The organism is Herbaspirillum sp. CAH-3 (assembly GCF_009668275.1).
Taxonomy (GTDB): domain Bacteria; phylum Pseudomonadota; class Gammaproteobacteria; order Burkholderiales; family Burkholderiaceae_D; genus Herbaspirillum; species Herbaspirillum aquaticum.
The window spans coordinates 56754-111219 of the sequence record NZ_VSWE01000014.1 but is presented as its reverse complement, the minus strand read 5'-3'; the positions used below and the strand labels follow the sequence as shown (position 1 = coordinate 111219).

Annotated in this window: 66 protein-coding genes (2 of these 66 only partly in view); 32 read left to right on the top strand and 34 right to left on the bottom strand. The window is 62.2% G+C overall.

Annotated elements, in window-relative coordinates:
- The 21 genes from FYB76_RS18655 to FYB76_RS18555 all read right to left on the bottom strand — a co-directional run.
- Window positions 1-23, bottom strand: partial view of a HeH/LEM domain-containing protein gene (locus FYB76_RS18655; protein WP_154134619.1) — the beginning only. The gene continues 232 nt to the left of window position 1, outside the view; the window shows 23 of its 255 coding nt (coding positions 1-23); its start codon is at window positions 21-23; its stop codon lies beyond the left edge, outside the window.
- Between the two features lie 10 nt (window positions 24-33).
- Window positions 34-360: a hypothetical protein gene (locus FYB76_RS18650; RefSeq protein ID WP_154134618.1), complete on the bottom strand. Its 327-nt coding sequence runs from the start codon at window positions 358-360 to the stop codon at window positions 34-36.
- A 41-nt stretch (window positions 361-401) separates the two neighbouring features.
- A complete protein-coding gene (locus FYB76_RS18645; RefSeq protein WP_154134617.1) occupies window positions 402-1598 on the bottom strand; it encodes a P22 phage major capsid protein family protein in 1197 nt (398 codons plus the stop codon).
- 25 nt (window positions 1599-1623) lie between these two features.
- Window positions 1624-2412 carry a hypothetical protein gene (locus FYB76_RS18640; protein ID WP_154134616.1) on the bottom strand — a complete coding sequence of 263 codons (789 nt, stop codon included), beginning with the start codon at window positions 2410-2412 and terminating at the stop codon, window positions 1624-1626.
- 47 nt (window positions 2413-2459) lie between these two features.
- Entirely contained in the window at window positions 2460-3866 is a 1407-nt protein-coding gene (locus FYB76_RS18635) for a hypothetical protein (RefSeq protein ID WP_154134615.1), read from the bottom strand.
- Complete coding sequence (locus tag FYB76_RS18630; protein ID WP_154134614.1) at window positions 3863-4108, bottom strand: hypothetical protein; 246 nt, start codon at window positions 4106-4108, stop codon at window positions 3863-3865. Before FYB76_RS18630 ends, FYB76_RS18635 begins: the two co-directional genes overlap by 4 nt.
- On the bottom strand, window positions 4108-6216 hold the full coding sequence (locus FYB76_RS18625; protein WP_154134613.1) for a portal protein: 2109 nt from the start codon (window positions 6214-6216) through the stop codon (window positions 4108-4110). Before FYB76_RS18625 ends, FYB76_RS18630 begins: the two co-directional genes overlap by 1 nt.
- A gap of 14 nt (window positions 6217-6230) precedes the next feature.
- A complete protein-coding gene (locus tag FYB76_RS18620) occupies window positions 6231-7472 on the bottom strand; it encodes a PBSX family phage terminase large subunit (protein WP_154134612.1) in 1242 nt (413 codons plus the stop codon).
- The gene (locus FYB76_RS18615; protein WP_154134611.1) at window positions 7469-8023 is read right to left on the bottom strand and encodes a hypothetical protein; all 555 of its coding nucleotides are present in this window, start codon (window positions 8021-8023) and stop codon (window positions 7469-7471) included. Before FYB76_RS18615 ends, FYB76_RS18620 begins: the two co-directional genes overlap by 4 nt.
- A gap of 10 nt (window positions 8024-8033) precedes the next feature.
- Window positions 8034-8330, bottom strand: a complete 297-nt coding sequence (locus FYB76_RS18610; RefSeq protein ID WP_154134610.1) for a hypothetical protein — start codon at window positions 8328-8330, stop codon at window positions 8034-8036.
- Window positions 8324-8617 (bottom strand): hypothetical protein, encoded by a 294-nt coding sequence (locus tag FYB76_RS18605; protein ID WP_154134609.1) that lies wholly within the window; start codon window positions 8615-8617, stop codon window positions 8324-8326. The genes FYB76_RS18610 and FYB76_RS18605 overlap by 7 nt, the downstream gene beginning before the upstream one ends.
- Window positions 8614-8754, bottom strand: a complete 141-nt coding sequence (locus FYB76_RS18600) for a hypothetical protein (RefSeq protein ID WP_154134608.1) — start codon at window positions 8752-8754, stop codon at window positions 8614-8616. The genes FYB76_RS18605 and FYB76_RS18600 overlap by 4 nt, the downstream gene beginning before the upstream one ends.
- Window positions 8755-8981: 227 nt before the next feature.
- The gene (locus FYB76_RS18595) at window positions 8982-9326 is read right to left on the bottom strand and encodes a hypothetical protein (protein WP_154134607.1); all 345 of its coding nucleotides are present in this window, start codon (window positions 9324-9326) and stop codon (window positions 8982-8984) included.
- Entirely contained in the window at window positions 9323-9595 is a 273-nt protein-coding gene (locus FYB76_RS18590; protein WP_154134606.1) for a hypothetical protein, read from the bottom strand. Before FYB76_RS18590 ends, FYB76_RS18595 begins: the two co-directional genes overlap by 4 nt.
- Window positions 9592-10074: a hypothetical protein gene (locus FYB76_RS18585; RefSeq protein WP_154134605.1), complete on the bottom strand. Its 483-nt coding sequence runs from the start codon at window positions 10072-10074 to the stop codon at window positions 9592-9594. Before FYB76_RS18585 ends, FYB76_RS18590 begins: the two co-directional genes overlap by 4 nt.
- A complete protein-coding gene (locus FYB76_RS18580) occupies window positions 10071-10295 on the bottom strand; it encodes a hypothetical protein (RefSeq protein ID WP_154134604.1) in 225 nt (74 codons plus the stop codon). The genes FYB76_RS18585 and FYB76_RS18580 overlap by 4 nt, the downstream gene beginning before the upstream one ends.
- A 58-nt stretch (window positions 10296-10353) precedes the next feature.
- A complete protein-coding gene (locus FYB76_RS18575) occupies window positions 10354-10716 on the bottom strand; it encodes a Gp49 family protein (RefSeq protein WP_154134603.1) in 363 nt (120 codons plus the stop codon).
- A gap of 62 nt (window positions 10717-10778) precedes the next feature.
- The gene (locus FYB76_RS18570) at window positions 10779-11525 is read right to left on the bottom strand and encodes a hypothetical protein (RefSeq protein ID WP_154134602.1); all 747 of its coding nucleotides are present in this window, start codon (window positions 11523-11525) and stop codon (window positions 10779-10781) included.
- Window positions 11473-12309, bottom strand: a complete 837-nt coding sequence (locus FYB76_RS18565) for a YdaU family protein (RefSeq protein WP_154134601.1) — start codon at window positions 12307-12309, stop codon at window positions 11473-11475. The genes FYB76_RS18570 and FYB76_RS18565 overlap by 53 nt, the downstream gene beginning before the upstream one ends.
- Window positions 12306-12782 (bottom strand): hypothetical protein, encoded by a 477-nt coding sequence (locus FYB76_RS18560; protein ID WP_154134600.1) that lies wholly within the window; start codon window positions 12780-12782, stop codon window positions 12306-12308. Before FYB76_RS18560 ends, FYB76_RS18565 begins: the two co-directional genes overlap by 4 nt.
- Window positions 12779-13315 carry a phage regulatory CII family protein gene (locus FYB76_RS18555; protein ID WP_154134599.1) on the bottom strand — a complete coding sequence of 179 codons (537 nt, stop codon included), beginning with the start codon at window positions 13313-13315 and terminating at the stop codon, window positions 12779-12781. The genes FYB76_RS18560 and FYB76_RS18555 overlap by 4 nt, the downstream gene beginning before the upstream one ends.
- Before the next feature lie 88 nt (window positions 13316-13403).
- Here FYB76_RS18555 and FYB76_RS18550 point away from each other — a divergent pair, with 88 nt between their 5' ends.
- Window positions 13404-13598 (top strand): hypothetical protein, encoded by a 195-nt coding sequence (locus tag FYB76_RS18550; protein WP_154134598.1) that lies wholly within the window; start codon window positions 13404-13406, stop codon window positions 13596-13598.
- 168 nt (window positions 13599-13766) lie between these two features.
- Here FYB76_RS18550 and FYB76_RS18545 read toward each other — a convergent pair whose 3' ends face one another.
- Window positions 13767-13958: a hypothetical protein gene (locus FYB76_RS18545; RefSeq protein ID WP_154134597.1), complete on the bottom strand. Its 192-nt coding sequence runs from the start codon at window positions 13956-13958 to the stop codon at window positions 13767-13769.
- Between the two features lie 92 nt (window positions 13959-14050).
- On the opposite strand from FYB76_RS18545, the gene FYB76_RS18540 reads away from it, so the two are divergent.
- From FYB76_RS18540 to FYB76_RS18415, 26 genes are all read left to right on the top strand, one after another.
- The gene (locus tag FYB76_RS18540; RefSeq protein WP_154134596.1) at window positions 14051-14749 is read left to right on the top strand and encodes a S24 family peptidase; all 699 of its coding nucleotides are present in this window, start codon (window positions 14051-14053) and stop codon (window positions 14747-14749) included.
- Between the two features lie 12 nt (window positions 14750-14761).
- The gene (locus FYB76_RS18535; RefSeq protein ID WP_154134595.1) at window positions 14762-15406 is read left to right on the top strand and encodes a hypothetical protein; all 645 of its coding nucleotides are present in this window, start codon (window positions 14762-14764) and stop codon (window positions 15404-15406) included.
- A gap of 574 nt (window positions 15407-15980) precedes the next feature.
- A complete protein-coding gene (locus FYB76_RS18530; protein ID WP_154134594.1) occupies window positions 15981-16310 on the top strand; it encodes a hypothetical protein in 330 nt (109 codons plus the stop codon).
- A gap of 103 nt (window positions 16311-16413) precedes the next feature.
- Window positions 16414-16566, top strand: coding sequence for a hypothetical protein (locus tag FYB76_RS18525; protein WP_154134593.1), 153 nt, complete (start codon window positions 16414-16416; stop codon window positions 16564-16566).
- Window positions 16566-17084 (top strand): hypothetical protein, encoded by a 519-nt coding sequence (locus FYB76_RS26680; RefSeq protein WP_195724668.1) that lies wholly within the window; start codon window positions 16566-16568, stop codon window positions 17082-17084. The genes FYB76_RS18525 and FYB76_RS26680 overlap by 1 nt, the downstream gene beginning before the upstream one ends.
- Entirely contained in the window at window positions 17081-17293 is a 213-nt protein-coding gene (locus FYB76_RS18515; RefSeq protein WP_154134592.1) for a hypothetical protein, read from the top strand. The genes FYB76_RS26680 and FYB76_RS18515 overlap by 4 nt, the downstream gene beginning before the upstream one ends.
- Window positions 17290-18240, top strand: coding sequence for a recombinase RecT (locus FYB76_RS18510; RefSeq protein WP_154134591.1), 951 nt, complete (start codon window positions 17290-17292; stop codon window positions 18238-18240). Before FYB76_RS18515 ends, FYB76_RS18510 begins: the two co-directional genes overlap by 4 nt.
- Before the next feature lie 7 nt (window positions 18241-18247).
- Window positions 18248-19012 carry a lambda exonuclease family protein gene (locus tag FYB76_RS18505; RefSeq protein WP_154134590.1) on the top strand — a complete coding sequence of 255 codons (765 nt, stop codon included), beginning with the start codon at window positions 18248-18250 and terminating at the stop codon, window positions 19010-19012.
- Window positions 19009-19389 (top strand): hypothetical protein, encoded by a 381-nt coding sequence (locus FYB76_RS18500; RefSeq protein WP_154134589.1) that lies wholly within the window; start codon window positions 19009-19011, stop codon window positions 19387-19389. The genes FYB76_RS18505 and FYB76_RS18500 overlap by 4 nt, the downstream gene beginning before the upstream one ends.
- Window positions 19380-19601, top strand: coding sequence for a hypothetical protein (locus tag FYB76_RS18495; protein WP_154134588.1), 222 nt, complete (start codon window positions 19380-19382; stop codon window positions 19599-19601). The genes FYB76_RS18500 and FYB76_RS18495 overlap by 10 nt, the downstream gene beginning before the upstream one ends.
- Window positions 19594-20112, top strand: coding sequence for a hypothetical protein (locus FYB76_RS18490; RefSeq protein WP_154134587.1), 519 nt, complete (start codon window positions 19594-19596; stop codon window positions 20110-20112). The genes FYB76_RS18495 and FYB76_RS18490 overlap by 8 nt, the downstream gene beginning before the upstream one ends.
- 227 nt (window positions 20113-20339) lie before the next feature.
- On the top strand, window positions 20340-20504 hold the full coding sequence (locus FYB76_RS18485) for a hypothetical protein (protein ID WP_154134586.1): 165 nt from the start codon (window positions 20340-20342) through the stop codon (window positions 20502-20504).
- The gene (locus tag FYB76_RS18480) at window positions 20501-20698 is read left to right on the top strand and encodes a hypothetical protein (RefSeq protein ID WP_154134585.1); all 198 of its coding nucleotides are present in this window, start codon (window positions 20501-20503) and stop codon (window positions 20696-20698) included. The genes FYB76_RS18485 and FYB76_RS18480 overlap by 4 nt, the downstream gene beginning before the upstream one ends.
- Complete coding sequence (locus tag FYB76_RS18475) at window positions 20695-21210, top strand: hypothetical protein (RefSeq protein ID WP_154134584.1); 516 nt, start codon at window positions 20695-20697, stop codon at window positions 21208-21210. Before FYB76_RS18480 ends, FYB76_RS18475 begins: the two co-directional genes overlap by 4 nt.
- Window positions 21207-21710 carry a hypothetical protein gene (locus FYB76_RS18470; protein WP_154134583.1) on the top strand — a complete coding sequence of 168 codons (504 nt, stop codon included), beginning with the start codon at window positions 21207-21209 and terminating at the stop codon, window positions 21708-21710. Before FYB76_RS18475 ends, FYB76_RS18470 begins: the two co-directional genes overlap by 4 nt.
- Window positions 21707-22246, top strand: coding sequence for a hypothetical protein (locus FYB76_RS18465; RefSeq protein WP_154134582.1), 540 nt, complete (start codon window positions 21707-21709; stop codon window positions 22244-22246). Before FYB76_RS18470 ends, FYB76_RS18465 begins: the two co-directional genes overlap by 4 nt.
- On the top strand, window positions 22243-22473 hold the full coding sequence (locus FYB76_RS18460; protein WP_154134581.1) for a hypothetical protein: 231 nt from the start codon (window positions 22243-22245) through the stop codon (window positions 22471-22473). Before FYB76_RS18465 ends, FYB76_RS18460 begins: the two co-directional genes overlap by 4 nt.
- A complete protein-coding gene (locus FYB76_RS18455) occupies window positions 22470-22991 on the top strand; it encodes a hypothetical protein (RefSeq protein WP_154134580.1) in 522 nt (173 codons plus the stop codon). The genes FYB76_RS18460 and FYB76_RS18455 overlap by 4 nt, the downstream gene beginning before the upstream one ends.
- On the top strand, window positions 22988-23308 hold the full coding sequence (locus FYB76_RS18450) for a hypothetical protein (RefSeq protein WP_154134579.1): 321 nt from the start codon (window positions 22988-22990) through the stop codon (window positions 23306-23308). The genes FYB76_RS18455 and FYB76_RS18450 overlap by 4 nt, the downstream gene beginning before the upstream one ends.
- Entirely contained in the window at window positions 23305-23550 is a 246-nt protein-coding gene (locus FYB76_RS18445; protein WP_154134578.1) for a hypothetical protein, read from the top strand. Before FYB76_RS18450 ends, FYB76_RS18445 begins: the two co-directional genes overlap by 4 nt.
- Before the next feature lie 19 nt (window positions 23551-23569).
- Entirely contained in the window at window positions 23570-23938 is a 369-nt protein-coding gene (locus FYB76_RS18440) for a hypothetical protein (protein ID WP_154134577.1), read from the top strand.
- A gap of 2 nt (window positions 23939-23940) precedes the next feature.
- Entirely contained in the window at window positions 23941-24345 is a 405-nt protein-coding gene (locus tag FYB76_RS18435) for a DUF3310 domain-containing protein (protein ID WP_370516377.1), read from the top strand.
- Between the two features lie 8 nt (window positions 24346-24353).
- Window positions 24354-25028 carry a hypothetical protein gene (locus tag FYB76_RS18430; protein WP_370516379.1) on the top strand — a complete coding sequence of 225 codons (675 nt, stop codon included), beginning with the start codon at window positions 24354-24356 and terminating at the stop codon, window positions 25026-25028.
- Complete coding sequence (locus tag FYB76_RS18425; RefSeq protein ID WP_154134574.1) at window positions 25025-25225, top strand: hypothetical protein; 201 nt, start codon at window positions 25025-25027, stop codon at window positions 25223-25225. Before FYB76_RS18430 ends, FYB76_RS18425 begins: the two co-directional genes overlap by 4 nt.
- Window positions 25222-25530 carry a DUF4224 domain-containing protein gene (locus FYB76_RS18420; protein ID WP_154134573.1) on the top strand — a complete coding sequence of 103 codons (309 nt, stop codon included), beginning with the start codon at window positions 25222-25224 and terminating at the stop codon, window positions 25528-25530. The genes FYB76_RS18425 and FYB76_RS18420 overlap by 4 nt, the downstream gene beginning before the upstream one ends.
- On the top strand, window positions 25527-26639 hold the full coding sequence (locus tag FYB76_RS18415; protein WP_154134572.1) for a hypothetical protein: 1113 nt from the start codon (window positions 25527-25529) through the stop codon (window positions 26637-26639). The genes FYB76_RS18420 and FYB76_RS18415 overlap by 4 nt, the downstream gene beginning before the upstream one ends.
- Window positions 26640-26907: 268 nt before the next feature.
- Here FYB76_RS18415 and FYB76_RS18410 read toward each other — a convergent pair whose 3' ends face one another.
- Window positions 26908-27573, bottom strand: coding sequence for a response regulator transcription factor (locus tag FYB76_RS18410; RefSeq protein ID WP_145607476.1), 666 nt, complete (start codon window positions 27571-27573; stop codon window positions 26908-26910).
- A 374-nt stretch (window positions 27574-27947) separates the two neighbouring features.
- Window positions 27948-28757: a ferredoxin--NADP reductase gene (locus FYB76_RS18405; protein WP_370516376.1), complete on the bottom strand. Its 810-nt coding sequence runs from the start codon at window positions 28755-28757 to the stop codon at window positions 27948-27950.
- Between the two features lie 322 nt (window positions 28758-29079).
- Between FYB76_RS18405 and FYB76_RS18400 the strand changes: the two genes are divergently transcribed.
- The 4 genes from FYB76_RS18400 to FYB76_RS18385 all read left to right on the top strand — a co-directional run bounded on the left by FYB76_RS18400 (window position 29080) and on the right by FYB76_RS18385 (window position 37068).
- Window positions 29080-30855 (top strand): autotransporter assembly complex family protein, encoded by a 1776-nt coding sequence (locus tag FYB76_RS18400; protein WP_154134571.1) that lies wholly within the window; start codon window positions 29080-29082, stop codon window positions 30853-30855.
- Between the two features lie 54 nt (window positions 30856-30909).
- Window positions 30910-34935, top strand: coding sequence for a translocation/assembly module TamB domain-containing protein (locus FYB76_RS18395; protein WP_154134570.1), 4026 nt, complete (start codon window positions 30910-30912; stop codon window positions 34933-34935).
- A 207-nt stretch (window positions 34936-35142) separates the two neighbouring features.
- On the top strand, window positions 35143-36702 hold the full coding sequence (locus tag FYB76_RS18390; protein ID WP_088756695.1) for a sensor domain-containing diguanylate cyclase: 1560 nt from the start codon (window positions 35143-35145) through the stop codon (window positions 36700-36702).
- Between the two features lie 3 nt (window positions 36703-36705).
- Window positions 36706-37068 carry a hypothetical protein gene (locus FYB76_RS18385; protein WP_154134569.1) on the top strand — a complete coding sequence of 121 codons (363 nt, stop codon included), beginning with the start codon at window positions 36706-36708 and terminating at the stop codon, window positions 37066-37068.
- Between the two features lie 13 nt (window positions 37069-37081).
- Here the strand turns inward: FYB76_RS18385 and FYB76_RS18380 are convergent, their stop codons facing one another.
- The 8 genes from FYB76_RS18380 to FYB76_RS18345 form a co-directional block, all read right to left on the bottom strand.
- Window positions 37082-38551 carry an ABC transporter ATP-binding protein gene (locus FYB76_RS18380; protein ID WP_154134568.1) on the bottom strand — a complete coding sequence of 490 codons (1470 nt, stop codon included), beginning with the start codon at window positions 38549-38551 and terminating at the stop codon, window positions 37082-37084.
- Window positions 38548-39375 (bottom strand): ABC transporter permease, encoded by an 828-nt coding sequence (locus FYB76_RS18375; RefSeq protein ID WP_154134567.1) that lies wholly within the window; start codon window positions 39373-39375, stop codon window positions 38548-38550. Before FYB76_RS18375 ends, FYB76_RS18380 begins: the two co-directional genes overlap by 4 nt.
- Window positions 39372-40352: an ABC transporter permease gene (locus FYB76_RS18370; protein ID WP_154134566.1), complete on the bottom strand. Its 981-nt coding sequence runs from the start codon at window positions 40350-40352 to the stop codon at window positions 39372-39374. Before FYB76_RS18370 ends, FYB76_RS18375 begins: the two co-directional genes overlap by 4 nt.
- Window positions 40343-41758 (bottom strand): ABC transporter substrate-binding protein, encoded by a 1416-nt coding sequence (locus tag FYB76_RS18365; protein WP_229297029.1) that lies wholly within the window; start codon window positions 41756-41758, stop codon window positions 40343-40345. The genes FYB76_RS18370 and FYB76_RS18365 overlap by 10 nt, the downstream gene beginning before the upstream one ends.
- Before the next feature lie 177 nt (window positions 41759-41935).
- Entirely contained in the window at window positions 41936-44089 is a 2154-nt protein-coding gene (locus FYB76_RS18360) for a TonB-dependent siderophore receptor (RefSeq protein WP_154134564.1), read from the bottom strand.
- Window positions 44090-44363: 274 nt separating this feature from the next.
- The gene (locus FYB76_RS18355; RefSeq protein ID WP_088756714.1) at window positions 44364-45350 is read right to left on the bottom strand and encodes a magnesium and cobalt transport protein CorA; all 987 of its coding nucleotides are present in this window, start codon (window positions 45348-45350) and stop codon (window positions 44364-44366) included.
- 23 nt (window positions 45351-45373) lie between these two features.
- Entirely contained in the window at window positions 45374-46264 is an 891-nt protein-coding gene (locus FYB76_RS18350; protein WP_088756778.1) for a DMT family transporter, read from the bottom strand.
- A gap of 46 nt (window positions 46265-46310) precedes the next feature.
- Entirely contained in the window at window positions 46311-47714 is a 1404-nt protein-coding gene (locus FYB76_RS18345) for a DHA2 family efflux MFS transporter permease subunit (protein WP_154134563.1), read from the bottom strand.
- A 210-nt stretch (window positions 47715-47924) separates the two neighbouring features.
- On the opposite strand from FYB76_RS18345, the gene pabB reads away from it, so the two are divergent.
- Window positions 47925-49754, top strand: coding sequence for an aminodeoxychorismate synthase component I (pabB, locus tag FYB76_RS18340; protein ID WP_154134562.1), 1830 nt, complete (start codon window positions 47925-47927; stop codon window positions 49752-49754).
- Window positions 49755-49792: 38 nt separating this feature from the next.
- Here pabB and FYB76_RS18335 read toward each other — a convergent pair whose 3' ends face one another.
- Entirely contained in the window at window positions 49793-51334 is a 1542-nt protein-coding gene (locus FYB76_RS18335; protein ID WP_154134561.1) for an efflux transporter outer membrane subunit, read from the bottom strand.
- Window positions 51335-51356: 22 nt separating this feature from the next.
- On the bottom strand, window positions 51357-54466 hold the 3' portion of the coding sequence (locus tag FYB76_RS18330) for an efflux RND transporter permease subunit (RefSeq protein ID WP_154134560.1). The gene runs 127 nt beyond the window's last position; only the last 3110 of its 3237 coding nucleotides appear in the window; the start codon falls outside the window, past its right edge; it ends in the stop codon at window positions 51357-51359.

The following is a 54466-nucleotide window of genomic DNA, read 5'->3' as shown; positions in this document are numbered from 1 at the left end:
TACAAGCACTTGGGATATTCCATGCTCGTCTCCTTAGGTCGGGGCGACGCCGGACTGCACGGAGTCGGGGCGCATCCAGTTGATCAGGTATTTCTCACCAGCGGTCGGCGTGATGCTCGAACCGGTGTTGTTGGAGAAGGTGATGCCAACTTGGCCGGCACCGGCCACGCGCGATCCGACGATGCCAAGACCTGCTTGCGCAGTCGGCTTGGTGATGTCGAAGACAACATCGCTTGCCAGAAGGCCTGGCAGCGAGAAGGTCTGTTCTGCAGTGGTATTGGCCGCAACGGCGGCCGGCGAAAGGGTTACGGTTGCAACGCCCATCGCCTGCACGTTGCCCATGATTACGCCAACAGTCATGATCTTTCCTTTCAAAAACGGCCCCCGAAGGGGCCTTGGGATTAGTTCGACAGGAGGCGTGCGGCCAGCTGGGCGCGGATGGCCTTGTAACCGTACAGAACGTCGATACGGCACGGGAAGGCGTCGTTGGTGATGTCGTACTGGCGGACTACACGCATCGACAGGCCGTCATAGACTTCACGGGCCGAGAAGTCCACGCCTTCCGGCATTTCCAGGTCGGCGGTCACGAAGGCGAACGCATCACGGTGGAAGGCGAGGGACGGCTTGTACACTGCGCTTGCGCCGCCAACCTTGGTGATGGCTGCGCCGTTGGCGATGCCGGTAGAAACCACGTTCTGGCGGCCGGTCGAGGTGTAGATGGCCGGCGAAATGCTCAAGGTTCCAGCGCCACCAGCGTAATCGGCGGTCACCACGAACTGTTGCAGCATGCCGGTATCGGCTTTGGTCTCCGGATGCACGCGGTTGGTGCCGGCGAAGGTGATGACATCGCCCTTCTTGAAGGTGGTCGAGCCGGACGCCACCACCACCGACGAAGAGCCGTTGGCGGTCACCGCACCGTTGACGGTGTAGGTGGTGGCCGACAGCGCGGTGCCGGTTTGCTGGCTGGGCAGCAGGGTGTTTTCGTAGATCTTGCCGAAGCCTGCGGTCAGGCCCACCAGACCTTCGCGGTACTGGTCAGCGATGGTGCTGGAGTCTTGGAACAGACCCTTGAGGCCATCGACCAGATCCAGGTTGTCCTGGGTGTTGAGGATCAGGGCTCGGTTCGAGGTCGGAGTCAGCGAGTCGGTCAACAGCTTGCGGCCGGTCAGCAGCGTGCGCAGAGTGGCAGCGTTGCCAACGTTGTTGACGGTGTTGTACACGTCCAGCGCCATGTTGAAGGCGTCGGCCTCGATGTTGGCCGCCAGAACTGCCATGGCGGGCTCCAGGATGCGCTCTGCGAAGTCGTCCAGGCTCAGGGTCAGTTCAGCCGAGGTGAAGTTCACATCCACGCCCTTCTGGGTGGCCATGGTCAGGCTGACGGACTGCTCGTTCACGTCCTGGGCGGCCAAGGTGCGGCCGGTGCGAACGGTGAATTCGTTCGGCACACGGATTTGCAGGGTCGAGCCGATCTTGGCGCCTTTCTTGGCGTACTGATCGTCATACTGGCGGTTGATGGAGCCCACGAAGTTCAGCTTCTGATGCAGGATCATCAGCGCCTTGCGGGTGACCATGGTCGGGGTGAGAATTGCGTTTGCCATTGCAGTAGTCCTTTAGGTTCGGTGGTCAGCGAGATCGCTGTTTCAGCCGCTCCCGTTCCTTTCGTGCCCATGTATCCATGTCGTCGCTGTCACTCGGCAAATTGGAGCTTGCAGAACGACCACGTTGACCCACGGGATTGATCGGGGGCGGCGCGTTACTCTTTTCGGCCTTGGGCCGGGCGGCGATTTCAGACTCAATCTTTGCAAGCGCGCGAGCTGCCGAAATCGGACTCATACGGCTGATCTGCTCGGCTTGGGCGCGGTTCTTGGCCAAGTGGTAAGCGAGGTCGGGGCCGACATCACTTTCTTGGATGAACTCCACCATTGCCTCGTTGATCGGCAAACTGTGGTCCTGCATCACGACCGTTTCGAAGTCCGGGAATCGCTCTTTAGCCGACTCCACTTTCTCCATGAAACTTTCGTTTCTGCGTTCCATTGCTTCGCGTTGCTGGCGCTCCGTCAGTTGTTCCTGCGCCAGCTTTTCTGCCTGGTGCCGGATCTGCGCTTGCACGAATGCTTCGTCATCACCATTGAAGGCTTCGCGGCGCGGCTCGTTCTTCAGACGTTGGGCGCGGGCTTGTTCTTCTTGCTCGCGGCGCATCTGGCTGATCGTCCGTGCTCGTTCCTTCGCGAGTCGCTTTTGAATCAGTGCATCCAGCTCAGCCTGAGTGAATGTCTTTTCCTTCGGCGCCTCTTCCTGCTGCTGCTCCACCTCACCTGCCGCCGCAGTTGCGGCCTGTGCGTTCTGTACCTCGCTTGCTGCGCCGGCGAGTGCGGTTTCTTGGCCTTCGGCCTGGGTTACTTCAGTGCTCATCGTTTAGCCTCATGACTAAATCCCGGTGAATACGCGCCGGTACGTTGTTACAGCGTGTTGTAGAACGTGCGTTTCGCAGTCGCCCACGGGACGACGCCCGTAGAGCTGTAATGCGTTCCATCGTTGGAGTAGTTGGGCAGCCACTTATAGAAGTTGGCATTGGCCGGATCGGAAGAGCCGCGCAGCACACTCCCAGGGTCAAAGGTGCCATCAAGATACGTCCCAACTTGGCTCAAGCGCGTTGCGTTGTAGCTCGCAACGTCGCCGCCGACATCCCACTTCGGGCCGAACACAGTTTGACCTGCCAGCGTGGTGTAATCGCCCCCAGCGGCAGAGCGCGGCCCCAGCAACTCGCCGTAGATTTTCAGAGCTCTGGCACCAGTTGCCGCGCTGGCATTCGAACGCATGGCCGTGAGCACGGACTGGTCATAGGTGATGACCTGAGCGAGGGCCGTGGAGTTGTTTGCAGTGCCGTCGAACGAGTTGGTTCCCAAGCCGTAGTCGATCACGTTGGCGTATTTCACCAATGTGTTCATGGTCGCGGCGCCGTTGAACCACAGCAGGTTCGTGCAGCCGAACACCGACGCGTTCATGCCGGCAATAGGCGCCGATCCATCGCCATACAGAGCGCGAGCAAATTGCCCAGTGCCGCCATTCAGTCCGGCGCCGAGGGTGTCGTAGTAGCCTTCCCCCAAGCTGTCCTTTCCGGTCAGGATGACGATCGGATCGCCAGACACGAACGTGCCCATCAGCGCCACAGGCAACGCGGCCGTGCCAGTCGGCGCGGTACCACTGAATGTCATCGCGCCAGTACCGGCGATGTTGGTCCACGTCGTGACGGTTGGATCATAAATCTGCGCACGGGAACCGAACGCGCCTGTGGTGTACGACCAGTCGTAGTAGTTGTTGACCGGCCACGTGCCGTTGATCGGGATGTCAAATGAAAAGCGGTATCGCACCCGGTGTCCGCGCGTGAACTTAGAAAGGCCGAAAGCGCTTGGCAGCAAAACATCAGACAGAACCTCCAGCACAGAGCTTGCAATCGTCGTGCTTGTGGCACCCCCGAAATACATCTGGACTGTCTGATTAAGTTCTTGGTGCTCAAGATAGAGCGTGAAGTTACTCAGAACAGTGGTGTTGTTGGTGACCCCAGAAACTGCGCCGAGACGGTTTGTGATGCGGGCAACAATTCCATCTACATCGCCGGAGCCGATGACGTGTTGGTACAGATTTCCCACGCGCGCAGCAAAACTGGCGGACCCAGCCTGCTGTTTGGTCGGCAAGCGATTGAACGATGATGCATAGCGCAAAATTCCGGTTCTCAGGCCGCCATTCACCCAAGCGCCACCAGATTTCATGTAGACGCCCTGGGCCTGCTGCCATACCCCGCCGCGCTTGAAATAGACGCTTGTTGCATCTTTCCAGATGCCGCCGGCTTTCACCTTGATGCTCATGGCGCCTGAACCCAAACAGTTCCATCCGGCAGCCCGTCGTTATTCGACGGCGCCACAGACGAAGTGATGATGCGCTGCCCGCTCATCGGGATCGGCTGAAACAGGGTCGATCCAGCCAGAATCTGCGCTGCATGAGCATCAGAGACATTCCCATCTTGGCCAGGCTGCCAGATGCGATCCACGCCGGTGACCGGTTTCTCGTTGTAGGCCGTGGCGCCAAAGTAGTTGAGTTTCGCGACCATTACTGGACTCCGTTCATAGGTTGTTGCTGCATCATTTCTTGTGGAGGCGGTGCAAGCGCGATCTGCGAAGGATCAGGCGTATTCAGCACCTGCTGCATGGTCTGCATGACAATGGCCGCGATGGCATCGGGCGTCATGCTTGCGCCAACCACCTTCAGGCGGTCTGTCTCCTTGCCATACGCATCAATGCCCAGCTTGCGCTTGGTGTTCTCGTCGTCGTTCTTGGCTTTCTGGATTTCTGCTGCGGCTGCAGCCAGCTGCTGTTGCATCGCTTGCATTTGCATCTGCATCTGCTCCATCTGCTGCTGGATTTGCGGCGGGATGGCACTTTCGTCGTCATCGTTGATAGCCTGCAGCACAGCAGGATTGAGAACGGCGCGCAGACGCTTGGCCATGTCATCGGCTTCTGGCCAGTCCATCGACTGCACAAGCTTGTCGCCAATGACGCCCCAAAGATCCGGATTCGCCTGCACAAGCTGCGTCATCGCATCGGCGGCTTCCATGCGGCGAGTGGTGAAGCTCGGACCGGTCGATGTGTACACGTCGTAGGTGCCGATATTCGGATTGAAGACACGCTGAATTGCGCCCTGATCATCCTTCATCTTGGTGATGGCCTCAGGGTGCTTCGGGTCCAGCGTGGCATTCGTTGACTGCCCATCCTCACCGACGATGCGCGCGATCTGGCGCGTGTCCATCACGCGCGGGATCATGTCCAGGATGATGCGTCCCACATGGCGCACAGCCCAGTTCAGGCCCTTGATGTAGTGGAACGTGGCCGTGTCGCCTTCGCGCTGGCGGGCCATGATGGCCTTGCCCGAGGTTTCGTTGCTGCGCTGGCCCAGCGATGCGTCATACTGTCCGGTCTCACTCTTGATGTCGTCTGCCGCGCCCATGACGACCTGCTGCAGGCCAGGCTCAACAGCAGTCGGCTGCGTGCGCTGCGGCATCTGGATGGCCTGCCCCCCATCCTCAGATAGCGCGTTATACGGCAGGTAGGAATGGTTGTCCGTGTTGGCCGTCTGCCAAATCTTCTCGTAGCCAGAAATAGCCTCTGCGCTAGCGATGTACGGCGCCTTGGCGGTTGAAAGCACGCGCTCAAGGATTGCCGACTGCCCTGCGTTGTACACGCGCTGCGAGTCTTTGGCATTGCGCACGATGCCCGAGATGACAGACTTTTCCTCAACGGTCCAGACGTTGCCCAGCGAGCGCGCCACAGGGATGTAGCGGCATGGGATTTCCTGGCCATCTTCGCCGCCCTCAAGGATCTGCTGCGAGTTCAGCTTGCGCCACAGCACCTTGGGAATACGCACCTTGCGCGAGTCGATGGGCTGCTCTCCAACAATCACGCCTTCCGGCAGTTCCCCTTCGCTCTTCAGCGATGTTTCGCCATTGGCCCACAGGTAAAGAACGTCATCCTGGTGCGCGATTTCGTAGTACTCGACAACGCGGATTGTCTTGCCCGCGCTATTGAGCCATTCAGTGTCCTTGTCGAAGTCCCAATCGATCTTGTCCGCGTCGGGATAAGCCTTCTGGAATTCTTCTTCGCTCAAGCATTCTTCGATGAAGAACCACTGCCGATCAGCGCCAGCGGGATCTTTCGCATCCGGATCATCCCAGACCTTGAAAATGTCCTCGATGGGCTTGATCAGGATTTGCTGGTTGAACGAGCGCTCGTCGATGTAGTCAGTGAGCACGCGGATATAACCCATGCCGGCCGTCACCGCATACTTGGCCGCCACGTCATAAGCCACATCCGCATCACTCACAGCCTCAATACTGCGCGCGATACCCATCAGGATCTCTGCCACCTCTTCGTCAGCCTCATCATCGGCCGGGCGATATTTGATGGACGGCCGATTCATGGCGATATCGTTCGTCACCTGGTAGATGTGCTGCGGCATCTTGTTGATGGTCAGCATGGGGCGACTTTGGCGGGCTTTCTTGTCCTGCTCTTCCCACTGCCACGGATCATCGGGGGATGCGGCCGCGAAACGGATATCCTCGCGCATCTTGTTCTTGTTTTCGGAGAAACGCTCCACCGAGTAAGCAAACCGCTTCTTCGCGGTGCTTATCACTTCCTGCTCGGCGGTTTGCTTTTCGTTTTCCATTTCCAGTAACAGCCCTATGAGAATCTGGCGCCCGTTGTGGGAATCGTGTTCAGTTGCAATTTCGGTCTTGCTTTTGCCGCGCGGCGGGCACCTTCACAGGCGTATCGCAGCGCGTCGATTACGTGGTTGTCCTTGTCTTCGAGGATCGGAAGCACCTTGCTCTCGTCCATCGGATCAACCTTGTAGCGGTACAGCGTCAGTTCATCGATGGTGTGCTTGCAGCGCGGATGCACGATGATCTCGAATGACTTCAGGAACTCAACGCCCTCTTCCAGCGACTTCGGCCCCTTGACGGCCGGCATGATCTTGGGGAAACCGTTGTTGCGCATGTGGCTGATGGTTTCCGGCCTGGCTGAGTCCGCTGTGATGGGCCACTTCTCCGAATCTGGCACCGTCATGAATAGCTCGGGCAGGTTGGTGATCTCGCAGCCCACCATGTAGGCCTCGTAATCGATGTAGAGCCGGTTGCCCTCGATGTCACAGCGCACAAGCACCGTCGGGTCCACCGAGAATCCCCAGTCCGCGCCCAGGCGGTGAATCGTTCCGGCCGGCCGCTCGAACTCTTCCACCTTCCAGTTGCTGAACACTCGTGCGTTGCTGTGCCGCTCGTAGCCGCCCAGCCAGATATGCTGGTATTTGTCCGGGTCGCGGGCGCGGTCGTATTCCATTTCATCGACCATTTCCTGCGGCAGCCACGGGTTGTCCGTGAAATTGGCCTCGACGCAGATCGCGCCTTTCGGCTTTGTCGCCCCCCGAAACAGCTGGTCAATCGGATCGGTCTCGAATCGCGGGTTCCAGCTCGCCCAGATCTCACTGCCAGGCGCTCGGATGGTCGGGCGCAGCAGCTCCAGGCTACGCTGGCTGATGGTCTGCGCCTCTTCCAGCCATGCGCGCTTGAATCCGTCCAGCGACTTGATCGAATCAGCCGTGTGATCCTGCATGCCCTGGAAGATGATGACGCCCTCTCCACCGCCAGCCGGCCTGCACTTGATCTGGCCTTCCTGCACCTCGAAGTAGTAGCCCGCATTCATCTCGGCAATCTTCGACTCAATAAGCTTCTTGGCCGAGAACTTCAGCGACTTCTGGATTTCCCGGATGCAGACCGCGTCAATGGGCTCCCGCAAGCAGTCCTCAACCAGCAGCCCGGCGAAGAACTGCGACTTGCCCGACGCCCTGCCGCCGTGTGCGCCCTTGTAGCGGGCCGGCGCCAGCAGCGGCGCAAACACTTCGGCGGTCTGGATGCAAAGCTCGCTCATTCCTTGCGGACGATCTCTCTGACGATTTTGGTGACGGTCTGGGGCGTGTTGCCCTCGGTGCTGTTCTGGATTCCCCAGGCTTCGCGTTCTAGGCCCACGAGCGTTTTATGGATGTCTGCAATCTGCTTGGCGATGGCGGTGCGCGTTGCCAACGGCGCTTTGTTCTCAGTAGCTGCCTCCATCGTTTCCAGCTCGTTCTGGAGCTTCATCGCGTGGTCACGCAGCCTGCGGATGTCTGTGCGGTGCGCCAGGCGAACGTTTGCCACGGCCTGCGCATTGATCTCAACAACTTGTTTTTCTGCAATAGTGCGCGCTTCACTAACTTCCGCGCTAACTACGGCGGCGCTAACTTTGGCATCAGCTTTCGCCTGAATGCGCGCGCTGAGATCGCGGTCCCAGCCGTCGCGCTTCGCCCTCTTCAGGATCCCGGCATCGGAAACACCGAATTCGGTTCCGATGTCCTTGAGGGAGCGCACACCGGCGCGGTACTCCATTTCGACGGCTTCCCAGTCGATCTGCTTCCGCTTCGTCGGTGTATTGGCTTCAGTCACATTTCGTCAATCAGTTGTCTTGGAACAGGCTCAACTGTATTGACTTGCTCGCCCGATATGTCGGGCGTTTGCGGGGTGTTTTGATGGTCGGGGCATCGCTTGGCTGTTTCAGGTGAACAGCGGCCCACAGGCAGATGAACCGGGCGCCTCGTGAATGAGAAGGCTCGGTACCATCGCGCCAGCTTTCGATAGTACTCTTCGGAATCCCCGTGCATGCGGCCATGGACGAGAACGAGAATCCCCCGGCGATCAGCTCAGTGATCAGCCGAGGGAAGTCTACGGGGGTGGCCTTGACCTGGATCAGCATGCTTCTGGAATCCGCCATGCGGTAATCGATGCCACATCCAGCGTGCGGCTACACAACGGGTCAAAGCCTTTCCCCTCTCTGAAAAACGTCCAGCCTTCTTGCACGCCACGGACGACCTGGCCGCGCCAGAAGACCTCGCAGAAGACCAGATCAGGCGGCCGGCCAATTTCCCAATCGGTGGCCATCTCAGACTTCTTCGCCTTGGGCGTGTAGCACAGGGCGACAGACGGCGAGAACTCGAATCCTGGGCATGGAAAGCCAAGCAGAACTTCAAACAGGCCGATCATTTCTTTTCCTTCACTTCAGAATGCCCCTGTTTCGCATCAGATCGCGCCAGGCGCTGTTTTTCTGCCGTGTTAATGGGTAAGGCAGTCTTTCGCTCTTCGCGAGCCCACAGGCGCAGGAATCGGATTCGGTTTTTCATCTCACCCCCTCAGCGTGATCCACAGCGCAAACCCGAACGCCAGCCCGATTGCGGCGAGGGCCATGACGATGTCGATGGCGTCCATGATCATTTCCCTGCGAAGTGGTACATCACGCACCAGAAAAATGCGCAAGCCCAAGCTGCGGCTGTCTCGTATTCCTTGCGGTATGCATAGAGCAAAACTCCAAGGAAAAGAGACGAAATGCCGAAATAGTCGAGATGACTCATCACACCACCCCCGTCTGCGAGTTGCGCGCGCCCTGGCAGAGGCGCATGAACTTGCCCATGTCGAGCGCGAGCGGCTTGAACTCGGGCGGCGTGCGCGACTGCGCGACGGAAGGCGGCGGAGGCAGGTCTGGCGCTTCGGCTGGCCAGAACAGGTAGCTGTTGTGGAAGCCGCCATTGGGCGTGGTGGTGATCAGGCCGTCACGGCGCAGCTCATTGAGCAGGCGCTTTGCCGTGGTCAGGCTGCAGTGCATCGCGTCCTTGATGCTCTGGAACGTGCTGCCCGGGTGCGCCACGATGAAAGCGTGAATGGCTTCTGTGGTGACGAGTGTGCGCGGTGTGCTCATGCTTCCTCCAATCGCTTGAAAATCTGGCCGTGCCAGTGTTCGGTGTCTGCCTGCTGGTGCAGGGCGGTGATGCGCTGCTGCTCGATGGCTCGGAAGTGTGCGGCTACGGCCGCCAGGCCGGGCAATGGCTCGCCTAATGCCCGGGCCAGCGGGTTGGGCTGGGACAGAGGATTTTCGCCATATTTGCCAAGCTCAACCTCCGACATCCAAGGCCGCGAATGATCCGCATTGAGGCCGGCCAGCCTCGGCAATTGCCAGTTCTCGATCACGCTGCCCTCCCAATCGGCTGCCGCACGAGCCCTTCGGCGTTCAGGCCGTAGGCCAGGATGGCCAGGGCGTCGGCGTGGTTGTCATCGACCGGGGCGAATCCGCGCTTGCGGGCCTCGGCAATCATGGCTTGCTTGTCGGAATTGCCTTTGCCGGTCCAGTTTTTCTTGATGGCGCCAAAGCCCACGCCGATCATCTGCACGTTGTTGACCATGCACCACAGTTCCAGTTGCGCCTTGAAGCCGCCGTAGACGTGCGCGGCAATGACGCCCTTGTGCATCTTGATGTCTTCAAAGTAGACCACTTGGATCTCACCGGCCGCGCGCTTCACCTCGGCCAGGTGGTTGCGGAAATTGACCCAGCGCTGGCCGGCCGCATGCACGCCGGGCGCGCAGTTCACGGTGCCGCCGCTGATCTTGCCGCCGCGCACGTGAAGGGCCCAGCCGGTTTTGGTGCCGAGGTCGAGGGCGAGGATGTTCATTTCGCACGCTCCTTGAGCATGGCGTCGGCAATCGCGTAGAAGTACGCTGCATCTTCCTCAGGAGTGAATCGCGTCGGGCAGGATTTGTTTGCCATGAAGCCAGCCAAAGCCTGCGCAGCGAAGTAATCGCGCAAGGTCATGCCGGGCTGGATGATTGCGCTTTTGTCCGCGAATTCAATCGTTTGCGGATATGCCGGACCACCTGTTTCTTTTTCGCTCATCTTTTTCTCCTTGGTTGCGCTGGGCGCGGGTTATGCCCGGCCGGAGCCGGGCGCGGGATTAGTCGGGCGAGAAAATCTGCTCCACGCCAGATGGCAGCGAGAGTCGCGAATTCAGGTTCAGGAACAGCACGTAGCCTTCCAGCTCCCACAGCTTTTCGCGGGCTTTTGCTTCGGCCTGCTTGCGCGCGATATCGGTGCCGATATCAGCGTCGAAGTTCTCCGGGCTGACGCATGCGCTGTGCCCGCTGGCGAGCAGGAATTTGCCGTCGAGGAAGGCATGCACCACCGTGCTGGTGGTGTCACCGACGCGGCCGCCCAGGTACTGCACGCGGGCCATGAGGCGGTCGATATCTTCGGGCGTAACGCGCGGTGCCGTCAGGCCCTTGTGTTGGATTTCCTGCTCGATTGCTTGGTCGTTCATGTGGCTCTCCTGTGGTTGGTGCTGCGGGTTATGCGGCGGCGTCTGCCAGGTCCGCGAAAGGGTTATTCCCGATGGCCGGCGGCGACGTTGCTGATCGCCTCTTCGGCAAACCGGATTTGCAACAGGGAATGCTTGGCGCGGTCGGCCAGGATCCGCTTCGCCCAGCGCAGACCATCGACGGGCGCGCCGTTCTTCTTCACGGCCTCGTTCACGAATGTTGCGATCAGGGACTTGGCCCGGGCGACGTCTTCGGCAGAGGTGTTGGCTGGTTGCGCATGCTCCAGGCGGAACTCTTCGCGCACGGCCGGCGGCACCGGTGGCACAACTTCCTGGCGCATTACTTCGTCCAGTGCAGCGGAAAACCGCGGCTTCAGAGCGCTGGTGGTAAGCGTGGTCATCTCGTAGTACCCGACCTTCTGCGCGGCCCAGTAAATCGCCGGATGGCTCCAGACGTCCTTGGCCTGGTTGCGTGCGTACAGCTGCGCGATGGCCTCGATCAGCGCCGCGTCAGCATTCGGAGTCGGCCGGCAGAGCTCCAGAAATTCCGGCCAAGTCGGGACGAACTTTCCGCATGCGGCCAGGCCGCGCTTGATGTCCGAAAGCTTCAGTCCGTTGGCGCGGATGTTCTCGCGCCACACGGCCTTGGTGTTTTCGATCCCGGTGTCACGGCCGTTGACCATCGCGCCAGAGCCGTACTTGCTCGTGAACGCACTGCCGTAGTTGCCGAAAAGCTGGCCGAAAAGCCATTCCATCGGCTCAACGGCTGATGTCGCCTGTTGCTGCATCGATGGTGAGAGGTTGCTCGTCATGCTGGACTCCTAAGCCGATGGAATTCATGGCGCCGGCGCGCTGGGCGTCGCGGCTGGACTGGTGCTGGGCAGGCTGGCGGGCGCCGGCCACGTTCATGGCCTTGGCCTTGGTTGCCCAGGACGTCAGGATCGCGGTCACCAGGCCGATGCCGATGCGCTCGTTCGGCTTGCTGCTGCGCGCTTCCTCGCCTGCAGCAAGGATCGTCTCGACGGCCAGTGTCCCGGCGTCAACCTGCTTTGCGAGCTCCTGGACCTGCAGCTGGTGGGGGCTGACCTGCACGCCGGAACGGCGCAGCCCAACGCAGATGGCCCCGACTACGGTTGAGGTATCGCCTCTGGTTGTTACACCTGGTTTTAAGTCTGGTGTCTGGTGTCTGGTGTCTGGTGTCTGGTGAGCATTGCCTTCGCTATGCGTTCGCATGCCATTTGCATCATGCGATTCGGATGCGTTCGCATTGCCTTTGGATTTGTTCCAGCGTGCATCTGCAGATGCCTTCGCCTTGCGCTGCTTGTCTTGAAAGCGCTCGATTTCTGCCTGGATCCGCTTCTGCACATAGCCGTCATCGGTACGCGTCCAGAACTTCCCGAGCACATAATCGACCGCCTTGCGCTCAGGGCCGCTGGTTGCGCGTGCCATGCGATAGACCTCTTTCACGTCCAGCGGCAGCGGTTCCTCAGTCTGGTACGCCTGGTCGATCAGCCGGTTGTAAGCGCCGTCTTCCAGCATGGACAAGGAAACTGTGTCCTTGATGTAGTCGCCAAGATGCCGTTCGTAGTAATTCATGCCGCCTCCCTCACCTGTTCCAGCCCTTCCTTGATCTGGAAATCCTTGATGAGGTCGCGGGCATAGCCGGCGGTCATTTCCAGGGAAGCTGCGCGGATGTGTTGGAGCGAGACGCGCGCCGCGGCGGTCTGGTGCTCGTTGATCGGCATGTCGATTTGCAGGGCCTTACCGAGCTTGCGGAGGCCGTCAATGTGCAGGTCGACACCGAAGCGGCGCTCGTGGATTTCAAAGGCTTCTACGACCCCGGCGATGGCCACAGCGGAGTCGTACCAATGACCATCGATGGCGTCCTTGAAGATCGCCACGCCGTTGCTGGCGACATCGATAGTCCCGTTCTGCTCCAGCTGGTCAATGATGGCCAGCAGCGGGTCCATGATGGCCTTGCCCTTCCAGGGCTGCATCTTCAGCTTGATGTTGTCGCCTGCCAAGCGGCCAGGGCGATAGGCCTTGTTGCGTTTCTTCTGGGCGCTCATGCCGCCTCCTTCTTGCGCATGATCTTGTGCAGGAGCTTGCCGGCGTCGGCCTTGGATTTGGCCTTCATGCGCTGGAGCCAGCCGGTGGCGGTTTGCACCAGCGCGCGCAGCTTCGGCTCGATGACGCGCATCTCCTGCTCGGTCAGGTGGCCGTCCACCAGGGCATCAGTGGAAGCGGCGACGGCGTCCCCCAGCTGGGCCACGGCCTTGAAGACCAGGCGCTGGATTTCCTCAACGTCGATATCGCCGCCGTCCGTGGTGGGGATGTCGATGCAGATTTTGCCCAAGCGGAAGGCTTGCGCATCGAGTGCCGACAGCGCATCAGGAACGCGGACGCTGTTGCACAAATCCATGATGACGGTGGCCTCTTCAAAGCTGGGATAGTGCGACGCCACGCCCGGGCTCAACTTCTTGTACAGCACGCTGGCGCTCATACCGAGCCGCTGCGCCAGCGCTTCAATGCCGCCAGGGTAAGAGCGTGCTGCCGTGTAGAGGCAGTCGTGCTGGCTGGTCTGGCCGTAGTGATAGGTCATGGGAAATTCCTCGATTTATTTCCGGTGCGCACTTGCTGCGGTGCGCATAAAGTCCAGATCAACCAGACTCACATTGAAAGGACGAACCATGGAACTCACCGCCACGGCCCTGCTGCGGGCCAACTTGGAAGCGATCAGCCCGAAGCACGAGGTGGAGTGGCGCACACAGCGCGCGCTGCTGGACATCGCAGAGCGCCAGCTGGAGATGGCCGACGCCATCAAGAAGCTTGGCGAAGACGGCCGGCTGCTGCGCACGATGGTTGAGCGCGTGGCGCATCGGTAATTCATGGCCGGCCTCTTGAGGCTCTAGCCAACTGAAAGAATTCGAAGTTGGTCCGGATCGTGTGGGCCTCGAATTCTGTTTTGGCAGCCGCCAGATTCCGGTTGTATAGGGTCTTCGCATTTCGAAGGCGCACCCGCGCAATAACCTTCCCCGTCTTCAGGCGCCGGCTCATTGCTGCTCCACCAGCTCGTCCAGACCTTCGAAGGCTTCCGGGTGCTTGAGGCGCAGGAATTGTTCGCGCGCCTTGGGGATTCCGTTCGTGCGCCACTCGGCAACTGAAGGCGGCTTGCACTCGCAGATGCGCGCGACTGCGTTGGTGCCGCCGAGGCGGTCAATGACGGTGTTTGCAACTTGATTCATGAAATGCCCCTAAATGGAATTCACCCTAATGTTAGGCATTCCTTATTCCGCAGTCAAGGCATTCCTAATTGGAATTCCGTTAGGATTCCCTAATGAATACTCTTGCAGAACGATTGCAGGCCGCTTTTGAGCGGCGTCCAGACCTGACGCAGTCCGGGCTTGCCAAGGCCTGTGGCATTAAGGCCCCTTCGGTGGCCGACTGGTTGTCAGGTCGCACAAAAAAAATAGAAGGCGCCAACCTGTTGTTGGCTGCCCAATTTCTTGACGTGAACCCCTGGTGGCTCGCGACAGGGAAGGGACAGATTGAATCCTCTCCGAATGCGCTGAAGCTCAGCCGCGTTCACGCACTGGAGGAAGGCGAAGAGGATCCGAGGTTTGTGCCGATCAGGACGGTGAAGCTTCAGCTGCAAGCTGGTGTGAATGGAATTGCTTTGGACAAATCAGTGGAGGATGGACCGCCGCTTTACATGCCACGGCATGTGGTGCAGCGGCACGGATACATTCCGGGGGACCTCATAGCGATCAAAGTGCGCGGTGGAAGCATGGAGCCGACGCTTTATGAGGACGATATCGTGGTGATCAATACCGCCGACAAAACGATCAAGGATAACCAGGTCTATGCGGTGAACTACGAAGGTGAAGACGTTGTAAAGCGGCTTGTCAGGGATAACGGCGATTGGTGGCTCTCTTCAGACAATCCAGATCAGCGGCGCTACCCACGAAAGCTTTGCAGGGGTGGCGGCTGCGTTGTGATCGGCAGAATTGTCTATAAGCAAAGCGAAAATATCTGAACGGGAGGGGTGATGAAACAGATTCTTGCCATAGTAGTGACAACTGGCGTTTTGGCTGCTTGCGCGCCAAACCAGGTGGTTCCATACCGTGGGAGCCAGTACAAAGAATGTATGGATAAGGTTGCCGCAGATCCAAAGTTTGCCCCGCTCGCTGCCAAAACTTCCCTTGGCCAGGTGGCCAAAATCAGCACTTCAATGCTGGCTGACAACTCGATCCCGACGGATCAGGAAAGAGACCTCATCGCGAAATGGGCTGATTCGCGCGACCGCTGTTTTGTGACCTACACCAGCACGCTCAAAGAGGACTTGCCGCCCGAAGCATTTGCAATCGCGCAAGTGTCTGTGAACAAGGCGAAACTTTTAGCTGCAGACATGAATGCTGGAAAAATGACGTTTGCGCAATTCAACCGACTTCGGATTTCGCAAAACAGTGAAACTGAATCGGGCTTTGAGCAAGTGCGCCAGCTCTATGCCGCGCGCCAAGACGATGAAAATCAAAGGCGCCGCCAGGTACTGCTTATGCAACTGCAGAGCCAACTGAACAAACCCGCTCCCGCGCCGATGCCAGCACCCTACATGGTTCCGATGCCCGCGCCGACCACCAGCACCACCAACTGCACCACCATCGGCAACCAGGTCAACTGCGTGAGCCGGTGATGCGCTGCTTTGCACTGGCACTTTGCTTTCTTTTGACGGGATGCGGCAAGAGCGTTTCCTTGTATCGGGACAGCCTGGTAGTGCCAAATGCCAGATTTTTGGTTGCGGTTTTCGATGGCGATGGTCTTGCATTAGAAGGAAATAGAGACAACTGTCGAACAGCCGCAGACCTGTTCATGCGGCAACCAGGCGTCCAGACAAGGTTTTGGTGCGAGGAATGAAAAAAATAATATTCGTGTCGATGATTTTGATCGCAGGTTGCCAGCGCGATGAAAACGATAGACCTGCATACGGAGAATCAGGACTCCCCAAAAACTGTCGGTCCTATGTTCAATTTGCGATAGATGAATACCGGGCGCGAAAGTACAACGCAGACGATACGTTCACTGGATTGGAAAGAAACTGTGGCTTAGCCGGCCACCTCTGGGGAAACAACAAATAACCGCCGCCTGGCGGTTTTTTTTCGTCCCCAAAAAGGCATTCCTTAAAATTTAGTTAGGCATTCCTATTGACACTCAATAAGGAATGCCTAATACTGTCTCCATCGCAGCAAACAACCGATGGAGAAAAAGCGATGTCGCTACCTGCCAAATTCCCCGCCGTACCCAATGGCCTGATGCTGATCCCCTACGTCACCAGCGTGGGCGATCTGCCGGTCGAGCTGTACGGCACTTTCTGCAGCTTCTCGGAAGAGTTTGAGGCCGAGGCCATCGCGATCAACGTCGGCGGCCAGGTTGTCGACCTCACCGACGCACTGAGCCAGCGCCTGCTGGACAACTTCAACCGCGAGATGCGCGCCGCTGGCATCGGCAAGCAGTACGCCGCTGAGCGCCGCGAAGAGGCTCGGGAGATGCAGCGCGAGCGTGAGCGGGATGAGCACAGCTATGCGGGGGTGGGCGCATGATGCTCCAGTCCCTCTACGCCGCATGCGCCTTCGCCATCTACGGCGTCTGCGATTGGGCGCTCACCAGCGTCACCGAATTCATCCTGCATCTGCTGGGGGTCGCATGAAGCGTTTTCTGGACATCCTGATCTCGGCAGTGATCGCTGCAGTGCTCGCGGTGCTGTTTCTGCTGCTGCTGGCCGATGCGATGAACTCGCCGCTGACCACGATGAAACCTACGTCGGCGCGGCCGGCGGCTTGCTGGAGGGCTGTGTGATGGCACTGACCAAGGACGAACGGCGGGCGCTGGAGTTGGCGCGGGAGAGAATCCGCAGTGGGCTGAATTACTACATCTGTCCGGCTCTTTCTTTTGTGGCTTACGCGCATCCCGAACTATCTGAAGGCGTGATGCGCCTGTGCTCATACATAAAAGAGGCTCTTGGCGGTCGTCGCTCTGACGGTTGCACACCGACGCTGGAAGGCTGGCGATACGACAACTGCATGCCTGAGCAGTTACATGAAAAGGATCGCGCCGACCGCCTCGCCTGGATCGACTGGATGCTGGGGAAGCCGCTGCCAGGTGAGTCCGTGAAGCTGGAATGGCGCGAGAAAAGCGACGAATGCGAAGAGGCCGAATACTGCGGCCGCCGCTTCCTGCTGACCTGGGCCGACTGGAACAGCCGGTATGTGGTCACTGAGCCTGATGCAGGCTACCACGTGATCGCAGAGCTTCCGATGAATCGCCGCGACGAAGTTGACGCCGCCATCGTCGCCCACGTATGGCCAGAAGCATGAAAGCCGCCCTCCCCGCCGCCCTGCTCTGCCTGTGCTTCGGCGCTCCTGCAGTGATGGCGCCAGCCGAGCAAGTCAGCAACGAACGCGCCGAGCGCCAAGCCCGCCTGCGCGAAATCAACCAGCGGCACATGCCTTTCGTGCTGCGCATCGCCAACAAATTCCCGGCCGCCGAGTTCGGCCAGCCTGTTCAACATCTGGAGAAGAAATGAGCAATGCACTGACCCTGATCAGCTCCGACATCCAAGGCGCACGCGATCAGTTCGCAACCGTTCTGGCAGACAAGAGCATCAGTTTTGAGCGTGAAGCCGGCTTCGCTGTGCAGATCCTGGGCAACAGCGATTACGCCATGAAGGCGGCGATGAACAACCGCCAGGCCGTGGTGGATGCAGTCACCAACATCGCGGCCATCGGCATCAGCTTGAACCCAGCGAAGAAGCAGGCGTATCTTGTCCCGCGCGGCAACAAGATTTGCCTCGACATCAGCTACATGGGCCTGCTGGATCTGGCCATCACATCCGGCTCGATCATGTGGGGCCAAGCCGAGATGGTCTACCAGAATGACCGTTTCAGCCTGCAGGGTTTCGACAAGCCGCCCGTGCATGACCGTGATCCGTTCGACAAGGAGCGCGGCGAGGCCGTGGGCGCCTATGTCGTCGTCAAGACCCGCGACGGCGACTACCTCACCACCACCATGAGCATCAGCGAGATCAACGCGATCAAGGGTCGTTCCGAGTCCGGCAAGAAGGGCTCCGGCCCGTGGCATACCGACTTCAACGAGATGGCGAAGAAGACCGTCATCAAGCGCGCATACAAGCTCTGGCCGAAAACCGAGCGCCTGGACGCGGCCATCCATCACCTGAACACTGACGGCGGCGAAGGCATCAATTTCAACGAGCCGCAGCGCGGCGCTGATTGGGTCGATGTCGAGCCCATGATTGTCGAGGCGCTGCGTACCACCAGCGATGCCGACGCGCTGGCGTACTGGCGGAATAACTGCGCCAAGCTCAAGGATCAGCCGGCCGATTTCAAGCGCCTGAAGGATGCGATCTCGCGCCACCGTGTTGACCTGCAGGGCTCCGGCACCATCGAGAACGGCGACACCGGTACGCAGCGGCAGGAGCCGCCTGCTGGTGATGATGGCTACGTTCCTGAATGAGCCGGCCATGATCGTCTACAACTGCGAACAAGGCACGCAGGAATGGCATGCGGCGCGCGCCGGCGTCATCACCGCAAGCATGTTCCGTGTTGCGCGCACGAAGGTGAACTGCCTGGATGAGCGCCAGCAGGATTACGTTAAAGCCATCTTGGGCGGCCACTCGCAAAAACAGGCCATGGAGTTCGCCGGCTACAAGGCCGCGCCCAAGGCTGAAGCAATCCAGCGCGCTTTGGACGGCGAGAAGGTTGGCGATTACTCGGACGCAGCCAAGGATTACGCATTTCGCCTGGCCGTCGAGCGCATCAGCGGAGCGCCACTGGATGAGGGCTTCGAGACCTATGCCATGCGGCGCGGCCATGAGATGGAGCCCGAGGCGCGCATGGAGCACGAGGTACAGACCGGCCTGCTGGTCGAGCCGTGCGGCTTCGTGGCCACCGATGACCGCCTCTTCGGCGGCAGCGCTGATGGCCTAATCGGTGAAGACGGCGGCGCCGAGTACAAGTGCCTGATCTCCCCGGAAGAGATCCGCCGCATCTGGCTTGGCGACGACTGGAGCAAGTACACCGATCAGGTGCAGGGCTGCCTTTGGTTGACCGGCCGGAAGTGGTGGGACTTCTGCATGTATTGCCCGGCGCTCACGCCCACCGGAAAGCAATTGTGGCGCCGCCGAGTCGAGCGCGACGAGGCATACATCGAGGCGCTGGAGGCTGATCTGCTGGAGTTCAAGACCCTGGTGGACGAGTACGAGCAAAAGCTGCGGGAGGACGCATGAAAGATCCGCGCGCCGGCAAGTACGGAAAGGTTTTCCAGTTTGAATTCAAGATCGCTGCAAAAGTCCTTGAGCCATTTAATGGCCGTCTTGAATGGAGCAGTGCTGACTATGAGGCATTCACATTCATTCGAAACGATGTACGGCTGGTGTTCTACCCATACAAATCAAGCGCACAAAACTATGCGCTGCGCGTGCGCGATGCCAGTAGCAAAAACAAAAAGCTGGCTTCTGAGTTGATGGCACGTCTTCGCATTGGCAACGGATTCACAACCGATTTCACGCAACGGAACGTGAACAGCGACGACCTAGAGCAGCGCCTGGTTGATTGCGAAAAACTACAGCGTGGGTGGGCTAGAAAGGCGGTCGAATGCGCCTGAGCACATGGCTCGCCCTCCGCTGCCGCGAAGAGCAGTTCCAGCAGTTCCTGCGCGTACCCGACGAGCATACGGCTACGCGCGTTGTACGAGCCCTGTGCGACGTTGAAAGCCGCGCCGAGGTAGACACCAACCCGGTGGCGCAAAAACGCTGCCATGACCTGATTCGCAAGCCGTATCTTGCTTACACAGAAAGGAGCACCACCCATGTTTGAATTCGTCGCGCAGCCCGTGAAACTGAACAAGGTATCGACCCCGATGGAAAACCACGGCCAGGAGCTGAAGCTTGGCGTCGTGCTGACCTGCCAAGCCGTTCTGCCCAACACCATCCTGAAGGCGTTCGGCGCTGGCCTGCTGGAATCGATGTACCGCAAGCCGACCGAAGAAGAGCGCGCCGACCTCGCCACCGATCCCGACTCGCTGTGCATGATCAAGCATCCGCGCATGGGTCCGTTCAGCTGGGACTACGAGAGCGAGGGCTACACCGCTGTGGTCGACCATGGCCTGGGCGGCGAGAGCAACCTCAAGCTGGTTGACTGCAAGGTGCGTGAGATCGAGATCACGCCGATGGAAGGCGCCGTGGTGCAGATCAAGTTCAACATCAACTGCCATCCGGATCCAAAGGACGTTGGCGCGCTGGCGGCCAAGCAAAAGCAGGACATCAACATGCAGCTGAATGGGCCGGAGCCGCAAAAGGCTGAAGACCTCTTCAATAAGGCAGCGTAATCCCCCCGTGCCAGTCCCCCGCTGGCTTCGCGCTGATCGACCGCCGGTAATAGTCGATCACCCAGAAAGCGCATTCCATGAGTGCTCTTTCTGGGTCTGGATGACTTTTCTGTTCAAGACGGACCCATTAAATGTCCACGAACAGTCCTCGGGCATGCCGAGTGTGTAATCCACGTGCCGTCCGCGCTGGCGACGTAAAAGGCCAGCACGAATTCATAGGAGCCCCCATGGCAACAGAAGTGCAAAAGATCCTGCAGGCGAACCGCGAAGGCGTGAAGCTCGGTCTGCAGCAAGGTGCGGACATCATGCGCGAGCGCGTGCTTGCGCTGGGACTGCCGCAGGACCTGGCCGCCAAGGTGGCGGCTATTCAAATCAATGAGGTGAAGAAATGATTGACTCGGATGATGTGGGCGATGGATTCCTTTTTGGTGGCGTCATTGTCGGCTTGATTTTCCTCGTGATCTACATCGCATTTAGCCGCCCCGAAATCAAAGCGTGCGAGCAAAACGGCGGCGCCATGGTGAAGTCCAATGGCGACATGATCTGCATCGACAAGAAGGCACTCGTTGCGAAGGAAAAGAAATGAGCACCCACATCGCCTGGCCTGAAGCGCAGCGCATCTGCGACATACCGGAGGTACATGAGGCACTGGAAGCATTTAGCCACGACAGCACCGAAGACAATGCGGTTGCGCTGATCTGCGCCGCGCTGAATGCTGCCGGCACTTTCACCCAAGGGCGCGCAGCAGGGCTGGAACTCCCGCTGTGGAAGGTTGATCGCGTGGATGGTGTTATCAGGGCAGTGGACGAAAACGGCAATGAGATCGCTACCGGATTGGGTCGGGAGGTGTATTTATTCGTTAAAGCGCACAACGCTGCTATCCGCGCCCTATCCCCCACTCCCTCAGAAGCAGGCAAGGATGATCCGATCCTTGCAACATGGCCCGCTGAAATCTGGCTGCAAGCTGGCGATGAACCGCTGGGCCACTACAGCGAATATGAGGATGTGACCTGGTGCCGTATTCCTCAAGGTGAAAGCGATGTGCGTTACGTGCGCGCGTCCTCCCTGGAGGTAATTGGGAAGGGAGAGAATAAATGAGTCGCAGCGGATACGTGGAAGACGACGGAGACGACCCGCTGGAACTAGGCCGGTGGCGTGGCCGAGTAGCGAGTGCCCTGCGCGGCAAGCGCGGCCAGACCATGCTACGCGAACTGGCCGCCAGCCTGGATGCCATGCCCGACAAGCGCCTGATCGCGCACGAGCTGCAAGCGGATGGTGAGTTTTGCACTCTTGGCGTACTAGGCGCGGCGCGCGGCATCAATCTGGAGCGATTGGACCCTGACAATTTCGACCAGGTTGCCGCTGCGTTCGGCATCGCGCCGTGCATGGCGCAGGAAATCGTCTACGAGAACGACGAGGGATTTGACGACTGGGAATTTGTCGAGGTGCCGATTTTCGGGCCGGTGCGCCCATACTGGCCTGAATATGGCAAGCACAGCATGACCATCCGTATGCCAAAGAAGGATGCTGCCGCCCAACGATGGAAATACATGCGTGCCTGGGTGGAAAGCAAGATCAAGAAAGAGAGCCAACAATGACCATGACACGAGACAAGATTGAGGAATTGAAGCGGCTGGCCAAGGCTGCCGATCCAACTGGCGTTTATTGTGGCGACAAGGAAGGGTTGCGTGCAATTCTGGAGCGTGCGCAAGAAAAGCTGCGGGCTTCCATCGATGGCGCCACCATCCTCTCCTTGCTCGCCCTAGCAGAGCGCGCACTGGCGCCGCAAGGGCAGGCGCTGCCGGATGAACATTTCCTTGCGATTCGCACAAAGCTGGGCGCAGAGCCGAAAAATGTATCTCTCGGAAATCTGAGCGATGCAGGCGCCATAGCCTTCGGGCGCGCTGTACTCGCCTCCCAGCTCGCGCTACCAGCAGGGCCGGTGCCTGAAGATGCGTTGCCGGAAATCGTGCAAGCAGCCCGCGATATCGTAAAGCTGTGGGAAAGTGAGCATGTTAGCGAAGATGACTATAACGAAGAAATGTCGCGCATTGAGAAATTGTTTCGCGCCCTTATTGGCTCGCCAGCGGTGGCGCAGCCGGTGGCGGATGAGCGGGAGGGTGGTGCGCAATGAATTCCGGACAGACACGCGCCGAGTTAGCAACCATCGAGGGCGCAAAGGAGTGCTGCAAGCTGGCCGGGCACCGGTTTGGCTATCGTGCAGCCCTTGAAATTTCCCTGCTCATGCTGGGCTACTCCATTGATCAGATTGACGAACTGTGCCTGCTGGCGCGCAACAAGCAACTGGACGAGTTTCGCGCCGCACTCGGCCAGCCAGCAGAAGAAGGAGGGAAATCGTGAGCGCGATCAAGCTTGAGCCATGCCCTTTTTGCGGGGAGCATCTGAAAGAAATCTCGGACGGCTACTTTCAACACTCGGTAAATAGCTGCTTTTTTGAAGCATGGGAATACGACTTTGGAGGATCGCCGTCAATGGTCTTGGATTGGAACCGTCGCGCCAAGCCAGCAGAGGAAGTGCAGTCAGCACCTGACGAATTGCGGGCAATCTTCCGTAAAGCTGTATTTGATCAAGGCTTCGCAATCATCAACCGCCTCATGAAGGCCTTCACGCAATCCGAGGAGCTACGGCCTGATGGCGATGTTAAAGCCGTGATCCACGAAGCCATGAACATGGCCGGCGAACTCACCAGAGCTGCGCGCGCATGCGGCTACGAGCCGCCCCTGCAGACTGGCTGCTCTTACGAAACCTGGCCCGGCTGCGACACCCAGAAGCGCCCCTATGCGCTGCCATGGAAGAAGGTTCAGCCGGAAGAAGTCTCAATTTTGAACCCCAAGGCGGAAGAAGGAGGCGCGCCATGACCCCCACCACCGCCATACAACGAGCAGAGCATTGGCGCAAAGAAGGAGCTTGTGGCGAAGCTGCAAAGGTGGATATTGCGCTGCTCAATGAGCTGGAATCAACAAAGCAAAACAGTATTCGATACGTGAAATTAAGACGGTGGATGGGAAGTAACGTAGATGAAGGGTGGAAAGCGGTGGAACACCTAGGCGCAGTCTGCGCGTGGATGGGCTGGGATGAAATGGACGCGATGCTGGACGACATGCCGGAATGTAATTTCGGATTGTCTAGAAGTAGATTACTTTCTGACATGGAAAAGAATCCGGAGTTGAAATGAATGACAACGTAAAGCCATGGCCGAATGTAGCTGGGCGTATGGAAATTGAACAGCCCAAACGAATCATGCGCCCATGCGATTACGGTTTGCTTGGCGCAATCAATTCGCTTGAAACGCAACTTGGCACTATTGAGGCATACAACCGTTTGGCAGAAGCTGCGCAACAGCTGAGAGACAAGATTGAGGCTGGAAACGCCAAGCCGCAAAATCCTATGTTTGCCAAAAGCATTCGCGGTGATTGAAAACCATAAGGACACCATCATGACCGACCAAGAGATTCTAGCTTTGCTCCCGGAAAACTTCTTCTATCCGGATATCCATCCGATGGATTCGAAGCTGATCGAATTTGCCCGCACGATCCTCTCCCGCGCCATCCCAGAGGGGAACGTTGTGGTGCCTGGATGGTTGCCGATTGAGCAGTGCAAACGCGAACATGGAAAACGGTATTTGCTGCAAAAAGATTGCGGGGATGGAACGCTTCCATCTATCACAATTGGCTATTCACTTGATGGTGATGAGCATTGGTTTTACCAAGATGTCCATCATTCAATCGAAGAATACGGCTATCGGGTAACTCATTTTCAGGAAATGCCTGGATATGCCGCAGCACCGGCGAATAAGGAGGGATGAACGTGTCTGACAACGTCAACAATCCGAAGCACTACACATCACACCCGTCCGGCGTGGAGTGCATTCAGATCACGCGCCACATGTCCTTCAACCTGGGCAACGTCATCAAGTACCTGTGGCGCGCTGACGGAAAAGGCGCAGCGCTGGAAGACCTGAAGAAGGCCCGCTGGTATCTGGACGATGAGATCAAGCGGCGCGAGGCAACCGCGCCTGACGCTGACGGCTGGATTCAATGGAACGGCGGCGCGTGTCCCATTTTCCCTGCAGCCAAGGTCCGCATCCGCGGTCGTGATGGCTATGAAACTCCTGAAGGCGAAAGTTACGAAGCCTGCATATATCGCTGGAAACATTCTGGCGATACTGACGACATCATCGCCTACCGCATAGTCAAGGAGAAGGAAGAATGAGCACAGCAGTGAAAGAGCGCCCGATTTTGTTTTCCGCGCCGATGGTCCGTGCCATCCTATCGGGCGACAAGACGCAGACCAGGCGCATCGCAAAGGATGTGCGTCACCCCGATCTGGGCAATGTCTACACGCCGGGCGCACTGGTGCTGGAACGCGAACCGCAGCATGTCATTGAGCGCGCCTGCCCATATGGCCGTCCTGGTGATCGCTTGTGGGTCCGCGAGACTTGGGGCGTTGTCAGCCACACCTGGGACGATGACGGCGCTATGATCGACTGGACACCTGATCGACCAGCCACAAAGATCCATGAATTGCCGTTTGGTAGAGGCTACTACAGCGGTCATGTGATCTATGCGGCAGACGGATCGCATGAATGGGCTGGCGATGATGATGGTGGAGGTGAGCCGCGATCCCTCTGGCATCCATCTATCCACATGCCGCGTGCGGCCTCTCGCATCCTGCTGGAAATCACTGGTGTGCGCGTAGAGCGCCTGCAGGACATAAGCGATTTCGACGCTGAAGACGAAGGCACCCGCGTCTGGGCGGCCGAGGTACAAAAAAACGGAAACAAGTTCTCCAGCATCCGCAGCGCCTGGCAGGCCATGTGGGAATCCATAAATGGCCCCGACAGCTGGCAGGCCAATCCATGGGTGTGGGTGGTGGAATTCAGGAGGATCGCATGAGTGACTTTGCAGACTGGAAACGCGCCCTGATCTATTGCAACGAAGACCAGAAGGCTTTGCAAGACATGCTTCGGATTGAAGACAAGCATGGCCTGATGGGCTACTCGCCAGAACTGGTGACAATCGGCCTGCAAGCCGCCGAGCGTGGCCTCAATGCCGCTGAAGCGGTCGCCGACTACATCAGGGAGCAATCATGACCCGCCGCCCCCCCGACGAGACGACCGCAGGAGCGCAAGGGAGAGGAAGCGGTGGCCGGGAGATGATGATGAAAAGTAATTACTTGGACGCGCATGAGGTGGCTGCACTTGTAGGATGTCTGCCAGGTAGCAAAGCATGCATGCGCCGCTGGCTGGATCGTAATAATTGGCCATACGAATGCAACCGCGTTGGTTTTCCATTGGTATCGCGTGCCTATCACGATGCGCGCCTGGCTGGCGCTTCTGTGGATGTGGCGCAGGCCGAGCAACGCGTCGAGCCGAACTTCGCGGCGCTGCTGGCATGATCGGCCGCCGCAAGACTCCGGACGGCCTGCCGTTCCGCCTGTATGTGACCAAGGGAAAGTTCAAGGTCCGCTACTTCTACAAGCTGCCAGGCGGCAAGCTGGCGTTCAGCCTCACCGCGCGCGCCAACAATGCCGCTGAGGTGGCCGCCGTGCGCAAGGATGCCATTGGCCGAGCCGAAATCCTGAATGGGCATGCGGCTGCGCCCGGCACCGTTGGCGCGCTCATCACCGCCTATTTCCGCTGGCAGGACAAGATGCCGCGCGATAGCGAGGACCGGAAGGCCGAAGGAACGCTGATCGAGAACAAGCGCGAGAAGAAGAACCTGGAGAAGGTGTTCGGCTTGATGGCGCCGCAGGACATCCGCCCCAAGGATGTCTATGGCTACCTGGCCGCGCGCGCCGCGCAGGGGGCACCGGCCAAGGCCAACAAGGAAATCGCCCTGCTGTCGGCGATTCTGGAATATGGGCGCCGCCTGGGCCAGCTGGAAGTGAACCCATGCCGCGACATCCGCTACAACAAGACTCGGCCCAGCACCAAGTTCGTGGAGTGGTCTCACGTGGAGTTTGCTATAGCAGAGGCTCGTCGCCGGGGCGGTAGTTATCTGGTCTGCGCGCTGTGCGTCATGGCCGCCTACCTGACCGTCAGCCGGCCTACCGAGATGCGCATGCTGACGCGGCAGAGCGAGTCGCCGGAAGGGCTGCGCATCGCCGTGGGCAAACGCAAGGCAGGCCAGGCCCAGAAACACAAGCTGATCGAGTGGTCTCCGGAGTTGCGCGCAGTGATTGATGAGGCCAAGACGCTGCAGCGCACCGCAAGCATCTACCTTTTCGGCAATGCCGAAGGCCAGCCATACACCCGCAGCGGCTGGAACACGATCTGGACACGCCTGATGGTCTACTGCGAGGAACTGGCCAAGGAGGAAGGCAAGACGTTCGAGCGGTTCACGCTGGCCAACATGCGGCCTACGTCGATCACAGACCGCCTGGACTCCAACGATGAGACCACGCGCACCGGTCAGGCCAGCGGACACGCCGACGGCAGAATGGTAGCGAAGGTCTACGATCGGCGCACCGTGAAGCGATCCAAGGCCACGCCGATTAAGGGCTGATTTTCCGGGAACATGCCGTAAACAAGCGCGGCAGTATGCGGTTTTGCCGAATGCGTATGTTCCCGCAATATCGGCCAAGTTGTTGATTTTCTTATGTTCAACAACAGGATTGTGATTCCTGTCGTCGTGGGTTCGAGTCCCATCAGCCACCCCAAAGATTCATGCAAAAAGCCCGGTCCTGGTGACCGGGCTTTTTGTTTTGGCGCGCCGCCTTTGCGTCCGGCTGCTGCCACGCCGGCACCCGTGCGGTGCCGGGAGGCGGCTAGCCTCAGTTGATCATCCCCGTCGAATACGCATACTTGATCAGTTCCGCATCCGTACTCAGGCCCAGCTTGCGCATGGCGTTGTTCTTGTGGGTGCTGATGGTGCTGGGCGTACGCGAGAGGCGCACGCAGATTTCGCCCAAAGACTGCCCTTCCACGAACAGGCGCACCACTTCCAGTTCGCTCTGGGTCAGCTCGCGCACCAGTCCGAAACCTTCACCCTGGGCCCAGCTCATCTCCAGCTCGCCACGCAGCGAGACCGGGAAATACAGCTGCTTGCTGCTTTGGGTCGCCAGGCAGGCGTTGATCAGTTCGTCGGTCTTTTCACGCTTGTTGATCACGGCGAACACGCCCATGCGATACAAGCGCCGGATCACGGCGCCATTGTTCATGGCGGTGTAGACGATCACCTTGGTCGACGGATGCTCGGTCTTGAGCCGCTTGACCAGCGCAAAGCCATCCGATTCATCGCTGTCATCGGCTGGCATGGCGAAATCGGTGATGACGATTTCGCAGGGCGAGCGCTTCAAGGCACTGATCAACGCATCGCCATTCTCGACCTCCAGGTCGATGCGGATTTCCGGCAGGCGCGCCAGCTCACCCCGAAGCGCTCCCAGCACGATGGGGTGATCATCGGCTATGGCAACGTGCAGGACTTTCTTCAAATTCATGCTACCCCCAAATGGTTCAATTGACTGACAGGTGGCGATTGCGCGATGGCATTGCCCGCACTCATCCTCCCCTGGTTTGCCTCGACTTGCGGCCCTCGATTTGAATGCATCGATGTCGTCTCCCTGCCTCGGGCAATGCCGCAACGGCATCGCAAAAACTTCCACCCCTAGGAGATAGAGAAAATCTGGAGAAAATAGAAAGAAAACTGCGTTTTTCCTGCAAAAAATCGAATTAATTCGAGGTGTCAATAGAAGAAATTCGATCCACGGCATTTAGTGGCGATATCTAAAAATAATTTGCACCCCGACTCGATATCTTGTGAAGTTCCCGCGAATTTCGCAAGCGCGCACTCCGCTTGGCCCCCATCACATCCTCACCAATAATCCTCGGTCACGAACTGTCCACCGCCGGTGCGCCGCAGAGGTGTCATGCCGCGTTCGCGCAGCAACTCGCGTACCTCGGTGACCATCTCGGGATTGCCGCAGGCCATGACGCGGCTGTGCTCCGGACTCAGGGTGAGGCCGCAGGCCTGTTCGAGGCGGCCATCCTTGAGCAAGGTCGTGATGCGTCCCCCGAGCCAGCCGGGTTCGACGGGCAGGTCGGCCTGCCGCGTCACGCAGCGCAGCAGATGCAGGCGCGCCGGCCAGCCCTGCTCCCGGGCGTGTTGCTGAAGGTGGGAGAAGGTCTCGGCGTAGGCCAGTTCCTCGCACTGGCGCACGCCATGTACCACCACCAGGTCCGTGAAGCGCTGCCACACCTCGGGCTGCTGCAGGATGGAAATGTAGGGTCCCAGCCCGGTCCCGGTGGCCAGCATCCAGACTTGCTCCCCATCGACGAAGCGATCGGCGGTCATGAAGCCATAGCTCAGTTTTTCCACCCAGACGGCATCGCCCGGCTGGAGCTGGCTCAGGCGGGATGTGAATTTTCCTTCCGGGACGATGATGGCGTAGTACTCCAGGTAATCGTCCCCTTCGGCCGAGGTGATCGAATAGGCACGCGAGACCACCTCGCCATCGATCTCCAGCCCGAGGCGCGCGAACTGGCCGGCCGTGAAGCGATAGCCCGCAGGGCGCGTGGTGCGAAAGCTCAACAGCTTGTCGGTCCATCGGTGTACCCACAGCAGGCGCTCGCAGGTCGCCTTGCCGGAATACGCATCAATACTCACCATCGCGGTACTACTCACTGAATTCTCCTTCGGTTTGCTGCCAGATTGCCCATACGGCAAGTCGTGCCGGGGCATTACAATAGCGGAATGAACAAGGTGGAGCGCAAGCCGGCCCACCATGAGGCAATGATGCATGCGGCCAGCGAGGACTACGCTCAGCAGATGACATCCGGGACGACCTGGAAATGAAGCTCTCGCCACCTGCCCCGGCCAGGAACTATCCGCGCTGCGCGCGGGTCAGGCCAGGGTGGCGTGCGCCGCCAGCCCTCATCCTACCCGACTTGCCCTGCGGCGCGTCAGGCCGGCCGCCTCAACCGACAACCGATGATGCAGTGAATCAATGACTTGGACCCGCAGCCTGGCCATCGCCTTTTTCTTTTGTGCCGCCGACACCGCCCATGCCGCCTACAAGGTACAGATCGACGCACCCAAGCCGGTGCAGTCGCTGCTGAAGGATTTCCTGGATATCTCGCGCTACCAGGACCGCGACGACATCAGCGATGAACAACTCAAGTTCATGATGGATACCGCCGGCGACCAAGTGCGCGAACTGACCTCCACGGAAGGTTATTTCACACCGCTCACCAAGGTCAGTGAACAAACGGAGGGCGCGGCCGAAGGCAAGCAGGCTGTGCGCCGCATCACCATCAGCGTGGACCCCGGCCCGCGTACCGACATCAGCAAGGCCGACATCAGCGTCACGGGCGTGGCCGCGCAGGACGACCAGGCCACGGTGGCGCGCATTCGCGAGGATTGGTCGCTGCCGGTGGGCCAGGCCTTCCGCCAGGAAGACTGGAACCGTGCAAAGAACGCCGGCCTGGAGAAACTGCAGCAAAAGAAATACGCCGCCGCCCGCATCGCCAGCTCCGAGGCGCGCGTCGATCCGGACGAACACCAGGCCGACCTGGCCGTGCGCTACGACAGCGGCCCGGCTTTCACATTGGGGGCATTGCAGATCACCGGCACGCGGCGCTATCCGGAAAGCATCATCCGCAACGTCAATCCGCTCGCCGTGGGTGAGCCCTATGATGTCAACCGCCTGCTGGCCCTGCAGCGGCAGATCCAGAATACGCCGTATTTTTCCAATGCCATCGTGGCCATCGATGACGATCCGGCGCACCCGGAGCAAACGCCGGTGAAGGTGCAGGTCACCGAATTCCCGGCCCAGCGCATCCGCGCCGGGGTGGGCTACAGTACCGATACCGGCGCCCAGGTCGAAGGCCGCTATTCGCACTACAACGTATTCAACAAGGCCTACGTCTTCGACAGCCAATTGCGGCTGGAACAGAAGCGGCAATATGGCGTGCTGTCGCTGGCCATGCCGCCGGATGACAAAGCCTTCGTCAACAGCATCAACAGCTCCTACGACCGCACCAAGCTCGAAGGCATCGACCTGCGCAGCCAGCAGGTCGGCTTCAAGCGTGCGCGCAACAGCGAGAACTACGACACCACCTACTCGCTCACCTACTACCGCGACGAACTGAGCCAGGAAGACGGCAGCACCCTGCCCGCCAACACCATCGTCACCCCCGGCAAGCACCGTGCCCTGGTGCCGGGCTTCGCGTGGTCGCGCCGCAATGTCGATGATCCGATCTTCCCGCGTAAAGGCAACCTGCTGACGCTGGAAGCCGGCTTCGCGCTCAAGGGCTTGCTGACTGACCAGAGTTTCTCGCGGCTGTATGGCCGCTTCAAGCAGTTCGTCCCGGTCGGCCGGCGCGACATCGTGGTGCTGCGCGCCGAACTGGGCGGGGTCTTCACCGCAGGCCGTGCGGGCGCGGTGCCGCCCTCGCTGCTGTTCCGTACCGGCGGCAATGACTCGGTTCGCGGCTACAGCTACCAGAGCATCGGCAATGAGCAGAACGGCACCGTCTATCCGACCAAGTACCTGGCCGTGGGCAGTTCCGAATACCAGCGCTGGTTCAGTGAGAACTGGGGTGCGGCAGTGTTTTACGACATGGGTGCGGCGGCCGACAACTGGAACAACAAGACCTTCTATCACGGCGTCGGTACCGGCGCGCGCTGGCGCAGTCCGGTCGGCACGCTCAACCTGGACCTGGCCTATGGCATCCAGAAGCGCCAGATCCGGCCGCACATCTCGCTGGGCATCGCCTTCTAGCGTAGCCCGGACCCGGCCGCCTCACCATGAACTGAATTCGAATCACCACCCAGCATGAGCGAACCGCAACACGATCCGCAGCAAGCCCCTTCCGCACCGCCGCCGCGCCGTCGCGCCAGCCGTGGCCGCCGCATTGCCGCGTGGAGCGGTGGTACCGTGGCCGTGCTGGTGCTGGCAGCCGCTGGTGCCGCCCTGTATGCCACCCAGACCGAGAGCGGTGCACGCCTGGTCTGGAATACTGCCGTCAAGACCCTGGAGGGCAAGCTCTCTGGCCAGCTGCTGGGCGGTACCATCGCCGATGGCCTGCGCTTGCGCGACCTGCACTACCAGGGTGAGAAGCGCATCCTCGACATCGACAGCGTGGATGCGCGCTGGCATCTGGCGCTGCTGCAACGCCGCTTCAGTCTCGATTACCTGCGCGTGGGCAAGGTGCGCCTGAACCAGCAACCCTCGCCGTCCGAACCGAGCAGCATGCCGGACTCACTGGAGATCCCGCTGGCGCTGGACATCGGCGAGATCAGCCTGGCCAGCCTCAGCCTGACCCAAGGCACGTCCACCACCGAACTCTCCAAGCTGAAATTGCACGGCAACTCCGACGGCGTGCAGCACACGCTGGTGCTCGACAGCCTCACCACGCCTTTTGGCGACGCCACTGCCCTGCTGCACCTGAACGGCAAGCAGCCCTTCGCCATCGGCGGCGGGCTGGAGTTGGCCGGCGCCTACCAATACGGCCAGGACAAGGAGCAATACCAGCTGGCTGCGCAGCTGTCGGGCTCGCTGCAGGAACTGGGCATCGCCCTCACCGCCAGCGGCGACAAGCTCAAGGGCCATGCCGACGTCGTCGCCACGCCCTTTGCCAGCGTGCCGCTCAAGCGCGCCAAGGTGGACCTGCAACACATCAATCCGCAAGCCTTCAATGCCGCCGCACCGGCCGCCGACCTGAACCTGCGGGCCGACCTGGCGCCCCCGGCTGGCCTGGCCGCCGACGCACCGTTGCAAGTGGCCGGCCGTATCGAGATCGCCAATGCCCGTCCCGGCAGCCTCGACCAGCAACGCCTGCCGCTGCTCTCGGCCAGCGCCGACCTGACAATGGACTTGCAGCAGCAAACCCTGACGCGGCTGGACATCCGGCTGCCGCAGCAGGGGCGTATCGAAGGCAGCGGCCAGTTCCGGCCCGGCAGCAGCGAACCCGGCAAGCAGGAAGCGCTGTCCGGGCAATTCAAGCTGCAGGTCAGCGAGCTCGACCTGAACCAGCTGCACCACCAGGTACGCCCGACCCGGCTCTCGGGCCCGGTGGAGGTCACGCTCGCTCCCGACGCCCAGCAACTCCTGCTGAGCCTGCAGGACAGCACCCTGAAGCTGCACCTCGACAGCGTGATCGAAAAGGACCGCGTGCAGCTGCGGGAGGCCTCGCTGACCGCCGGCAAGTCGCGCCTGGAAACCTCCGGCACGCTGCAGACCGTGGATGCCATGGAGTACGCCCTCAAGGGGCGGCTGGTGGACTTCGATCCGACCGCCGTGCTGCAAGCCGTGACACCGCCACCGGCAACGCCAGCCAAAGGCCGCAAGCGCGCTGCTGCAGCGGTCTCCAAGCCCATCCCGGCGCGCATCAACATGGATTTCAATGCGGCCGGTGCACTCTCGCCCGAACTGAAACTCAAGCTGGGTTTCCGCATCCACGACAGCACCTACGATGCCCTGCCCATGAGCGGCCAGGGCGACATCAACCTGGCCGGCATGCGCCTCTTGCCCAGCCGCGCCAATGTGCAGGTCGCCGGCAATACGCTGGACCTGGACGGCAGCTTCGGCGCCGCCCGCGACAAGCTCAAGCTCAAGGTCGACGCGCCGCAACTGGCGCGCCTGGGCTATGGACTGGCGGGCCTGTTGCGCGTGGATGGCATCCTCAGCGGCACGCGTGAGCGTCCCAACCTGCTGGCCAGCTTTCAGGCCGAGCAACTGGCCTTCGGCCCGCACAAGCTGCATCACCTGTCCGGCCAGAGCGAGTTGCACAGCAACCTGGCCGCTGGCGTGGCCTCGCCGGACAACCGCCTGGCCCTGACCCTGGAGGGCGATGGCTACAGCGGCCCGCAAGCCGAACTGGCACGCCTGGGACTCAAACTCGATGGCACCTATGCCAGCCACACGCTGGCCCTGCAAGCCAAGGGCAAGGTCGCCGACCAGGTCCTGGACCTGAACCTGGCCGCCCGTGGCAAGGTCACCGAAAAAACCCGCGGCAACTATGGCTGGGCCGGCAGCCTTGACCAGCTCAGCAACCAGGGCTTGCCGCGCATTACCATGGCCAGCCCGCTTGCGCTGGAAGCGTCGGCCGATGGCGTCGAGGCCGGCAGCACCCGCATCGAGATCGACCGCATGGCCCTCGACCTGAAACGGCTGTCCTATCGCCAGGGCCGCCTCGCTTCGGCCGGCCAGGTGCGCGCGCTGGACGTAGGCCGGGTGCTGGAACTGGTGCAGCAGTTCACCGGCACGCCGCCACCGGTCAAGACCGACCTGGTGCTCGACAGCGACTGGGACTTCAGCCTGGCCGAAACCGCCAGCGGCTTCCTGCAGATTGCGCGCAAGTCGGGCGATGTGCGGGTGACCACCAGCGTCGGTGAAGCGGCGCTGGGCCTGTCCGAACTGCAGCTGCGCAGCCAGTTCCAGGGCGAACGGATGAACGTGAGCGGCCGCGTCAACGCCGCCCGCATCGGGACGCTTGCGCTCGGCGGGGACATCGGACTGCGCCGGGTAGACGCGCTGCTGGCGCTGGCCGCCGAGTCACCGCTGAACCTGAAGGCCAATCTCGATGTGCCCGAACTCAAGCGCGTGGGCGACCTGATCGGCCCGCAAGTGAGCCTCAACGGCAAGCTGGCCGCCACGCTCACCGCCGCTGGCACGCTGGCGCAACCGCGTCTTTCCGGGGCCATCAATGGCGACAACCTGGCCGTGACCGAATTCGACCAGGGCATCCAGTTGAAGGAAGGCGTCGTGCGCATCGTCATGGACAGCAACGTGATCGATCTGCGCCAGATCGAATTCCACGGCGGACGCGGCACCCTGCGCGCCGGTGGCAAGATCCAGCTGGGCAACGACAATCCCGACCTCAACGCCACCCTCACCGCCGACCACCTGGAACTGTTCGCCAGCCCCGACCGCCAGCTGATGCTCTCCGGGGAAGGCAAGATCAGCAACGTCAACGAGCAGTTGCGCGTGGATGGCAAGTTCACCGTGGATCGGGCCCTCTTCGACCTGCCCAAGAGCAGCGCGCCCAAGCTGGGCGATGACGTGGTCATCGTCAGCCGCAGCGGCAAGAACCGTGTGGGCGCGGCAGCCTCCTCGCAACAGAAACTGGAAGCGGCCACCGAAAAGCCGGCCAGCAAGTTCGCCCCGGTCATCAACCTGGCACTCGATCTGGGCAATGACTTCCGCTTCCGTGGCAGTGGCGCTGACCTGCTTTTGCGCGGCGATATGAACGTTCGCAGCGAACCGCTCTCCCCGCTGCGCGCAACCGGCACCATCAACGTCGCCGAAGGCAGCTATGAAGCTTTTGGCACAAAGCTCAATATCGAGCGCGGCATCATCAACTTCCAGGGGCCGATTGCCAATCCCAACATCAACATCCTGGCCATGCGGCGCAACCAGGATGTCGAAGCCGGGGTATCGGTGACTGGGAACGCCAACCAGCCACGCGTGCAACTGGTGTCCGAACCCAATGTGCCGGATGACGAAAAGCTGTCCTGGATGATGTTCGGCCACGGCACCGACAATTCCAGCATCGGCCAGCGCTCTGCCAGCAGCCAGGCCCTGGCGCTGGTAGGCAACATGGGCGGCAAGCGCATCGCCAAGGATTTCGGGCTGGACCAGTTCAGCATCGGCTCCAGCGAATCGGGGCTCACCGATGAACAGGTGGTCAACCTGGGCAAGGCGATCACCGAGAAGATCACGCTGGGCTATGAACAAAGCCTGCAAGGTGCCGCCAGCGTGGCCAAGGCCACCTGGCAGATCTCGCGGCGCTGGTCGGTGGTGGCGCGGGCGGGGACCATCAATGGCCTCAACATCCTGTTCAGCCGCCGTTACGACTGAAACGAAAAGGACGCGCGATACCGGCAGGCAACGACCCCGGCACTAGTGATAGACCGGGCTCGGGCTTGCCCTTGCGAGGGGGGAATCTGTTAATCTCCACACAAGTTCAGGACATCCCTGATAGACGCGCCCAAGAGCTGACACAACAATGCAACAGGGCAACAAAGGCGCCGGGGGGCGAAGCCGTTTCCGGGGGAAAGCGACAACATGCCAGGACAAAGAATTCAGCGTGCATCCAGGACAGCCAAGCTGTTCGTGGTCGTGGTCTGTCTCATCATCGTGGTGCTGGAGGCCTGGTCGGCCTGGCGGGCCTATGAGGTCGCCGGCGACGAGGCCATCCGCAACGCCTCCAACATGGCCCTGGCCTTGACCCAGCATGCCGACCAGTCCTTCAAGGAGATCGACGTGGTGCTGCTGGGCATCCAGGAGCACATGGAATATGACGGCCCCGGCGTAGCCGGGCGCCAGCGTACCCACGACTTCATGGTGGCCTCTGTTGCGGCCGTGCCGCAGCTGGCCAGCCTGACGGTCTTCGACGAAGAGGGCCTGGCCATCGGCTCCTCGCAGTCCACGCTGGAACATCGCTACATCCAGGATGACTACTTCCTGCATCACCAGCGCGTGCGCACCGACCAGGCCTACATCGGCAAGCCCATGCGCAGCCGCACCACCGGCCAGTGGATCGTGACCATGAGCCGGCGCGTCAACCATGCTGACGGCAGCTTCGCCGGGGTGGTCGTGGCCGACGTGGACCTGGCGCACTTCCAGCGCTATTACGAACAGTTCGCCATCGGCCGGGACGGTGCGATCCTCTTCGGGCTCACCGAAGGCAGCGTGATCTATCGCCAGCCGCTGCTGAGCGATTCCATCGGGCGGGATCTGTCCAAGTCGGTGCTGCTGACGCAATACGTGAGCAAAGCGGATCAGGGCAGCTTCGAGATGCGCTCCCCGCGCGACGACATCGTGCGCCTGACCAGCTTCCAGCGCTGCAGCCTCTATCCCCTCTTCGTGGCGGTAGCCCTGGCCAAGGACGACGTGCTGGAAGACTGGACGCGGCGCGTCTGGATCCGTGGCGTGGCGGTGCTGCTGCTGCTGGTCATCATCGGTTTTGGCGGCAACCGCCTGGTGGCACAAGTGGCCGGGCGTGAAAATGCCGAACTGGAAGCCATCACGGCCCGTACCGAACTGGAGCGGCTCTATCGCACCCTGGAGGCGCAGTCGCAGAAGGATGGCCTGACCGACGTCTTCAACCGCCGCTACTTCGACGCCGCCCTGACGGCCGAGCTGGCGCGCCTGAACCGTTCCGGGGAATCGCTCTCGCTGATCATGGTCGATGTGGACCACTTCAAACGCTACAACGATACCTACGGACACGCCGCCGGCGACATCTGCCTCAGGCAGGTGGCAGCCGCCCTCAACAGCGTGGCGCGCCGCCAGGGCGACATCGTGGCGCGCTACGGCGGCGAGGAATTCGCGCTGATCCTGCCCAACTGCAACGCCGCCAGTGCCAATGCGATCTCCAACCGCCTGGTGCAGGCGGTGCGTGCGCTCGATATCCCGCACGAAGGCAGTTCGGTAGGCCACGTCACCATCAGCGTGGGCGCGGCCAGCCTGGCCAGCGGCAAGGGTGCCCAGGTCGATGCCCGCGAACTGATCGATACCGCCGATGCGGCCCTCTATCGCGCCAAGGAGCAAGGGCGCGACCGCGCCATCCAGCACGACTATCCGCGCTTGTCCGTGATCCCCGACTATCCTGGCCTGAGGTGAACGATGCGCTGCCTGATCCGCTACCAGCTGCGCGACGAAGAAACGCCAGCCCACCATGAATTCAGCACCGAGGCCTCCGATGCCGAACAGGTCATCCAGCACCTGACCGAATTCCTGCATCCCGAAGTGGTCTTCGAATTCCTGCCACTGGCGCCAGGCCAAGAGGGCAGCATCCCGCAACTGCGCGCCCGCATGGCGCATGCACGTGATTACCTGGAACAGTATTGCGGGCTCAAGAGCCTGTCCTACATGCTGCTGCCGGAAGGGGCCAGTTCGGCACAAGGGAAATGGACCAGCGTACTGCTGGGCGGCCAGATCTCGTCGGCCGGCTTCAGCGAGGAAGACAGCCCGTCAAGCGGCCCCTGAACGCTCGGCGCCGTCAGGCGGCTTCGTCCGCCAGCCCCAGCGACAGGCGCCGATCCGCCACGCATCGCACGATATCCACGTCATGGGTGACCAGCAGCACCGCACTGCCCGCTTGCCGGGCTTGTTCCACCAGCAGCGCCATGACCTCCTGCTGCGTCAGCGGGTCCAGGCGCGAGGTCGGCTCATCGGCAAAGATGAGGGCCGGGCGCATGAGCAGCACGCGCGCCAGCGCGATGCGCTGCAGCTCGCCGCCCGATACCTGGCGCGGCAAGCGCTCCAGCAGGGCGAGCGAGACGCGCATGCGCGCCAGCAAGTCCTCCAGCTGCTGCCAGTCCAGCCCGTGCAATCGCACCAGATCGCGCAGCGACTGACGCAGCTTGATGGCCGGCGCGAAGGCTGCCGCAGGATCCTGGTAGATCTTCTGGAAGGCGGTACGGGGCAGCCCGGCGCCGCGCCTCACCTGGCCCGCATCGGGCGGCAGCAGCCCCAGCACGATATTGCCGAACGTCGTCTTGCCGGCCCCGCTGGGCCCGCTGACAGCGACGATTTCTCCCGCATGCAGACGCGTGCTGATACCGCTGAAGAGCGCCTGCGGGCCGAAGGATTTGGCCACATTGCTGACCTCCACGACGACCGGCGACGGCGGGTGGGCTGCTGGTAGCGACCTGGGCTGCGCCCAGCACGCCGGATCAGCCTCCAGCAGCTTGCGCGTATAGGCATGGCGGGGCTGGGCCAGCAGCGCATCGGCCTGGCCGCGCTCGACCATGCGGCCCTCCAGCATCACGGCCAGTTCACCGCCCAAGGCACGCGCCAGCCACACGTCATGCGTGATGCACAGCAGGCTCATGCCCTGCTGCTGCGCCGTCTGCAGCAAGGCCAGGACCTCGCGGCGCCGGTCCGCGTCCAGCCCCTTGGTCGGCTCATCGATGATCAACAAGGGTGCGCCGGCCGCATGCGTGGCCAGGAAGGCCACGCGCTGGGCCATGCCGCCCGAGATCATGAAGGGATACTTGTCGGCCGCATCCGCCAGTCCCAGGCGGGCCAGCGCCTGCCCGGCCAGGGTGTGCGCCTGCCGGCGTGCGGCGCGCAGGCTCTCGTCCTGCGTATCGGCGGCGGGATGGCTGACCAGTTCGTAAGTCTCGGCCACCTGGCGCGCCACCGTCATGGTCGGGTCCAGCGCCAGCCAGGGCTCCTGCGGCAAGAGCGCGATGCGCCGCCCCCAGCCATGCTGGCGCGAGGCGGCATCGGCCGCATCACTACGCTGGCCATCGATCTCGATCTGGCCGCTGCAGCGCAGGCTACCCGGCAGGTTGCCCATGATGGCCTGGGCCAGCAGCGACTTGCCCGAACCGCTCTCGCCCAGCAGGGTCATCACCCCGCCACGCGCAATGGAAAAATCGATACCCTGCACCAGCGCCCTCTGGCCGTGCCAGACGGACAGGTCCTGCACCCGCAAGGCCAAGTTCGAAGAAAGTGTGTTCATGCCTGCCCCTTCTGCGGTGACAACAACAGCAAACCCAGCAAGGTGAGCGTCAGCACCCCTACCGGCGCACCCAGCAGCCAGGGGGCCTCGCGGTAATACGGCAGCAGTTCGATCATCATCACGCCCAGTTCCGGCGTGGGCGGCTGCAAGCCAACGCCGACGAAACCGAGGGCCGACATCGCCAGCACCGCTCCCGCCAGCCCGAAGCGCATCAGCGTGAACAGGCGCGGCAGCAGCGCCGGCAGCAGGTGGCGGCGCACGATATAGCCGGGGCCGAAGCCCAGCAAGCGCGAGGCTTCCACCTGCGGGCTGGCCAGCAGGATGCGGCTGGCGGCGCGCACCACGCGGAAATATTCGACCCACAAGGCCAGCGAAATGCCGACATACAGCGGCCAAAAGCCACCCGGCGAAAACGCCGCCAGCAACAGCACCAGCAGCAGGCCGGGCAAGGCCAGGACGGCGTCAGCGAAGGCCGCCAGCACGCGCTCGATCCAGCCACCGCACCAGGCCGCCAGCAACCCGATCAGCACCCCGGGAATGGCTGCCGAGAGCACGCTCACCACCGCCAGCGACAGGGACAGCCGGGTGCCATGGACCAGTCGCGCCAGCATGTCGCGGCCCAACTGGTCGTACCCCAGCGGATGGGCCAGGCTCGGGGCTTCCAGGAAGCGCGCCAGTTGCTGGCGCGCCGGATCGGCATTCATCAGCAAGGGGCCCAGCCAGGCGAACAGCACGATCCCCACCAGCAGCAGCACGCCTGCGATCTGCGCGGAGGTCCAGCGCCGCCCCTCGGGCTCAAGCAAATATTCAGAAGACAGGCTCATGGTCGGCGACGCGGATCGATGAAGGCGCAGGCGGCATCCACCAGCGCGTTGAAGAGAACGAACAGCAAACCCAGCACCAGCGCCGTACCCTGGATCATCGGCACGTCGCGTCCGAAGATGGCATGCACCAGCGCGTGTCCGATGCCCGGCCAGGCGAAGATGGTTTCCACCAGCACCACGCCTTCGACCAGCATGACCAGCTGCACGCCCAGGTAGGCCGTGACCGGTGCGGCCACGTTGCGCACGCCATGGCGCAGCAAGGCCTGCGCGGGCGTGAGGCCCTTGGTCAATGCGAAGGCGAAATACTCGGAGCCGCGCACCTGCACCATGGCATCGCGCGCCACCCGGCAGGACACCGCGGCCAGCCCCAGCGCCAGCGTCAGTGCGGGCAGCAGGATGCCGCCGTGGTCGGTGTGCCCGGCCGCTGGCAAGGCCCCCAGCTGCACCGAGAACAGCAGCACCAGCACCAATCCCAGCAGGAAGGATGGCAAGGCCCGCAACAGCACCGACACGGCCAGCGTGGCGCGATCCAGCCAGCCACCGGGGTGCAGCCCGGCCAGCACGCCCAGGGTCGGGCCGACCAGCAGCGACAGCACCATCGCAAGGAAAGACAGGCGCAGCGTCGGGCCCAGCTGATGCGTGATCTCTACCAGCACCGGCAGCGCCGTCACCTGCGACACGCCCAGGTCCAGATGCAGCAGGCGGCTCCACCATTGGCTCAAGGCCATGAACCAGGGTTGATCCAGTCCCAGTTCGGCGCGCACGGCCAGGGCCGCTTCCGTGGTGACCATGTCGTAGCCGTAGCGGCCGGCGGCGATGCGATAGGCCATGTCGCCAGGCAGCATGCGCGTCATGAAAAAGCAGAGCGTGCCGACCAGCAGCGCCACCAGCGCCGCTTGCAGCAGGCGCTGGCCAAGCGCGCTGGCCAGTTGCCGGCGCGTGGCCGGAGGTAAGCTCAGGAGGCGGGTCAGGTCCATTGCAGGGAAGCGATACGATAACTGCGTTCAAAGGGATCGATACTGGCACCGCGCAGGCGGCGGCTGACGGCGCAGGTCTGGCGATACCAGACCACCGGGATCACCGGCAGTTGCTCCTGCAGCACCGCCACGATGCGTGCGCGTTCGGCGCGGCCGCTGTCGGTGCTGCCCGGCGGCATGGCGGCCAACCTTGCCAGCAAGGCCGGTACTTCGTCGTTGCGCCAGCCCATGGCACCCCAGTCGCCGCCTTGCGGGCCGAAGTCCTGCAGGAGACTGGCCACCGGGTCAGGCAGGTTGCCGTAGTTGCGCGCAGCCAGCGCCATCTGCAACTGGCCGCTGCGATGGCCGGCGGGAATGTCGCTGGAATTGCCGATGCTCACGCGCACGGCGATGCCGATCTGGCGCATCTCTTCCTGGAGGGCCGTGGCGATGAGCGGCAGCTCGGGCCGATCGACGAAGGTGGTCAGCGCCAGTTCCAGCTTCTGGCCATCCTTCCAGCGCGTGCCATCGGCACCGAGGCGCCAGCCGGCTTCTTCGAGCAGGCGGCGCGCCTGCTTGAGGTCGGTATGCAGGGGCGGCAGGCGCGCGTCATGCCAGCGCGCCAGCGAAGGCGGCAGCAGTTGCGTGGCGCCCAGGTCGGCATCGCGCAACAGGGCAAGGGCGATGCCCTCACGTTCGATGCACAGCGCGATGGCGCGGCGTACCCGCACATCGGCCAGGAAGGGATGGCCGGCGTTGAGCTTGAGCAGCGTCGTGCGCGGCAGCATGGCCGACAGCAGCACGGCCCGGGAACTCCCCTGCAAGGCGCGGATGCTCGGCGGATCCAGCGAGAAGGCCAGGTCGGCCTGTCCGCTCTGGACCAGCAGCGTGCGCGTTTCCGCGCGCGAGACGCTGATGTAACGGGCCCGCTGCACCGCCCTGCCCGGCGCGGCCTCCACGCGTTCGACATCGAACTGCTGCGGCAGGCTGATCGACCTGATGCGGAACGGCCCGGTGCCGAGGATGGCCACCACATTGCCCTGCGCATCGAAACTGGCCGGTGCCAGGATCTGCGTGGAGTAATGCGTGAGCAGGTAAGGCAGCGGCCCGAAAGGCTGGCGCAAGGACAGTACCAGTTCACTTTGCTGTACAGCCATGCCGGTAATGCCTGCCAGTTGCAGTACACCTGGGCGGACAGCGGCACGCTGCAGGCAGGCCAGGATGCTGGCGGGCGTGACTTCGCTACCGTCGTGGTAACGCCGTGCGCGTGCCAGCGTGAAGCGCCATTGCAAGCCATCGGCGCTGACCTGCCAGCCCGTGGCCAGTCCCGGCTGCAACCGGCCGTCATCATCGACTTCCAGCAGGGTCTGCACGACTTCCATGCGGGCGAACATGTAGCCGGAGCGCGAAGGATCGAGCCCGGTCATTTCCCACGGGCCCACCACGGTCAGGACATCGCTGCCTGCCTGGGTGATGGCGTGGGAATGGGGGCCGGCCGCCTCATCGCCATGCGCCCATGCCAGCGGCCAGGGCGCAGCTGCCAGCAGCCCCAGCAAGGCGCGCCGGCGTGGCGCGGGAGGTGGACAAGTCAAGTGGCGCTCCACTCAGAACTTGACGTTGAGCGCCAGCGTGGCAGTACGCTCATCGCCCGGCATGATCCATACATTGCTGTAAGAGCTGCTGTAATAACGCTTGTTGAAGAGGTTGTTCACATCCAGCGACAGCTTCATCTTCGGCGTGAACTGCCAGTAAGCCAGGGCACGCGACGTCACGTAGGCGGGCAGCTTGAAACTGCCAGCCTGGTCACCGGTACGGTTGCCCACGTAGTTCAGGCCACTACCGATACCGTAGGGCGAGCCACTTGCGGACACATCCTCAAACACCGCCAGTACACTTCCCGATACACGCGGCACATTGATCAGCCGCGAGCCGACCGCCAAGGTATTGTCCTTGCTGACGTAGGCGTCGGTATAGGCCAGGTTGCCGGTCAGGCGCCAGTGGTGGCCCAGGCGCGCATTGGCGTCCAGCTCCACGCCCTTGCTGCGCACTTCGCCGGCGGCAATCGAGAAGGATGGATTGGCGGGGTCGGTGGTCAGCACGTTCTGCTTGGTGATGTCGAAGACGGCCAGGGTCGCACCGCTGCGCTGGTCTTCGCTCTGGAACTTCAGGCCGATTTCGGCGGCGCGCGAAGTCTCCGGGTTGAAGGCATTGCCGCTCACGTCACTGCCGCTGTTGGGACGGAAGGATTTGCTGGCGCTGGCGTAAGCTGACCAGGCCGGCGTGAACAGATAGGTCAGGCCCAGGCGCGGGGAATAGGCGGTCTTGTCCTGGCGGGTGGTGGTGACTGCACCCGCCGTGCTGCGGGTATCCAGCGTAGAACGGAACGAATCTGCTCGAATCCCTGCCAACAGCTTCCAGCGTTCGTCCAGGCTAAGCTGATCCTGAACGTAAAACGCCGTGCTGATTTGGCGCTCGCTTGTATCCGTTCGCGGACGCGGATTCGGTTGCACCTGACCGTAGCTCGGCGAATAAATATTGATCGCGTAGGGGGCCGCGGTAGTAGGGTCAATGCGCAGCATGCGCTGGTCCAGCGTCAGCCAATCCACTTCGGTGCCTACCAGCACTTCATGCTGTATGCCCCCGGTCTGCAGCTTGCCGCCCAGTTCTGCCTGCAGCGACGTGTCGTGCCAGCTGTAATCGCGGTAGCGGCGCTGGCGGCGCAGGGTGGCGTTGTCGGCCTGCAGGGCCGAGGCCTCGGTGGAGTAGCCATCCAGCGTGCCATCCTTGTGGAACACGCCGGTGCGCAGGTGCCAGTTGTCGTCCAGGCGATGCTCCAGCGTGACCAGGTGGTTGGCGTTCTGCATCTTGATGTCGCCATCGCGCGGCTCGCCCAGGAAGCGCGAGACCGGCAGCACGCCCAGGTTGCCGTTGACGGCCACGATGCCGCGATCCAGCGGGGCCTTCTGGCGCAGGTATTCGCCTTCATAGTTCAGGATGGTGCGATCGCTGAGCACCCAGGTAAAGGCCGGTGCCAGGAATTCGCGGTCGCTGCTGACGTTGTCACGGAAGCTGTTCTTGTGCTCCAGGGCCGCGTTGAGGCGATAGGCCACCTCGCTGTTGAGCGCGCCGGTGGAGTCGACTGCGCTGCGGTAGCCGCCCCGGCTGTCCACCGACAGATCCAGCGCATTGGCCGCCTTGAACTGCGGCTTCTTGGTGACCACGTTGATGGTGCCGCCCGGCTCGCTGTTGCCATAGAGCGCTGCGGCCGGCCCCTTGAGGAAATCGATGCTCTCGACATTGGCGGTGTCGCGCGGAGGCGCGTAGCCGCGATTGGAGGCAAACCCATTCCAGAGAATGTTCATGCCGCCATTCTCGCTGCCGGAAAATCCACGGATCGAATAGTTGTCCCACAGCCCGCCGAAGTTGTTCTGCTTGGCCACGCCGCTCACGTAAAGCAGCACATCATCCAGGCGAGTAGCGGCCAGGTCATCCATCAATTGGCGCGACACCACCTGCACCGACTGCGGCAACTCCTGCAGCGGCGTCTCGGTACGGGTGGCGCTGGAGGTGGCGCTCTGGCGATATTGCTGGCGTTCACCGGTGCCGGTGACCACCACCTGCCCCAGGCCCTTGTCGGCGCTGGCGGCGTTGGTGGCGCTGGTGGCGCTGGTGGCATTATCGGCGCTCCAGGCCAGTTGCTGGCCCTGGCCCAAAGCGAGCGCGCCCAGCACGGCCGCCCGCAGTGCGGTCATTTTCATCTTTTCCCTTGTGATGTCGTTGTGCTGCGGCTGGGTGCGTGGCTGCCTGACCGCGATGGAGTGACCGTCGTGCGCGGTCAGGGCGGGATTCTAATGCAACTTTGTTGCAATTATCAAGAAGAATGAATCGCATTCAGGACGCGAGTCAGCCTTGCGCAGACAAGATGATGGCCGCAGGAGTAGGCGCCGCCAGTGTATGTGGCACAAACGAGCCGGCGGGTGCGACATATTGCCGCACCCGCCGGAGGTCTTTACAACCGTGCCAGGAAAGGCGCTACAGCCAGCCCGCCTTGCGCAAACGCCGCCACAGCAGCGTACAGGCGGTGATGATGCCGCCCAGTACCAGCGGGAAGCTCCATTGCCACGACAGCCCCGGCATGTGCGCGAAGTTCATGCCGTAGAGGCTGAAGATCATGGTCGGGATGGCCAGGATGGCACCCCAGCCGGCCAGGGTCTGCACGATTTCGTTCTGGTGGATGGTGACCTGGGCCAGGTTGATCTGCACGGCCGACTCCACCATTTCCCGCAGGCGGTCGCCGGTATCGATGAAGCGCACCACGTGGTCGTAGATGTCGCGGAAGTAAGCCTTGCCTTCCTTGGTGATCAAGCCTTCATGGAAGCGCAGCAGCTGGGTACAGACGTCCAGCAGCGGCGTGGCGGCCGAGCGCAGGCGGATGAGCTGGCGCTTCAGCTGGTACAGCTCCTGCAGGTAGGCCTTGCCGCTCAGTGCGCCGGGATTGAAGAGCTGTTCCTCATACTGGCTGAACTTGGTTTCAAGGTCGTCCATGATGGGACGATAGTTGTCGACCACGAAGTCCATGATGGAATAGAGCACGAAGCTGGGACCGCGCATGAGCCGCTCGGGCAGCATCTCGCAGTGCTCGCGCACCTTGGCATAGCTGCGCGAGGCACCATGCCGCACCGTGACCACGAAGCGCGGGCCTGTCAGGATATGGGTCTCGCCGAAGAGCACTTCGCCGCCGGCCAGCTGGGCCGTGTGCAGCACCACGAAGAGGGTGTCGCCGTATTCCTCGATCTTGGGCCGCTGGTGGGCCGCGTAGGCATCTTCCACGGCCAGTTCGTGCAGGCAGAATTCTTCCTTGATCTTGTTCATCAGCTCGACGTTGGGCTCCAGCAGGCCCAGCCAGACGAAGGTACCCTCTTCTTCCAGCACGTCGCTGATTTCATCGAGGCTGATGTCGCGCAGCTTCTTGCCCTTCTTGTAGACCGTGCAATTGACGATCATGGCGGGATCGATCATGTTTCTTTCCTGTTCTTGTCAGATCAGCCGGTGCGCCAGCGCAGGCGCTGCTTGAAGACCTGGGCCATGATCACGCCGGCCAGCGTGATGAGCCCACCGATGGCGTGATAGCCGTGCAATTGCTCGCCCAGCGCCACCACCGCAATGATGACAGTGAAGACCGGCATCAGGTTCACGAAAATGGCACAGCGGCTCGCGCCCAGGTACTGCACCCCGCGCATCCACAGGAACTGCGACAGGATGGAGGCGGCAATGCCGGCATAGAGCAGGATGGGCAGGTTCTCGCGCGTGAGCGGCGAATGATGGCCCAGCACGTAGCCGGGAAACAGCAGCACCACCGCCATCAACACCTGCATGTACAGCAGTTGCCAGGTACGCAGCGGCAGCGCCCAGCGACGCAGCATGACGCCATAGAGGCCGTAGGCGATGGTGGCCAGCAGCATGAGCAGGTCGCCCGTGACCACGCCCTGGTCGAACAGCGCCAGCGGATGGCCGCGCCCGATCAGCACCGCCAGGCCGAAGAGCGAGAGGATGCCGCCGGCCAGGGTGCCCACCGTGGGCGGTTCAGAGAGCAGCTTGATGCTCAGCACCAGCGTGAGCAGCGGCATCAACGAGGCGATGATGCCCATGCTGGTGGCTGAAGCCGTGGCCGCCGCGAAATACGCCAGGCTCTGGAACAGCACCATGCCCAGCAAGGCCAGCACCAGGATCTTGCCCAGATGAGGACGGATCTGCGCGCGTGCCGCCCAGGTCGGACGCGCCAGGAAGGGCGACATCAGCAGCGCCGCCAGCACCCAGCGATAGAAGGAAATGTCTTCCGGCGCAATCACGCCCGCAGACATCTTGCTGATGACGGTATTGCCGGCCCAGATCAGGACCGCGCCCAGTGGAAACCACAGGGACTTGTACGTCATGGGCTGCATGGTTCTCCTCGTTATACGTAGGCCCGGCGCGGCTGCGTCAGGCCGGCTTGTTCTCTTGCTGCCCGGCCATCTCGGCCCCGGCGTTGGGCGGCAGCTGGCGCAGCATCAGCAGGGCCAGCGCCGACACCGCCCCCACCACCAGGAAGGCCGGCCAGAAGTCCTGTGCCACCAGCGTGGCATGGCCCTGGATCTCGTTGGACATCTGCAGCGCAAACCCCGCCAGCACCACACCCATGCCGATGGAGAGCTGCTGCGCCACGCTGGCCATGCTGGTGGCCTGGCTCAGGCGGACCTTGTCGACATCGGCATAGGAAATCGCATTGAGGCTGGTGAACTGCAGCGAGCGGAAGCAGCCGCCGACCAGCAGGATGATGAGCATGAGCAGGTAAGGCATCTGCGGCGTAAAGGTGGCCAGCGCCCACAAGCCCAGCACGCCCAGCGCGCCATTGACCAGCAGCACCCGCCGAAAACCATAGCGGCGCAGGAAGCGCGCGGCGATGGTCTTCATGAACATCGCACCCGCGGCAGAAGCGCAGGTCAGCAGGCCCGAATGGAAAGGCGTATAGCCAAAGCCCAGCTGCAGCATCAGCGGCAGCAGGAAGGGAATGGCCCCGATGCCTACGCGATACAGCGAGCCACCGAACACGCCAGCCCGCAGCGTGGGAATCTTCAGCAGCGCCAGGTCGATCAGCGGTGCCGAGGCGCGCCGTGCGTGCCAGACGTAGGCACAGAGGAAGAGCACGCCCGCCACCACGCAGGCCAGCGAGATATCGCCGGAAACCAGGTGGCGGCCCGACGTGGCCAGACCCATCATCAGCAGCGAGCAGCCCAGCGCCGAGAGGATGAAGCCGACGATGTCGAGCCGGGAAACCTGTTCTGCCTTCAGGTCCGGAATGAAGCGCGTAGCCAGGTAGAGACCGAGGATGCTGATGGGAATGTTGATGAAGAAGATCCAGCGCCAATGGAAATAGGTGGTGATGAAGCCGCCCAGCGGCGGCCCCAGCACGGGACCGAACAGGGCCGGGATGGTGAGATAGGACAGCGCCTTGACCAGGTTGACCTTTTCCACGCTGCGCAGGATCACCAGGCGCCCGACCGGCACCATCATGGCCCCGCCTATGCCCTGCAGGAAACGCGCGGCGACGAATTGCGGCAAGGTCGAAGAGGCCCCGCACAGGATGGAGCCCAGCATGAACACGCAGATGGCCGCGCGGAAGATGGTGAGCGAGCCGAAGCGGTCAGCCATCCAGCCGGAAATGGGAATGAAGACCGCCAGCGAGACCAGGTAAGAGGTCAGCGCCAGCTTGAGTGAAATCGGATCGACGTTCATGTCCAGCGCCAGCGCCGGCAGGGAAGTCGAGATGACGGTGGAATCCATCTGTTCCATGAACAGCGCACAGGCGACGATCAGGGGAATGATGAAAGTGCGGGGTATGGGCATCGTCAACGGTGATGAGTGAGACTGCGACGGCGGCGTGCAGCGCGAATGACCGGCCATTGACCGACGTTGCGTGCCGCCCGGCAAGCCTTCAAGTATACCTTTTACGCTATCATGCTGCCGACCGCGCCCCACCAGGGCCTCGACGGCTTGCCCGACGGCATCCCGCCCCTCCCTGCGGCCTACCCTGCCCTTCTGTTTGCACTGCCCTTCATGAACGATTGCTTCGCCCTCCTCGACGACCACCAGGCCAGCCCGGCCGAACCGCGCTCGCGCCTCTACAGCGGGCATGTGCGTACGCTGGCCTGCACGGATGCGGCGGGCTTCCCGGCGATGCTCGAAGAGATGCAGGCAGCACTGGCCGAGGGCCAGCACGCGGTTGCCTTGTGGAGCTATGAACTGGGCGCGGCGCTGCAGGGCCTGCCGCATCGCCCGCTGTCCGGCCCCTTGGCGCGCGTGCTCTTGTTTGCGCGGTGCGCGCATTTGTCTGCCGCCGAGGTGGAGACATGGCTATCTGCCCAGGTGCGCTCCGACAGCGCCGGCATCACCCGTCTGCGCAGCAGCGTCGATGAGACCGCCTTCACTGCGGCCATCGATCGTATCCGCGATTACATCGCCGCCGGTGATACCTACCAGGTCAACTACACCTATCGCCTGCACTTCGACGTGCTGGGCGACCCCATCACGCTGTACCGCCGCCTGCGTGCGCGCCAGCCGGTGCCGTATGGTGCACTGGTACGCGATGACGTGGGCGGCATGGTGCTGTCGTGTTCGCCGGAACTGTTCGTCGCGCATCAGCAAGGAACGCTGAAGGCCAAGCCCATGAAGGGCACCGCCCGCGCCGTACCGGCCGACCGGGAAGGCGCGGACACGCTCAATGCGCAGCGCGCCCTCGCCCTGGCCAACGATGAAAAGAACCGTGCAGAAAACCTCATGATCGTCGACCTGCTGCGCAACGACCTGGGCCGCGTGGCGGTGCCGGGCTCGGTGCAGGTGCCGCACCTGTTCGACGTGCGCCGCTACGGCCAGGTGCTGCAGATGACCTCGACCATCCGCGCCCGCCTGCGCGAGGACGCGACGCTGGCCGACACGATGGCAGCGCTCTACCCTTGCGGCTCCATTACCGGTGCGCCAAAACGCCGCACCATGGAAATCATCGATGAATTGGAGAGCGGGCCGCGCGGACTCTATACCGGTGCCATCGGCTGGTTCGATCCGCCCCGCGCGATTGGTCCGGCCATCGGTGACTTCTGTCTCTCGGTGCCGATCCGCACGCTGGAATTGCAGGCCGCGCAGGATGGCCTGCGCCAGGGTGTGATGGGGGTCGGTGCAGGCATCGTCTACGACAGCGAGGCGGCCTCCGAATTTGCGGAATGCCAGTTGAAGTCGGGCTTCCTCACGGAATTGGCGCAAGGCGTCACTTTATTCGAAACCATCCACGCCACCCGCGCAGGCTGCCGCCATCTGGCGCTGCATCTGGCGCGCCTGAAGGATTCTGCTTCACAGCTGGGCTATCCCTGCGATGTAGCGGCGATTACGCTGCGGCTCGATGCGGCCTGTGCTGAACTTTCCGACCAAACGTCCCACCGCCTGCGGCTGGCCCTGGATGCCCAGGGCGGCATCACGGTCCAGCATGCGCCCTCGCATCCGCTGAGCGCTCCGGTCAAGGTCTTCCTGGCCGATACCGCCACCGACAGTGGCGACCTCTTCCTGCGTCACAAGAGCAGCCAGCGCGCCCGCTACGACGCTGCCTGGCAGGAGGCCGAACGGCGCGGCGGCTTCGACCAGCTCTTCTTCAATGAACGGGATGAACTGACCGAGGGCGGCCGCAGCAATGTCTTCGTCAAGATCGGCGGCCGCTGGCGCACGCCGCCGCTGGCTTGCGGCGTCCTGCCGGGTGTCATGCGGCAGGTGCTGCTGGCCGATCCGCAATGGGATGCAGCAGAAGCCGTCATCACCCGCGCCGACCTGCTGGACGCGCAGGAGATCGTGGTTTGCAATGCCTTGCGTGGTGCGCTGCCGGCGGTGCTGGTCACCACCTGACAACGCTCCCTACGCAACGCAACCCAACGCAACTCAACTCAACGCAGCGCTGCGTTGTCCTTCAAACCCTTGGCCTTGTCGGCCACCTGCTGCTGCAGCGGGCCGAGGTCATCCAGGCTATGCCCGTCCCAGCCGCCGCCCAGCGCCTTGGCCAGCAGCACGCTGGCGGCCATGCGGCGATTGAGGATGTTCAATGATGTCAGCTCGGCCGACAGCGCCGTGGCCTGCGCCGTGATGACGTTGACGTAGCTCACCGTCCCCGCCTTGTACTGGTTGGTCACCAGCGTGACGGCCTGGCGTGCGGCCTGCAGCGCTTCGCCCTGCACCGCCGCTTCCTGTTCCAGGATGCGCAGCGCGGCCAGGTTGTCTTCCACATCCTGGAAAGCCGTCAGCACCGTTTGCTTGTAGGTGGCCACCGTGCCGTCATAGGTGGCAATGGCCTGGTCGGTGGCCGCAGCGCGCGCGCCGCCATCGAAAATCGTTTGCGCCAGTTGCGGACCGAGCGACCACACGCGTCCCGGCAGCGTGAACCAGTCCGCGAAGGTCGAGCTTTGATACCCGCCCGAGGCCGACAAGGTCAGGCTGGGGAAATACGCCGCCTTGGCCACGCCGATCTTGGCATTGGCCGAGGCCACGCGACGCTCGGCGGCGGCCACATCGGGACGGCGCTCCAGCAGCATCGACGGCACGCCCTGCGGCACCGGCGGGGCCACGGCCGTCAGCGGTGCGCGCGGCAGCGAGAATTCGGCAGGCGTCTTGCCGACCAGCAGCGCGATGGCATGCTCCACTTGCGCCCGCGTGACGCCGTTGTCCAGTGCGGAGGCCTGCGCCGATTTGAGTTGCGTCTGCGCCTGGATCACATCGGACTTGGCCACCAGCCCGGCGGCATACTGGTTCTGCGTCACCTGCAGCGAACGCTGGTAGGCCTGCACCGTGTCTTCCAGCAATTGCTGCTGGGCGTCCAGCACGCGCAATTGCAGGTAGTTCTGCGCCAGCTGGGCCTGCGCCGACAGGCGCGCACCGGCCAGGTCGGCCGCGCTGGCCTGGGCACTGGCCTGGCTGGATTCCACATCACGCCGCACCTTGCCCCAGATGTCCGCCTCCCACGAGGCCGTCAGTGAGAAGGTGTAGGAATTGCGCACGCTGCCCGAACTGGAACTACCGGAGGATGAATTCGACGAAGTGGACCCGCTGGAAGACGAACCCGCCGACCCCGACCGTCCGCGCGACGCACCGGCCGAGGCCGCCAGCGTGGGCGAATAGGCCGAGCGCGAGCTTTGCACCAGCGCCAAGGCGCTGCGGAAATTGGCTTCGGCCAGGGCCAGGTTCTGGTTGGAGATATCGACCTGCTCGGCCAGTGCGTTCAATTGCGGATCACCGAACATTTCCCACCACTTGCCATCGGCAGACAGGTCGCGCGGCTGGGCCGGCTTCCAGTTCTGGCCTTCCTTGAAGACGGCCGGGCCGATGTCCATCTGCGGGCGTACGTAGTCGGGCCCGACCGAGCAGGCCGCCAGCGCGAAGCTGGCTGCCAGCACCGCCAACAGGGGCTTGAGTTTGAACAGGTCTTGTTGCGTCATGCGTTTCTCCATGGCGGCAGCGTCAGGCCGCCGAGGTTTCTGTCTTGTTCTTGCGGCCGAAGCGGCGACGGCTCCAGGCGCTCAGGCGTTCCATGTACAGGTACACCACCGGGGTCGTGTAGAGGGTGAGCAGCTGGCTCACCACCAGCCCGCCGACGATCGAGATGCCCAGCGGCTGGCGCAGTTCAGCACCATCGCCGTGGCCGATGGCCAGCGGGATCGCGCCCAGGAGCGCGGCCATGGTGGTCATCATGATGGGACGGAAGCGCAGCTTGCAGGCCTCGAAGATGGCGTCGCGCGGCGACATGCCGCGATTGCGCTCGGCATCGATGGCGAAGTCCACCATCATGATGGCGTTCTTCTTGACGATGCCAATGAGCAGGATCACGCCGATCAGGGCAATGAGGCTGAAGTCGGTGCCGGTCACCATCAAGGCCAGCAGCGCACCCACCCCCGCCGAGGGCAGCGTGGAGATGATGGTGATGGGATGGATCAGGCTCTCGTAGAGGATGCCCAGCACGATGTACACCGCCAGCAAGGCCGTGAGGATCAGGATGGGCTGGCTCGATGTGGAGGCCTGGAAGGCATTGGCCGTCCCCGCAAAGGTGCCCAGCACACTGGTGGGCACGCCCAGCTGCGCCATGGCACGGTCGATGGCGGCGGTGGCCTGCGACAGCGACACCCCCTCGGCCAGGTTGAAGGACAGCGTGGAAGCCACGAACTGGCCCTCATGGCTGACCGACAGCGCCGTGGTGGTGGGCTCGAAGCGCGAGAAGGCCGCCAGCGGGATCTGTGTCGAAGCCGCCGTCGAGATGGTTTGCGCCAGTCCCGTGTTGGCGTTCAGTTTGCCGGCCGCCGACAGCGCCGGTGGCGTCGAAAGGCTGGAGGTGGTCGGCGACAGGTTGGACGAACCGGCCAGGCTGACGTAGGTATCGCGCAGGGTTTCGGGACTCTGCCAGTATTGCGGGGCCGCTTCCATCACCACGTGGTACTGGTTCATGCCGCTGTAGATGGTGGAGATCTGGCGCTGGCCGAACAGGTCCGACAGGGTGGAATCGATCAGCTGCGGCGTGACGCCTGCGCGCATGGCGGTTTCGCGGTCGATGGTCAGCGTGGTCTGCAGGCCGTTGTCCTGCTGGTCGGTGCTGATGTCTTCCAGCTCCTTGAGGTTGGACAGCGCCAGGCGAATCTTGGGCTCCCAGATGCGCAAGAGGCCCACATCGTCCGACTTGAGCGAATACTCATACTGCGAATCGCTCTGCCGCGCGCCGATGCGAATGTCCTGCACCGGCACCAGGAACACCCGCGCACCGGCCACCTTGGCGGTCTTCATGCGCAGCCGCGCCACGATCTTGTCGGCACTGTCTTTTCGTTCGGAGAGGGGCTTGAGTGTCACGTACATGAAGCCGCCGTTGCGCCGCTGCCCGCCGGTGAAGGCCACCACATCGGAGACGGCCGGATCGGCCTTGACGATGTCAATGAACTCGTTGAGCTTGGTGCGCATGGCCTGGAAGGAAATGGCCTGGTCGCCGCGGATGCCGCCGACCAGGCGGCCGGTATCCTGCTGCGGGAAGAAGCCCTTGGGAATCGCCTTGTAGAGATACACGTTCAGCGCAATCGTGCCCAGCAGGATCAGCATCATCAGCGGCGCGGCGCGCAGTGCCCAGGCCAGCGTGCGCTCGTAGGCCAGCAGCATGTCATCGAAGATGGCCGCACTCTGGTCGGCCATCTTCTGCAGCCAGGGGTGGCGGCGCTGGCGGCGCGCTGCATCGCCCTCGGGATCATGGCGCAGCAGCTGCGCGCACATCATGGGCGTGGTCGTCAGCGACACCACCAGAGAGACCAGGATGGCCACCGACAAGGTGATGGCGAATTCGCGGAAGAGCCGCCCGACGATGCCCTCCATCATCAGGATGGGAATGAAGACGGCGATGAGCGAGATGCTCATCGACAGCACCGTGAAGCCCACTTCGCGCGCGCCCAGCAGGGCCGCCTTGTAGGGCTTCATGCCGGCTTCGATGTGACGGGAAATGTTTTCCAGCACCACGATGGCATCATCGACCACGAAGCCGGTGGCGATGGTCAGCGCCATGAGCGAAAGATTGTCGAGGCTGAATCCGGCCAGGTACATGATGCCGAAGGTCCCGATCAGCGAGACGGGGACAGCCACCGCCGGGATCAGCGTGGCCCGCGCATTGCGCAGGAACAGGAACACCACCATGATCACCAGCGCCACCGACAGCATCAGGGTGAACTCGGTTTCCTTCAACGAAGCACGGATGGTCGGGGTGCGGTCCAGCACCACTTTCATGTCGATGGCGGTGGGGATCGAGGCCTGCAATTGCGGCAGCAAGGCACGCACGTTGTCGACCGTCTCGATGATGTTGGCCCCCGGCTGGCGGTTGATGATGATGAGCACCGAGGGCTTGCCGTTGGACGAACCGGCATTGCGTACATCGGCCACCGAGTCGCGCACCTCGGCCACATCCTGCACCCGCACCGGCGTGCCGTTGCGGTAGGAGACGATCAGCGGTGCATATTCGGCGGCAGTCTTGGCCTGGTCGTTGGCGTAGATCTGCCAGTTGCGGCCATCATCCTCCAGCAAACCCTTGGGACGATTGGCATTGGTGGCGGCCACCGCCGTGCGCACGTCGGCGCTGCCGATACCGTACTTGTTCAAGGCGGTCGGGTTCAACTCGATGCGCACCGCCGGCTGCGAACTGCCCCCCACGCTCACCTGCCCCACCCCGCGCACCTGCGACAGTTTCTGCGCCACGATGCTGTCGGCGGCGTCATACATCTGGCCCTGGGTCATGGTGTCCGAGGTCATGGCCAGGATCAGGATGGGCGCATCGGCCGGGTTGACCTTGCGATAGGTCGGATTGCTCGGCATGCCGGTGGGCAGCAGGTTGCGCGCGGCATTGAGCGCGGCCTGCACGTCGCGGGCGGCACCGTCGATATCGCGGCTCAGGTCGAACTGCAGGGTGATGCGGGTGGAGTTCTGCGAGCTCGTCGAGGTCATCTCGGTCACGCCCGCAATCGCACCCATGGCGCGTTCCAGCGGGGTGGCGACGGTGGCCGCCATGGTCTCGGGGCTGGCCCCGGGCAGCGAGGCCGAGATCGAGATGGTCG

Coding starts and splice junctions, on each gene's coding strand:
- FYB76_RS18620 (WP_154134612.1), bottom strand. CDS start 7,472: ATGAGCGAGCTTTGCATCCAGACCGCCGAAGTGTTTGCGCCGCTGCTG.
- FYB76_RS18585 (WP_154134605.1), bottom strand. CDS start 10,074: ATGAACATCCTCGCCCTCGACCTCGGCACCAAAACCGGCTGGGCCCTT.
- FYB76_RS18420 (WP_154134573.1), top strand. CDS start 25,222: ATGACCCGCCGCCCCCCCGACGAGACGACCGCAGGAGCGCAAGGGAGA.
- FYB76_RS18515 (WP_154134592.1), top strand. CDS start 17,081: ATGAAAGCCGCCCTCCCCGCCGCCCTGCTCTGCCTGTGCTTCGGCGCT.
- FYB76_RS18570 (WP_154134602.1), bottom strand. CDS start 11,525: ATGACGAGCAACCTCTCACCATCGATGCAGCAACAGGCGACATCAGCC.
- FYB76_RS18465 (WP_154134582.1), top strand. CDS start 21,707: ATGACCATGACACGAGACAAGATTGAGGAATTGAAGCGGCTGGCCAAG.
- FYB76_RS18440 (WP_154134577.1), top strand. CDS start 23,570: ATGACCGACCAAGAGATTCTAGCTTTGCTCCCGGAAAACTTCTTCTAT.
- FYB76_RS18415 (WP_154134572.1), top strand. CDS start 25,527: ATGATCGGCCGCCGCAAGACTCCGGACGGCCTGCCGTTCCGCCTGTAT.
- FYB76_RS18535 (WP_154134595.1), top strand. CDS start 14,762: ATGAAACAGATTCTTGCCATAGTAGTGACAACTGGCGTTTTGGCTGCT.
- FYB76_RS18610 (WP_154134610.1), bottom strand. CDS start 8,330: ATGCTGATCCAGGTCAAGGCCACCCCCGTAGACTTCCCTCGGCTGATC.
- FYB76_RS18335 (WP_154134561.1), bottom strand. CDS start 51,334: ATGACGCAACAAGACCTGTTCAAACTCAAGCCCCTGTTGGCGGTGCTG.
- FYB76_RS18490 (WP_154134587.1), top strand. CDS start 19,594: ATGTTTGAATTCGTCGCGCAGCCCGTGAAACTGAACAAGGTATCGACC.
- FYB76_RS18575 (WP_154134603.1), bottom strand. CDS start 10,716: ATGAACGACCAAGCAATCGAGCAGGAAATCCAACACAAGGGCCTGACG.
- FYB76_RS18605 (WP_154134609.1), bottom strand. CDS start 8,617: ATGATCGGCCTGTTTGAAGTTCTGCTTGGCTTTCCATGCCCAGGATTC.
- FYB76_RS18555 (WP_154134599.1), bottom strand. CDS start 13,315: ATGACCTATCACTACGGCCAGACCAGCCAGCACGACTGCCTCTACACG.
- FYB76_RS18635 (WP_154134615.1), bottom strand. CDS start 3,866: ATGAGCATCAAGGTGAAAGCCGGCGGCATCTGGAAAGATGCAACAAGC.
- FYB76_RS18600 (WP_154134608.1), bottom strand. CDS start 8,754: ATGAAAAACCGAATCCGATTCCTGCGCCTGTGGGCTCGCGAAGAGCGA.
- FYB76_RS18370 (WP_154134566.1), bottom strand. CDS start 40,352: ATGGACCTGACCCGCCTCCTGAGCTTACCTCCGGCCACGCGCCGGCAA.
- FYB76_RS18470 (WP_154134583.1), top strand. CDS start 21,207: ATGAGTCGCAGCGGATACGTGGAAGACGACGGAGACGACCCGCTGGAA.
- FYB76_RS18630 (WP_154134614.1), bottom strand. CDS start 4,108: ATGGTCGCGAAACTCAACTACTTTGGCGCCACGGCCTACAACGAGAAA.
- FYB76_RS18505 (WP_154134590.1), top strand. CDS start 18,248: ATGATCGTCTACAACTGCGAACAAGGCACGCAGGAATGGCATGCGGCG.
- FYB76_RS18460 (WP_154134581.1), top strand. CDS start 22,243: ATGAATTCCGGACAGACACGCGCCGAGTTAGCAACCATCGAGGGCGCA.
- FYB76_RS18525 (WP_154134593.1), top strand. CDS start 16,414: ATGAAGCGTTTTCTGGACATCCTGATCTCGGCAGTGATCGCTGCAGTG.
- FYB76_RS18530 (WP_154134594.1), top strand. CDS start 15,981: ATGTCGCTACCTGCCAAATTCCCCGCCGTACCCAATGGCCTGATGCTG.
- pabB (WP_154134562.1), top strand. CDS start 47,925: ATGAACGATTGCTTCGCCCTCCTCGACGACCACCAGGCCAGCCCGGCC.
- FYB76_RS18345 (WP_154134563.1), bottom strand. CDS start 47,714: ATGCCCATACCCCGCACTTTCATCATTCCCCTGATCGTCGCCTGTGCG.
- FYB76_RS18480 (WP_154134585.1), top strand. CDS start 20,501: ATGATTGACTCGGATGATGTGGGCGATGGATTCCTTTTTGGTGGCGTC.
- FYB76_RS18445 (WP_154134578.1), top strand. CDS start 23,305: ATGAATGACAACGTAAAGCCATGGCCGAATGTAGCTGGGCGTATGGAA.
- FYB76_RS18410 (WP_145607476.1), bottom strand. CDS start 27,573: ATGAATTTGAAGAAAGTCCTGCACGTTGCCATAGCCGATGATCACCCC.
- FYB76_RS18485 (WP_154134586.1), top strand. CDS start 20,340: ATGGCAACAGAAGTGCAAAAGATCCTGCAGGCGAACCGCGAAGGCGTG.
- FYB76_RS18640 (WP_154134616.1), bottom strand. CDS start 2,412: ATGAGCACTGAAGTAACCCAGGCCGAAGGCCAAGAAACCGCACTCGCC.
- FYB76_RS18350 (WP_088756778.1), bottom strand. CDS start 46,264: ATGACGTACAAGTCCCTGTGGTTTCCACTGGGCGCGGTCCTGATCTGG.
- FYB76_RS26680 (WP_195724668.1), top strand. CDS start 16,566: ATGGCACTGACCAAGGACGAACGGCGGGCGCTGGAGTTGGCGCGGGAG.
- FYB76_RS18395 (WP_154134570.1), top strand. CDS start 30,910: ATGAGCGAACCGCAACACGATCCGCAGCAAGCCCCTTCCGCACCGCCG.
- FYB76_RS18450 (WP_154134579.1), top strand. CDS start 22,988: ATGACCCCCACCACCGCCATACAACGAGCAGAGCATTGGCGCAAAGAA.
- FYB76_RS18550 (WP_154134598.1), top strand. CDS start 13,404: ATGGAACTCACCGCCACGGCCCTGCTGCGGGCCAACTTGGAAGCGATC.
- FYB76_RS18595 (WP_154134607.1), bottom strand. CDS start 9,326: ATGAGCACACCGCGCACACTCGTCACCACAGAAGCCATTCACGCTTTC.
- FYB76_RS18365 (WP_229297029.1), bottom strand. CDS start 41,758: ATGACCGGGCTCGATCCTTCGCGCTCCGGCTACATGTTCGCCCGCATG.
- FYB76_RS18540 (WP_154134596.1), top strand. CDS start 14,051: ATGAATACTCTTGCAGAACGATTGCAGGCCGCTTTTGAGCGGCGTCCA.
- FYB76_RS18375 (WP_154134567.1), bottom strand. CDS start 39,375: ATGAGCCTGTCTTCTGAATATTTGCTTGAGCCCGAGGGGCGGCGCTGG.
- FYB76_RS18495 (WP_154134588.1), top strand. CDS start 19,380: ATGCGCCTGAGCACATGGCTCGCCCTCCGCTGCCGCGAAGAGCAGTTC.
- FYB76_RS18510 (WP_154134591.1), top strand. CDS start 17,290: ATGAGCAATGCACTGACCCTGATCAGCTCCGACATCCAAGGCGCACGC.
- FYB76_RS18580 (WP_154134604.1), bottom strand. CDS start 10,295: ATGAGCGAAAAAGAAACAGGTGGTCCGGCATATCCGCAAACGATTGAA.
- FYB76_RS18545 (WP_154134597.1), bottom strand. CDS start 13,958: ATGAATCAAGTTGCAAACACCGTCATTGACCGCCTCGGCGGCACCAAC.
- FYB76_RS18645 (WP_154134617.1), bottom strand. CDS start 1,598: ATGGCAAACGCAATTCTCACCCCGACCATGGTCACCCGCAAGGCGCTG.
- FYB76_RS18565 (WP_154134601.1), bottom strand. CDS start 12,309: ATGAATTACTACGAACGGCATCTTGGCGACTACATCAAGGACACAGTT.
- FYB76_RS18380 (WP_154134568.1), bottom strand. CDS start 38,551: ATGAACACACTTTCTTCGAACTTGGCCTTGCGGGTGCAGGACCTGTCC.
- FYB76_RS18425 (WP_154134574.1), top strand. CDS start 25,025: ATGAGTGACTTTGCAGACTGGAAACGCGCCCTGATCTATTGCAACGAA.
- FYB76_RS18650 (WP_154134618.1), bottom strand. CDS start 360: ATGACTGTTGGCGTAATCATGGGCAACGTGCAGGCGATGGGCGTTGCA.
- FYB76_RS18560 (WP_154134600.1), bottom strand. CDS start 12,782: ATGAGCGCCCAGAAGAAACGCAACAAGGCCTATCGCCCTGGCCGCTTG.
- FYB76_RS18355 (WP_088756714.1), bottom strand. CDS start 45,350: ATGATCGATCCCGCCATGATCGTCAATTGCACGGTCTACAAGAAGGGC.
- FYB76_RS18500 (WP_154134589.1), top strand. CDS start 19,009: ATGAAAGATCCGCGCGCCGGCAAGTACGGAAAGGTTTTCCAGTTTGAA.
- FYB76_RS18385 (WP_154134569.1), top strand. CDS start 36,706: ATGCGCTGCCTGATCCGCTACCAGCTGCGCGACGAAGAAACGCCAGCC.
- FYB76_RS18360 (WP_154134564.1), bottom strand. CDS start 44,089: ATGAAAATGACCGCACTGCGGGCGGCCGTGCTGGGCGCGCTCGCTTTG.
- FYB76_RS18475 (WP_154134584.1), top strand. CDS start 20,695: ATGAGCACCCACATCGCCTGGCCTGAAGCGCAGCGCATCTGCGACATA.
- FYB76_RS18390 (WP_088756695.1), top strand. CDS start 35,143: ATGCCAGGACAAAGAATTCAGCGTGCATCCAGGACAGCCAAGCTGTTC.
- FYB76_RS18625 (WP_154134613.1), bottom strand. CDS start 6,216: ATGGAAAACGAAAAGCAAACCGCCGAGCAGGAAGTGATAAGCACCGCG.
- FYB76_RS18400 (WP_154134571.1), top strand. CDS start 29,080: ATGACTTGGACCCGCAGCCTGGCCATCGCCTTTTTCTTTTGTGCCGCC.